Raw genomic sequence first — 48,249 nt, 5'->3', positions numbered from 1 at the left:
TAAGCTAACCGATACTAATTGCCCGTGAGGCTTGATCCTATAACCTGAGACGCGTGTATGCGACGCGATATGATCGACCCAAGATCGAACATTAAGAGTAAAATACTTCTTCTATCGAATTCGAGTGATTGTGAGCGCCAAGCGCACACAGTTAACTCAACCAGTTATGTCTGGTGACCATAGCGAGGTGGTCCCACTCCTTCCCATCCCGAACAGGACAGTGAAACGCCTCAGCGCCGATGATAGTGCGGGTTCCCGTGTGAAAGTAGGTCATTGCCAGACTCCCCTAAAGAAGCCCAGCTCAGAAGAGCTGGGCTTTTTGCTTTGGGCCGCGGAAGTGGAAGAGCGCAGAACAGAAGCAAGCCCTGCCCAGCCCCCAACCCAAGCAAAACATAGCGGACGGCTGCACCGCGAACCGGCCAAGCCCAAGCCTGCGGTGCAAACCCAACCCCAAAACAAAGCCCAGCGTAGCTGGGCTTTGTTTGTTGAGGAGATCGCTAAGTGCTTGCTGACCTCTTTCTTGGGTACTTTGTTGGAGGCTCTGATTTTACTTGGCTACATTTGCATACCCCACTTGGGTATATGCAAGAGGTTGCTCGAGTTTATTTCATTTCCGCCTGTGTTGGCTTATGCGACAATAATGGTATTAATCAGTAATGGATGATCCCATGACGCGTGGGCGTTTTATATCGGTAGAAGGGCTGGATGGCGCAGGTAAAAGCACGCATTTGCAGTGGCTGGTCGAGCATCTGCGCCAGCAGCAATTAAGTGTCGTGCAGACGCGTGAACCAGGTGGCACGCCACTAGGGGAGCAATTGCGCACTTTGCTGCTCAACGAGGCGATGCACCTAGAAACCGAAGCCCTGTTGATGTTTGCTGCGCGCAATGAGCACATCCAACAGGTGATTTTGCCCGCCTTACTACGGGGCGAATGGGTGCTGTGTGATCGCTTTACCGATGCCACCTATGCCTATCAATGTGGTGGGCGAGGGCTTGATCTGGTCAAATTTAGTCAGCTGGAACACTGGGTGCAAGGCCGTCCAGAGGGCTTGCTGGAGCCGGATCTGACACTGATTTTCGATGTGCCGCTAGAGGTCTCGCAAGCACGGATGGCCAATGGCCGGGTGTTGGATCGTTTTGAGCGCGAACAGGCAGATTTCCATGCCCGAGTGCGCGCTGCCTATTCACAGCGGGCTAAGTCTGCGCCGCAGCGCATTAAAGTGATTGATGCCAATCGCTCAATCGAGGCGATTCAGCACGAGTTGGCCTCTATTTTAGGTCCATGGTTACAGGAACAGGCCTGAGTATGAGCGCATTGCCGTATCCGTGGCTGGCTGGGCCCTGGCAAGAATTAAGCCGTGAATTAGACCGCCTACCGCATGCGCTCTTGCTCACCGGTGAGGCCGGTATTGGTAAGCGGGCACTGGCGCAGCACTTAGCGCAATTGCTGTTGTGCGAAGCCAGCGAAAAAGCGACCGAACCATGTGGTGAGTGCGATGGCTGCCGCTGGTTTCTGGCGGGGAATCATCCTGATTTTCGCTTATTGCAGCCCGCCAGCGAGGCCGATGAAAGCGAAGAGTCGAACGACGCCAAAAAAACGAAAAAGCCCTCTTCGCAAATCAGTGTGGATGATGTGCGTGAACTGGCAGATTTTGTGAATCTAAGTGCCCATCGCCAAGGGCGACGTGTGACAATTGTCGCCCCAGCAGAAGCCATGAACTTGGCCGCGGCGAATGCCTTTCTGAAAACACTGGAAGAGCCCACTGCGGGCGCAATATTTATCTTGATCGCGGATCACTGGCGGCGGCTGTTGCCCACGATCCGCAGTCGTTGCCGGGTGTTTCCACTGGCCATGCCCAATCATCAGGCCACGGTCCAATGGCTGGCGAGCCAAGGCATTGTGAATCCAGAGTTACATCTGGCGCATAGCGGTGGCGCCCCATTGGCCGCGCTGGAAGATGCGGGCGCGGCTTGGCACCCGATCCGGCAGCAATTGTTGGAAAAACTCGCGGAGCCCGCCGCGCTGAATGTACTGGCCTTGGCCGCAGAGCTGGAAAAAGCCAAGCTTGAAACTGGCATTCTGGTTGAATGGTTACAAAAATGGGTGTATGACGCGATCAGCTTGGGCATGAGTGGGCAGATTCGTTATTATCCAGATTGGCAAGATGCTCTGGCCCGTGTGGCCACGCGCGCTGGCCAATTGCTGCCATATCAGCAACAATTAAATGAAGCCCAGAAATTGGCGCATCATCCGCTCAATCAGCGCTTGGTGCTGGAAGGTTTACTGTTTGCATATCTGGATGCATTACGCGGCCAGACGCAGCGAGGTTGAATTAAATGAGTCAGGATGCCATTCGTACCCCCACCACGCGTCCCGGGGTGCTGTCACTGAATATCAAAGAAAAAGCGGCATTGTATGCGTCGTATATGCCATTTATTGCCGGCGGCGGGATTTTTATCCCGACCAATAAAGGCTACAACCTTGGCGACGAAGTCTTTATGCTGCTTTCATTGCTGGATGACCCGGCTAAAATCGCTGTCTCGGGCAATGTCGTTTGGATTACCCCACCTGGGGCGCAAAATAATCACCAACAGGGGATTGGGGTGCAGTTTTCCTCTAATGAAGCCGGTAATCAGGCCAAGGTCAAAATCGAGAACCTCTTGGGCGGGTATCTACAGTCCGGCCGGACCACCCATACCATGTAATCCCGACTAGAAAACTATGGTATTGTTAGCAGCCGCATCGTTGATGCGGCTTTTTGTTGCTTGAGTATCCCGCTATGCAGTTTGTTGATTCCCATTGCCATATTAATTTTCCTGAGCTGGCGGCTGATCTGCCGGCTTTGCTGCAGCAAATGCAAGTCAATCAGGTTAGCCATGCGCTCTGCGTGGCGGTGAATTTACCTGAGCTACCGAGTGTATTGGCGCTCGCCGAGAGCCAACCCAATCTGTTTGCCTCGGTTGGGGTGCATCCCGATTATGAAGATACCCCTGAGCCTAGCGTTGCCCAATTAGTTGAGTTGGCGCAGCACCCGAAAGTGATCGCGATTGGTGAAACCGGCCTCGATTATTTCCGCTTAAGCGGTGATCTGGAATGGCAGCGCGAACGCTTTCGCACCCATATCCGCGCGGCCAAGGCGGCCAAGTTGCCGCTAATTATTCATACCCGTGCTGCCAGTGAAGACACAATCCGCATTTTGCGTGAAGAAGGCGCCGATGAGGTTGGCGGCGTGATGCACTGCTTTACCGAAAGCTGGGAAGTCGCGCAGGCGGCGATGGAGCTGGGCTTTTATATTTCGCTCTCTGGGATCGTTACCTTTAAAAAAGCGCTGGAGCTCAAAGAGCTGGCCCGGCTCATGCCGCTGGAGCGCTTATTGATCGAAACCGATTCGCCGTATCTCGCCCCGATGCCGCATCGCGGCAAAATGAATCAACCCGCCTGGGTGCGCCATGTGGCCGAGCATATTGCCGATCTGAAAGAAGTACCGCTGACGGCGGTGGCCGAGGCCACCACGCGTAATTTCTTTCAGCTGTTTAGCCGCGCCCAGCCATGAGTACGCGCTGGGCAGGGCCGGTAGATGTCTTGCTGCTGGGGGTGGGTTCCAGTGGTGGTTCGCCGGCGCTCGGCTGCGCCTGCCCAACGTGCACGTCCAGTGATCCACGCAATGTTCGCACCCGTGCCTCGGCCCTGCTGCGCGCCGGTGGGCAGACATTTCTAATCGATACCGGCCCGGATTTACGCCAGCAAGTGTTGCGCGAACAGATTTTGCATGTGGATGCCGTGCTTTACACCCATCCGCATGCAGATCATTTAAATGGGATTGATGACTTACGCGCTTTTTGCTGGCTGCAAAAAGCGGCCTTGCCGGTGTATGCCAACCGCCTGATGGCCACGCATTTGCGCGAGCGTTTTCCCTATACCTTGCTGCAGCCCAATGATTTTTGGGATAAGCCGGTACTCACCCTGCACGAAATCGAGTCGGAGCCGCTGCAACATGGTGGCGTCTGGCTAGAACCGATCCCCATCTTGCATGGGAAATGGCCCATTTTAGGCTGGCGGCTGGGTGGCGTGGCTTATCTCACCGACGTTTCGGCGATCAGCGCAGAGAGTCTGCAGCGCCTGCAGGGCCTAGAGCTCTTATTACTGGATTGCCTGCGCGACAAGCCGCACCCCACGCATTTATCGGTGGAAGAGGCCATCGCGCTGGCCACGCGAATTGGGGCCAAGCATACCGTGATGATCCATATGACGCATGAGCTGGAATATCATGCCCTGAGTGCACGCTTGCCAGCTGGGATGTCGGTTGGCTACGACGGCCTGAAATTGCAGATTAATGGAGCGAGCGATGAGCCAACCTGAGCAAAGCTTAAATGTTCTTGGCCAGCCTTTGCTGCCATGTAGTTTCAGCCCCTTAACGGGGTACTTTCGCGATGGCTGTTGTCGCGGCAGCGCGCACGACGGCGGTCAGCATATCGTTTGCGCCCAGATGAGTGCCGAGTTTCTCGTTTTTTCCGCGCGCATGGGCAACGATCTGCTCACCCCACGGCCAGAATGGGGTTTTCCCGGTCTGCAAGCAGGTGATCGTTGGTGTTTATGCGCACGGCGTTGGGTCGAGGCGCTGCAACAAGGCGTAGCACCCCCGATTTATCTGGCCGCCACCGATGAAGCGATCCTCGAGCTCGTTTCACTGGAAACCCTCGTGGAATACGCGCTGGATCGCCCCTGATTTTCTTGGGTATCTTTCTGTAGGGTAAAATTGATCAGGCTTGGCGAGCAATACGTCGTGGCGTATAGTCAATTTGTCTGCCCAGTTTGCATTGCAGTGCTTGATCTACGCCACCGTTAGTCATTTGCGGTGCGCAGAGGATCGCTTGCCTGCCTAAGCTGGGATATATTCCTGCGCCTTGTAAGGAGTCAGCCATGCGTAGGCTGCTATTTGCCATTGGTTCGCTGTGCTTAAGTAGCCAGTTGTGGGCAGCTGAAGTGACGATCTTCGCTTCCGATAATTACCGGCCCCTGAGCTGGATGGAAAACGGCAAGCCCAAAGGGCTGGTTCTAGATGCATTTGAGTTTGTGCAAAAAGAAACCGGCATCCAGATCCGCTATGAAATGCAGCCATGGAATCGCGTGTATAAACTGGCCGAGCAGGGGCAGGGTGGGATTATCGGGCTGACCTACAATCAGGAACGGGCTGCGATTTTTGATTATTCACCGGTGGTGTTTGATAGCCGAGTTGATATTGTGGTGCTCAAGCAAAAGCCCCTCAGCTACAGCCAGCTTAGCGATTTAAGCGGTAAACGGGTCGGCGCCTTGATTGGCGTGAGTTTTGGGACGGAAGTTGACCAAGCCATCAAACAAGGCCAGATCAGCACCATCCGCGATCAGTCGCATGCGGCGCGGTTGCGCAATCTGCTGGCTGGGCGGATCGATGCGGCATTTTATGCCAATGCCCAAACCGAATTGCCTCGGGTCATGGCCGATGACCCCGAGCTGAGCCGCGCACCCAGCCCGTTTATGATCTTGCCAACGCCGCTGATCAAAGACCCGGTGCATGTCGGTTTTCGCAAGGGCAGTATCGATGAGGCCACGCGGCAAAAACTGTATCAGGCCTTTGAAAAGTGGGCCAAGCAGCGGGATAAGAGTAGCAATTAGTTAAATAGAAGCCTGCTGACTTAGTCGCGGTTTTGCAGCGCAGCAGCAATAAAAAACGGACGGTAAACCGTCCGTTTTTTATTGGGCCAACGCCACAGCACCCAGCCTAGCTTATTTACTAGTTTATTTATTATTGGCGATGCGGGTCTGGATATTTTTGACCCGATCAGCCGAGGCAGGGTGCGAATCCAGCATGCTGTGATCGCCACCGCCCAGATCGGCCAGTTTTTGGAAGGCGCTGGCCAGAGCCTCGCGCTTGAGTTTCTTCTGGGTCAGCAAATCAAACGAGAAGTTATCGGCATCCAGCTCTTGCGATTGTGAGAATTGCGCATTGATCAGTGCTTCAGTGAATTTGCCCAAGGTTGAGCCGCTCAGCGCAGCGCCGGTGGTGCCGCCGTATTCGCCCACTGCTGATTTGGCCGCCGAAACGGTGTAGGCCGTTTGCATGGCTTTGCGGCTATGGCCCAGAGCCACGTGGCCCATTTCATGGCCCAGTACGCCGATGATCTCGTCATCGGTCATCAAATCCATCAGGCCGCTGTACACGCGGATGCAGCCATTGGCCATCGCCCAAGCGTTGACATCGGGAGTGATGTACACCTTGTAGTTCACCGGCTGGCCGTTGATTTCATTGCCGAGTTTTTTGGCAATATTGTCCAGACGCTTGCTGTATTTGTCTTTCGGGCCGGCGATTTTCTCTTCGGCATCACTTTGCGTGCAGGCTTGATCGGCCAGTGATTTCACATCGGCATCGCTCAATGTCGCCGCTTGCAGGGCTTGTGTGCCCACTTTCAGGGCTTTGTTCAGATCAAAAGCGTGGGCTGGAGACAAGGCCAGGCCCAGCAGACCCGCGAGCAATACAGTGCGCAGTTTCATGATTACAACTCTGTTTGGTAGAAAGCAGGCAATTTTAGGTGTGTGTCAGCAAGGTGTCAAAGACCGTGGGTCGGTTGGAGGGGCTAGATTGGCCACAGTGTGAACAAGAGCGCAATTGAGCTGTTGCCAGGGCTTGGATTGGGGGTATGTTCGCTAAGGCTATGTATTTAATAGCCTTGGTGCTGATACCTGGTGGTGTATCTGCGGATATTCCGACTTGACGCCCCAAAGCTGAGGCTAAATCTTGGGCTAATTCATAGCCCTGAGGCGCTTAACTGAGTACTAGGGCGGCGCTGTGGCTTGCTGAGTTGGGTGCCAAGCACGCAGGGGCATGCGTGTGTAACAACCTTGATCTTCAGCAGCGTTGCCGCTTTGGCGCGGCGGATCAGGGTCGCAGAGCCGATTTTTGCTTGTCGCCACCGCCAGCCGTCCAATATCATGGGGATATCGCAATCAAGGAGTGCAGGGCGGCGCGATCGCCCGAGTATGGATAATTTTTTATTGACCTTGCTGGCCCTGTTTTTGGTGCTGCTGAATGGTTTTTTTGTGGCGGCCGAATTCGGCTTGGTGAAATTGCGCCAAACCAAGGTGCAGAGCATGGCCCGCCAGGGCTGGCAGGGGCAGATTCTGCTGAAAGTGCATAGCCAGCTGGATGCGTATTTATCAGCCTGTCAGCTCGGCATTACCCTCGCTTCGCTGGGCTTGGGCTGGGTGGGCGAACCGGCGTTTGCCGGCTTGGTGGCCCCCGTGTTTACCCTGTTGGGGATCGATAATCCGGTGCTGCTGCACACTACCTCGTTTGTTTTTGCCTTTACGCTGATTTCCTTTCTGCACATTGTGGTCGGCGAGCTCGCTCCGAAATCGATGGCTATCCGCCTGCCCGAGGCCGTCTCGCTGTGGACGGCGACGCCGCTGTATGTGTTTTACTGGCTGATGTATCCAGCCATCTGGCTGCTCAATCGCAGCGCCAACTGGGTGTTGCGTGTAGTTGGTTTGGGCAATGCCGGCGGGCACGATGTGCATTACTCGGCCGATGAACTCAAACTGATTATTCGCGCCAATCAAGATAGCGATGCCAACACCCCGCAAGAGTGGAATGTGATGGCACAGTCGCTGGATTTCAGTAAGCTCAAAGTTGCCGATCTCATGCGGCCCTTTCATGAAGCCGCGGTGCTGCATGCCGACCGCACGTTGGCTGAAAACCTGCAAACGATTGCCGAGCAGCGCTTTAGCCGCTATCCCTACGTCGATGAGGATGGGCAAGTTTTGGGGGTGATTCACCTGAAAAATCTGTTTCTGGCCGAATTGCGCGATCAGGAGGTCGTTGACCTCACCGAGTATATTCGCCCGGTCGAGCTCGTTAGCCCCGATTTGCCACTGAGCGAGTTATTTCGCCGCTTTCGCGCTGGCGCGCCGCATTTTGCCGTGGCCGCGTATGACGATGAAACACCGCTGGGCTTTCTCACGCTGGATAATCTTTTGGGGGCGCTGGTAGGCGAGATCCGCGATGAATTCCGCCAAAGCCGTAACGACTGGATGCAGCAAGATGATGGCTCATTACTCGGTAAAGGTAGTTTGCCGCTGTTTTCACTCGGCCGCGCCTTGGGGATGGATATTGATCATCCAGAGGCTGAAACCGTAGGTGGGCTGGTGCAATGGAAGCTCGGCGATATTCCGGCCGAGGGTGAGCGCATCGAGTTTGCCGGCTTTGATGTGGTGATCAAGAAAATGAATGGCCCGCGCATTGTGATGGTGAAGGTCATACCGCATACCGCTGTCGATGACGTGCTGGATGCCGATGGCTAACGCTTAAGCGCCCAGCTAGCGGCACTGGCAATCACGGCCCAAACAAAAAGCCACCGCAGTGCGGTGGCTTTTCAGTCTGCTGGCAAAAATTTTAGTGGCTGGGCGATATTACCCCACCTGGGTATGGTCATTAGCGCTTTTTAGTGACAATCACACATTGATATACCCCACCAAAGATCGTTTCTTTCTCCCAGTGGTAGCGCTCAGGCTGTTTGGCATAATGGCTAATCTCATGCTGCCACAGCGCATTGGCAAAAGGCTCCAGATAGTGGTTCACCAGCTTGAGAATATAGCGAATCGGCTGCCAGCGGGCAGGGTTGTGGTAATCAACAAACACCAGTTTGCCATCGTCGGGTAGCTGCGCCAGCATGTGCTCGACGATTTCGCGCTTTTTCTGCTCGGGCACTTCATGCAGCAGGAAAAAGCTGCAAATCACATCAAAGCGGCCTTCGGGCTGATAGTCGGCCGCATCGCTGCGGATAACTTTGGCCCACGGCATGTCTTTGAGTTTGCGGCTGCCGTGTTCGATTTGAATCGGGGTGACATCAGTCAGGACGAATTCGCCATGCGGGCCCACTTTTTCCGCCGCACGTTGCACCAGATCGCCATAGACGTGGGCCAATTGCCACACGCGCTGGCCGGGCTGCAGCTGGGCCAGATACCGGCGCATCAGGCGCTGATCGTTTAAAAACAGCAAGGTTTTCACCACCAGATTGCGATCCAGCGCCCGTACCCAGTTGGGGTCGACATAGGCCCAGTCATAGACCTCGGTCATGTAAGTCGGCACGCCTTCGTAATACGGGTTTTGCTGCAGAGGGGGCGGATTTTTAGTCATGATCGTAACTCGGCTGGCGGTGGGGAATGCCTAAATCCTAAGCGTTTCATGTGACGTTTGATTTGCTTTAGCCCAAGGTTTATGGCGAAAAACCGCATCAGTAAATCCCTGCATGGGCTTTCCTTGGCTGTAGTGTTATGCTAGGCCACCGGTTAATAACTACGTCATTTAGCTACGTTTGAGTGTCCTGCATGTCGATTGAACAGCTCAGCCCCCAGCCCGTTTGGCAACATTTCGCCCGCCTGTGTCGGTTTCCCCGCCCATCTAAACATGAAGCCGCCTTGCGTCAGCATTTGCAAGAGTGGGCCAGCGAGCAAGGGCTCGCGCATGAGCTGGATCAGGTGGGTAATCTGATTATCCGTAAGCCCGCCAGCCCCGGCTGGGAAAACCGGGTGGGTGTGGTGCTGCAAGGCCATTTGGATATGGTGGCGCAAAAGAACGAAGCCACTGCGCATGATTTTCTGCGCGATCCGATCCGCCCGCGTATTGAGGGCGATTGGGTTAAGGCCGACGGTACTACGCTGGGCGCCGACAATGGCATGGGCGTTGCGGCCGCTTTGGCGCTCTTGGAAGCGCGTGATATTGAGCATGGGCCGCTGGAAGTGCTGCTGACCATTGATGAAGAAGCCGGCATGACCGGGGCCAAGGGCCTGCAGGGCGGCCTGTTGCAAGGCCAGTATCTATTCAATCTTGATACCGAAGATTGGGGCGAGATCTACATCGGCTGTGCCGGTGGCGTGGATCTGACATTATCGCGCTCGCTCTCGTGCGCCAGTATGCCGGCCGGCTATCTGCTGTTTGATGTGGCGCTCACTGGTTTGTTGGGTGGGCACTCTGGGGTTGATATCCATCTGGAGCGGGGTAATGCCATCAAACTATTGGCTGGCGTGCTCTCTGAGGCGATACCCCGCTTTGATTTACGCATTGTGGAATTGCGTGGCGGTACTTTGCGTAATGCCTTACCCCGCGAAGCCTTCGCCCGCGTGGCGCTGCCTGCCTGTGATGCCGGGCATTTTGCCGGCCTGATTGCCGCGCACCAAACTACCTTGCAAGCGGCCTATGCCGGTGTTGAGCCGCATATGCAATTGGCAGTGCAGCCCGTGACGGCCGCGCATGAATTGCATGCGCTGAATACCGCGGAAACCCGCTTGGTTACCGATATGTTGCTGGCCTTGCCGCATGGCGTGCGCCGCTGGAGCCCGCATATCGAGAATGTGGTGGAAACCTCGAATAACCTCGGCGTAGTGCGCATTGATGCCCGCCGCTTTGAAGCCGTGTTGATGCTGCGCTCGCTCACCGATCCGGGCTTGGATGAACTGCAAGCCAGTATCGAAGCGCAGGCGCGGCTGGCCAGTATTCAGTGCGAAGCCGAGGGGCGCTATCCGGGCTGGGCGCCTAATCCGGAATCGCCAGCCTTGGCCTTGCTGCAAGCCGTTTACCGGCAAACGCTGGGTGAAGACGCTGCGGTGAAGGTGATACACGCCGGGCTGGAATGCGGCTTGATTGGTAAGGCCTATCCGGCGCTGGAAATGGTGTCGTTTGGTCCGACCATCCGTGGGGCGCATTCGCCGGATGAGCGCGTGGAAATTGCTTCGGTGGCGCGCTTCTGGCAATTGCTTTGCGCGGCGCTGCAAGCGGTGCCGCTGGCGGCTTGAACTTTGCGGGCTGGCCCCGATCTGTGCCATTGTCATGTAGCAATAAATACAAGGTGCGTCGATGAAACGTGGAATGCAACTCGGGCTGGCGCTGCTGCTGGCCAGTAGCCATGTGCCAGCCGCCAGCTGGGGCGATTTACGCATTGGCGCGCCCTTACTACAACGGCTGGCGCAGCAACCCAGCGCCGGGCGCTTACTGCTAACTTTGCGCAATCAGGGTCAGTTGCCAGAGCGTTTGCTCGGGGTGAGCGCCAGCTGGGCTGGGAACATCGCTCTGCAACAGCAAGTGGGCCCGCAGGAGGCGCCGCACTGGCAAGTGGTGAATGAAGTGCTGGTGCCGGCACAAGGCCAGTTTTCTTCGCTCGCGCCGGATTGGCGCTTGGTGCTACAGGATATTCCCGCCGCCGATGCGGCGGCCTTACCAATCCGTTTGCATTTTGCCCGTGCCGGTGCGATTGAGCTGCAAGCGCGGGTGCTGGCGCAGCCCAGCTAAGGGGCTGTGTAGTTAGGGCGCTGGTGCAGCGCCTTGGCTACCTACCCAGTCACACAAGGCGGCCAAGGGCATCGGTTTGGCAAAGTAATAACCTTGGCCGATATCGCAGCCCAGCGCTTTCAGACGCGCGGCTTGCGCGGCGGTTTCAACCCCTTCGGCCACGGTGGCCAGATTTAGACGGCGCGCCAGCGCAATAATCATCTCGACATACAGGCTGTTGCCTGAGCTGGCCAGATCGTCAACAAAGCTCTTATCAATTTTTAGCCGGTCAAATGACAGTGTGCGCAGCTGCCCCAGCGATGAATAGCCGGTGCCAAAATCATCGATGGCCACTTCCAGCCCCAGCGCGCGCAAACTGGCCAATTGCTGGCGGACGGTTTCTGGCTCGTCCATCGCGATACTTTCGGTGATTTCCAGCTCTAAGGCGCGTGCGGGTACTTGATACTGCGCCAGGAGCTGTTGAATGCGCTCGAGCAGCAGTCCGCTGCGAAATTGCACCATGCTGATATTGACCGCAATGCGCACATGGCCCACACCACACGCGGCCAGCTGCTGATAGGCCTTGCAGGCTTGCTCCAGGACCCAATCACCCAGTTCGATAATGAGCCCGGCATATTCGGCCAGCGGGATAAACACCGCCGGCGGATGCACAAAGCCTTGTTCACCCGGCCAGCGCAGCAAAGCTTCCACCCCGCAAATCTGCCGGCTACCCAGATCCAGTTGTGGCTGGAACCACAATTGCAGCTGATCGGCGGCAAAGGCCGCGCGCAGCTGCTGAATCACTTCATGCCGCCAGCGGGTTTGGGCTTCCATCTGCGGGTTAAACAGCGCACATTGTGGTGGCGGGTTATGTTTGGCCTGATTGAGCGCCATATGGGCTTGTTCGAGCAATTGAGCTCCGGTGGTGCTTTCCTGCTCAATATTGCGCAGGCCCAGCGCAATCTGCACGGGGAGTGCGTGCTGCGCAACCTGGAGCGGCGCTTTAAATAGCGCGAATAATGCCTCCTGATTAATCAGGCTTTGCGGCCCGCAAAGGGCAAATACATCGTTCGCCAAGCGGGCCAGCAACACCGATGCGCCAGCGCAATGCTGATTTAAGCGGGTGGCTACGGCGCACAGTAGGGCATTGCCGGTGCTGTAACCGAGTGCATCATTGATGTCGGCAAACCGATTCAAATCCAGCACCGCCAAGCTCTGGCCTTGCAAGCTACTGCGCGCCTCAAGCGCCGCCAAGAGTCCATGGCGGTTGGGTAGGCCGGTAAGCTCGTCGTGGTAGGCCAGATAATTGAGGCGTTCGAGCTGGCGCAAATGGCCGTAGCAAGCCGAGGTATTGGCAGCAAACACATTCGCCAGCTGAGCGAAGTGCACAAATTCGGTGAGTGCAGCGGCAAATTGCAGGTAAATCACGGCCTGATCAAGCCCCGCCTGCAAATGCAGCCACATTTCCCGCGAATCAAAATGATGATTCGAGCTAGGGATGGGCCGGCGCGCCAAGATACTCTCCGCCTGAGCGGCTAGCGCCGGGCTAATGGCGCCAATGAGGGCAGTTTGGCCTGGCGCGGTCGGCAGTTGTGCCACCAGCCCTTGACATTCACGGCCAAAAATCGCGCTGGCATTGGCCAGAATAATGCGGGAAAACTCACCGAATTCGCGGCATTCCATCAGCTGCATTTCGGTGTGCACGATCATTTCCAGCCCGCGGCGATTGTTCGACAGCGTGCAGATTTGCTCATAGCTGCGTAGCGCGGCGGAAATCGAGGTGATGAGCCGGTTGCTGGTGAGCTCGGTTTTCAGGCGGTAATCGTTGATATCGTGCAGATTAAAAATCCCCGGCTCCGGGGCGTAGCCCGGCTGGCCGGTGCGCAAAATAATCCGTACTTCTTTCAGGCCCAAAATACCGCGGATTTTCGCGACTAAATCCAGCCCGGCAAAGTCGTCTTCCATCACCACATCGAGCAAGATGACGGCAAAATCATTGCGCTGGCGCAGCAGCTCAAAGGCTTGCTGCCCGCTGTAGGCGTGCGAGAGCGCAATCGGGCGACCCAAGAGCTGGAGGTTTTTTAACACCAGCTGGGTGCTCAGATGCACATCTTCTTCGTCGTCGACCACCAGAATCTGCCAGGGCGGGCTGCCAGGCTGCTGATGTGGGTCTTCCGGGGCGAACTGCAGGTAGTCTTGGCTCATGGATCTTTGGTCAAAGTGCTGTAGTTCACAACGCAAAATGTTGGGCGTAATCCTCAGTATTATGGCCGAGCATGGACGAAAGACCTAAAACCGGCAAAGATGGTGTTCCGTATTTGCTTCTGTTTGCTACGCGCCGCTGTCAATGAAACGTCTTTCTGCTCTGGCCTGGCCTCTGTGCTATTTAGGCGCCGCGTTACTCGATCAAACCATGTTGGTAGCTGGGCAAAGCTATGGCCCATTGAATTTATCAGTGGGTATTGCGCTGTTAGCCATGTTGGAAAAGAGCTTTGGCGTTATACCCTGGCTGGGTGTAGCTGTTTTGGCCGCGCAATTATTGCCAGCCGAGCTGCAGCCTAATCTACCTTTGGTGCTGGCAGAGCTCGCCAGTGTGGCGGCGATCACGGTGGCCTTGCGCCCGGTTTATCAGAAAAGCGTCTGGGCGGTCAGCGACGCTTTGCAGCTCCTACTCTGTAGTGGCGGAATCGGCGCTACATTGTTTTGGCTGCTGCACACGCTATTGGCCACGAGCTTAGGCTGGCATTGGGATGCGCATTCGGCGCCCATGAGCTGGCTGGCCTTTACCTTGTCCTGCTTGCTGTGCGTGACCGGTTATCGCAGCTTTATTCTGGATCGCAAGCTGCTGCGTGCTAATTGGCTAATTGAAACCACCACGGTCGTGACCATCACCGCCTCGGGCGCGATGCTGATGCTGGGTAACTTTGATGTGGCCAGTTTGCAGTTTACCTATCTGTGCTTCCCCTTGATGGTGTGGGCTGCGCTGCGCCTGGGGCAGATCAGCAATAGCCTCTTGATCACGGTGATTTTGCTGATTTTGGCCAGTGCGCCGGTGCGGGCTGTGATGAGCGATGGGCTGGTGGTGGCGCAGCAGTTTCTGTTGCTCATTGCGCTGCAAACCGGGATCTGGCTGGCGGTGGTACGCCGAGAAAATGCCTTGGCAATGGCCGAAGCCAAAGTGGCCAAGCAAGTCTTTCAGCATGCCTCGGAAGGCATCATGATGATCTCGGCCGATCATCGCCTGCTGGCCGTCAATCCGGCCTTTACCCGCATCACCGGTTATAGCGAAGGCGAAGCGGTGGGGCGCCCATCGCGGATTTTTGATACTCGCCCTGGCAACCCCAATTTATACCAGAGCATGCTGCTTGAGCAGCTCAGCGCCCACGGTCACTGGGAAGGCGAAATGCTGGATAAGCGCAAAAGTGGCGAGCTGTATCCGGCGTGGTTATCGATCAGCGCGGTGCATGATCACGAAGGCCGGCTCTCGCGCTATGTGGGTGTGTTTTCCGATTACACCAGCCGCAAACAGGCCGAGCAAAGGGCGACTTTTCTGGCGACCCACGATTCGCTCACTGGGCTGTATAACCGCAATGGTTTTCATGAGGCGCTATCGCAAGCGCTCACCCGCGCCAGCACCAAGCGCCGTGGCTTGGCGCTACTGTTTATCGATCTGGATCGGTTTAAATCCATCAACGATACGCTCGGTCACGATGTGGGCGATCAGCTCCTGCGGATTGTAGCGCAGCGGCTGCGCCAGCATTTAAAGCAGGATGACATCATCGCTCGCCTGGGCGGCGATGAATTTACTGTGGTGCTGGAAAACATTCATCAGGTCAATCAGGCCGCCCAAGTGGCCGAGCGTATTTTGCAGGCCCTGGCCGAAAGCTATCATCTGCATGGGCAGGAACTCTTTGTCACCGGCTCGATTGGCATCAGCATGTATCCCAACGATGGCTCGCATGCCATGCAGCTGATGCGCAATGCCGATCTGGCTATGTACCGCGCCAAAGATCTGGGCAAAAATGCACTGCAGTTCTATGCGCAGGAAATGAATCGCGAAAGTAGCCAGCAGTTTTCGCTGCAATCGGCGCTGCGTTTCGCGCTGGAGCGCCAGCAATTTAGTCTGGTGTTTCAGCCGCAAATGAATCTGGCCACTGGCCAGCTCAGCGGCATGGAATGCCTGCTGCGCTGGCAGCATCCGGAATTGGGCTGGATTTCGCCGGCCGAGTTTATTCCGCTGGCTGAAGAAACCGGCATGATTATCCCGATCGGGCATTGGGTTTTGCGCCAGGCCTGCCTCACCGCCGAGAGCTGGCGCCAGGCCGGCATTATGGTGCCCAAGATGGCGGTGAATCTGTCGGTGCGGCAGTTTAAGCCCGGGGTGCTGGTGGATCAGGTGGCCACGGTGTTGGCCGATACCGGCTTTCCGCCGTATTTGCTGGAATTAGAAGTCACAGAAAGCCTGATTATGCGTCGCCTCAATGAAGCGGTGCAGATTATGGATGCGCTGAAAATGATGGGCGTGAGCCTGGCGATCGATGACTTTGGCACCGGTTATTCTTCGCTTTCGCAGCTGAAAAACCTGCCGCTAGATATCCTGAAAATCGATCGCTCCTTTGTTGAAGGGATTCCCGCCGATCAGGATGACACGGCGATTGCGCAAACGATTATTGCGATGGCCAAAAAACTCGGCCTCAGTGTGGTGGCGGAAGGTGTTGAAACGGTGGCGCAAATGCAGGCCCTGCGCGAAGCTGGCTGTGATTCGATGCAGGGGTATTATTATTCGCGGCCACTTACGGCCGTGCAGATGGAAAATCTGATGCGCCGGCTACAAGGTATGCATTTGCGGGCGGAAGAAGTGGAGTCGGTGCAGGGCTAATTTATGCCCTTTGCTCAATTAGTGCGGCAGCCCCAGCCATAGCCCAAGTGGAATAAAAATCAGGCTAAGCAACGTGCCGGCGACCACTAGTGCCGCCACCAGCTCGGGGTCTTGCTGGTATTGCTCGGCAAACAGGTAATTGAGCACCGCCGGCGGCAGCGCGCCATACAGCAATAAAATCCCGGCTTGGCCTGCGGGCAGTAGCTGGCTTAAGGGCCAGGCCAGCAGTAAACCGACCACAGGGCACAACAGCCCGCCCAGCAGCCCCGCGCGCCAGCGGGTGACTTTAAATTGCGCCATTCGCACCCCCAAGGCAAATAGCATCAGCGGAATCGCCACTTCGCCCAGCATCTTGATGGCTTTGGCCAGCCATTCCGGCAAGAGATAGCCACTGGCCTGCACGGCCAAGCCCGCGACTAAGGCCCAGATCATCGGGGTTTGTAGCACACTGAGTAGTGGCGCCTGGCGGTTAAAGAGTTTGATGCCGAGCGTGAAATGCAGCAGATTGAGCAGCACAAACACCGCAATCGCAGCTGGAAAATGTGCCTCGCCAAAGGCAAATAGCCACAGTGGCAGGCCGATATTGCCCGTGTTGGTAAACATCTGCGGGGCACTAAAGGCCGAGCGGGCGTAGCCCAGCTGGCGCGCCACCAGCCATGCCACCGCGCCCGAACCTAATGTCACCACTAAAACCGCCAGCAGTAGCGGGCCATAATCGGTGAAGGAGGCGTGTTTTTGCGTCATCGCGCTAAACACCAAGAGCGGCGAGAGCAGCTCGACATTCAGCCGATTGGTGGCGCTCATATCAATCGGCCGCCAGCGGGCATAACCCCAGCCAAACAGTGCAATCAACAGTACCGGCGCAATAATCGGGAACAGCAGGGCAAGGGTCGTCACAAGGCGGGCTTCACTGGGCAGGGTTTAGCGCGCACCATACACCATTCGTTTGGCAAAACCTTTACGCAGCCAGCCCAGCTGATCAATTGCCAGCAAACCGAGCGAGCGGGCGTGCTTGAGCGGTGGGCTGGCGGTATCAAACAGGCTAATCAGGCTGTCGGTAAAATGCGTCACCAGGCCAGCATCACGCTGGCGTAGCTGGCGATAGCGCTGCAGTAGCGCTGGCTCGCCCAGCTCGGATTTGGGGGTATTGGCCAATAACTGAGCCAGAGTGCTCGCGTCGCGCAGACCCAGATTTAGGCCTTGTCCCGCCACCGGATGCAGCGTTTGCGCGGCATTGCCGATCAAAACCACCCGCTGGCCAACGACCGAGTTGAGGGTTTTCAGCGCCAGTGGCCAGCTGGCTCGCTTATGCACCGCGCTAAAGCCGCTAATCCGGTCGCTAAAGCGCTCGCCAACGGCCGCCAGAAAATCCGCATCCGGCATGGCCAGGCGCGCCGCCGCCGCGGCAGGACTTTGCGTCCAGACCAAGGTGTAATCGATACCATTGGGGAGTAATGCCAGCGGGCCATCATCGGCAAAGCGCTCGTAGGCCATACCCCCGTGAGGATGCTTGGGCGTGAGCCGGGCCAGCACCGCATGTTGTTGGTAAGATTTCACCGTTTGCTGCACATCATGCAACTGGCTGAGCAATTGCCCGCCATCGGCCAGCACCAGCAGCCGGCATGTCAGCGCGTGTGTGCCGCTGGGGGTGTCGATCTCGACTTGCGCATAGCGCGCCAGCTGGCGAATGCGGGTTACCTTGGCTTCGGTGAGGATAGGTGCCGACTCGCGCTGCAAGGTATCGAGGGCGTGTTGGGCCAGCGCTTGATAGGGGACGGTCATCCCCAGCTGAGCGAGGCCCAGTTCCTCCGCGGCCAGCACCGTGCGTCCCAGTGTGCCCGCTTGCGAGACATGCACATGGGTAATGGGCGTAGCGGGCAGGCAGGCCGACCACAGACCGGCCTCTTGCAGCGCGGTGATGCTGGCCTGCGCAATGGCCAGCGCCCGTGGATCGGGGCCGACGCTGGCACGCGCTTCGCACAGCCAGACATCATGGCCGCTTTGCCGCAGTAATTGCAGCAGTAGGGCGCCCACTGGGCCACCACCAACAATCAAGATTTCGACATGGGCAGGCAAAGTGCGATTTTGCATCGATTCAACCGTGCGGCGCGGCGCGCCAAAAAGCAGACAAGAACAGCAGTGTACCAGTTTGCCGGCCGGCCCCGCAGCGGGGCCGGCTAGGCTGATGGGCTAGCGCTTAGCCATTAACGGCCGGCGGCCATGATGGCCTCGATGTCGCTGGCGGTTTTCGGGCAATCGGCGGTCAGGTTTTCATAGCCGTCGGCGGTAATCAATACATCATCTTCGATGCGGATACCGATATTGTGGAATGCCGCCGGCACATTGTCGGCCGGGCGGATATAAAAGCCAGGCTCTACCGTCAGCACCATGCCCGGCTGCAGCGAGCGCCATTTGCCATCGAGTTTGTAGCTGCCAACATCATGCACATCCAGCCCCATCCAGTGGCCGGTGCGGTGCATGTAAAACTGCCGGTAGCTGCCGGTTTCAAGCACTTCATCGAGGCTGCCGGTGAGAAAGCCCAAATCCAGCATGCCCTGCGCCAGTACGCGGGTTGCCGCATCATGCGGCGCATTCCAGGTGTCGCCCGGGCGGCAATGCGCCAGCGCGGCTTCCTGCGCGGCGAGGGTGATGTCATACACCGCCCGTTGCTCAGGGCTAAAGCGCCCGCTAATGGGGAAGGTACGGGTAATATCGCTGGCGTAGCCGTGTAGCTCGCAACCAGCATCGATCAGCAATAATTCGCCGGCATTCAGGCGGGCATTGTTTTCGCCATAATGCAGCACGCAGGCATTGGCGCCACCGGCCACAATGCTGCCATAGGCCGGGAAACGGCTGCCTTGGCGATAGTAATCATGCAAAATTTCAGCTTCGACTTGGTATTCATACTGGCCCGGCTGGGTGAACTGCATGGCGCGGATATGCGCCTGGGCGTTGATCTGCCCCGCAGCGCGTAAAATACCGATCTCGAATTCGTCTTTGTGCAGGCGCATTTCATCCACCACGCCCCGCACATCAATCAGGCTATCTGGCGCAGTAACGCCGGTGCGCACCAGTGCGCGCACTTCATTGAGCCAGCGGTTAATTCGGCGATCCCAGCGCATTTCCTTGCCCAGCGGGTAGTAGATGCGCGGCTGGTTGGATAGGATGTCGAGCATTTTGTGATCGAGCTCATCGATCGAGTAGGCGGCATCAAAACCAAATGTATCGGCCGCCGCAGCGGGGCCGTAGCGATAGCCATCCCAGATTTCGCGCTCGATGTCTTTCGGGCGGCAGAATAAAATCTGCTCGGTACGCGCCTCACCGATCACCAGCACCAGCACGGCATCGGGCTCGGTAAAGCCGGTTAGATAGTAAAAACTGGAATCAAAACGGAAAGGAAAACAGGTGTCGGCGTTGCGGGCGATTTCCTGAGTGGTTGGGATAATCACCACGCCGGGCGTCAATTGGCTGGCCAAGTTGGCGCGACGTTGCTGGCAGGTGCTAATCAGTTGATCCTGTTGCATGGGGCAATCCGGTTGCTGGTCAGATGATGCCCTGATTATACGGCCGCGCAGCGTGGCGCGGCCGGTAAAAATCAGCCTTTTGCCCTAGCGTTTTACCTGATTGAAGCGCGCAGTGTTTTCGACACCTTCGGCCCATGGCTCAAGCTTATCGCCAATCGCGCTATCGATGCTATTGAGGCGATCTTGCGGCGAGGGGTGGGTGCTAAACATCAGCGCCACCGTGCTATCGGCCGGATTAACCCGCCCCAGTAGCTGCAAGACGCTGACCATCGCATACGGGTTGTAGCCGGCCTTGGCCGCCAGCTGCATACCCAGCTGGTCGGCTTCGAATTCATCGTTTTTATCCAGCCCGCGCACGAAAATCTCGGAGCCGGCTTTGCCGAGCTTTTCCCCCACTTTGGAGTAGGATTTATTGCTGTTGTAATCGGCTATCAGCGAAATAAGCTGGCTGCTGGCCAGCTGGGTTTTGCTGCTGGCGATGGCTTTAATTTGGTGTTTGCGGGTTACGTGGATGATTTCATGCGCTAGTACATTGGCGAGCTCCGCTTCGTTTTCCAGCCTATCCCACAGCCCGCGGGTAATCAGAATATAGCCCCCCGCCGCGGCAAAGCTATTGATATTCGGGCTATCAATCACGCCAAACCGCCAGTTCAGATTGGGCATATCTGATTGCAGTGCCACCCAGCGCCCCACCTGATTCACATAGCGCTGCAAGGCGCTATCGCGCACCAGTGGTGCGGCGCCCAGCAGATTAGCCATCACGCTGCGGCCCAGTGCGTCTTCCTGCTCGGGCCCCAGATTGCCAGAGCTGGCCTTGGCCGCATCCCCGGCATTACTCAGGATATTGATCGCAGTATTGAGGTTTTCGCCACTCAAGAGTTTATTCAGATCAATGGCCTGTGCACTGCCCATACTCGCCGCCATCAGGAGCGCCAGCATCGGTTTACACAGCGTAGTCAGGTCAGGAGAGAAAACGGGCCTAGGCATGATTTAGCGCCTCCGCATATTCGGGTTTTGCTGCTCTTCAGTGTTGTTGCCATTACTTGGGGTGATGGGGGTTACGCCCATGGCTTTCAGACCATAGTTCAAAGCCTGGATTTTTGCTTCATTGCCAGATACCGAATAGCCGTTCATCCGGTCCACTTCGGCCGGGTTGGGCGAGGCATTATTGATTTGTTCGGCGGTTAGGCCTTTCACGCCGGTGGTGACGGTTTTACCCGATGAGCCGGTACGCAACACATTGGATAGGGCGGCGCTGGAGCTTGTTTGCCCGCTGCTGGTACGCACATTCAAAAGCTTGATCCAGCCTTGCTGGCCATTGGGCAGGCGCACTTCCATCCAGGCGCCTTTGCGGCCGCGAATATCCACCTGCGTGTCGGTCGCCACGGGGGCCAGCACCTTGGCATCTAGAAAGGGCTTGTCGCGCAAATCGGTTTTGCGGATCACCGTGCCCGATTCGGCGGCGGCCAGCGCACTAACCAGCAATAAAGAATAAAGGACAGTTTTCATGCTTTCACCTGCGGTTCAAAAAGGGTGACCGCTTGCTCGCGGCCCTTCACACTGTGCGTGCCCTGATTAATAAAATCATACGCCTGACTGCCGCTGGCCGTGCAGGCGATCTGTGTGTCATTGGAAACCAGAATCCGGCTCACGCCTTTGGTGAGCCCTTCAATGCGTGAAGCGAGATTCACGGTGTCGCCAATCGCGGTGTAATCCAGCCGGCTATCGGCGCCGATAAAGCCCACTACCGCTGGGCCGGTATGAATGCCGATGCCAATATCAAAGGCCTCGACATCAAATTGCGCGCCTTGCGCGGCCAGTTCCTGCTTGAATATATCGAGCTCACGCGACATATCTAGCGCGGCGGCAATGGCTCGCTCGGCATGGCGTGGGTCATCCACCGGCGCGCCCCAGAAAGCCATGATGGCATCGCCAATAAATTTATCCAGCGTGCCGCCGTGCTTGAAAATCACCGCCACCTGGCGTGAGAAGTAGCGGTTGAGCAGCTCGACCATAAACTCGGGTGATTGGCTTTCCGATAGCGTGGTAAAGCCACGAATATCCGAAAACAGTACGCTCACTTCGCGCGACTGGGCTTTCTGGCCCACATTGATCTGCCCATTGGCAATCAGCTCGCCCACCACACGCGAATCCAGAAAACGCGAAAACATCGCAATGGCCTGTTCACGGCTGGCTTTTTCCGCCAGATACGCCATCAGGGCTGCCAACCAGAAATAAGTCCAGCTCCACACCAGCGGGCCGGCCACCGGCAGATAGAGCTGCCGACTTAAGGCCCAGCGGCTCAGCAGAATGGCAAAGAGCGTGATGGCCAACATACCACCACCCAGTATCAGGGTATTGGTCTTGTTATGAAAGCCGTACAGCAATATACCCATGATAAGAAGGCCCGCCCCAATCAGCGGCCAGCCTGGGCTATCGCGCAGCCAGTCGCCATGGCGCAGATTGTCGATCGCGGTGGCCAATATTTCGACCCCGGGGTAACTTTGGCTCAGTGGCGTTGGGCGCAAATCCTGCAAGCCCGGTGCCGCGGTGCCGATCAGGACAATCTTGCCGCGAAATTCATTGGCGGGGCGTGGGTTGTTGGCGCTATTGGCGGCTTGGTACAGGCTGCTGTAGCTGATGTGCGGATGCGCTTGTTGCCAATTCAGCCGAAAGCGGGTCGGCAGTGGCTGTTCGGGCGCCAGCCAGTGTTGATCAAGCGCCAGCCGATAGGGGAGCGATGGCAGCTGCCAGCCAGCCACCGCGTCATAAAACAGATAATGTCGGCCAATGCCATCCTCATCGGCGGAAAAATTAATCAGCCCGCCGCGCCAAGCCTCGGGCGCCAGCACCGTGGGTAGCAGTAAAACGGCAGCAGCATCGCTGGCGGCCTGGGCCGTGCGGCGCAGGCCCACGCTGGCAGGCAGTTTGGCTAACAGCTGGGGGGTACCATCTTCTAGCCGAGTCTGGGCAAAGTATAGATTGGGATACTGGCTGGCGGTATCGCGTAAAAGCGCATCGGATTCGGTGCCAAACGTGTCCGGCTCATTGAACATAATGTCGAACACAATCGCGGCTGGCTGTTGCGCCGCCAGATAGTCGATCAGCTCGGCGTGCACCGAGCGCGGCCATGGCCATTTGCCGGCCACTTCGTTCATCTCTTCCAGGCTTTTCTGGTCGATGTCGACAATCACCACGTCGCTGTTGGCCGCGCGGGTGGCGCTATGCTGGCGCAGCAGCCAGTCGCCCAGCTGCCAATCCAGCCGGCGCGTGAGTTGCAGCCCGGCCAGATCGGTGACCAACAGGGCGGCAAGCAGAAAAAACAGAGAGAAAAACGACAGGCGGCGCAGCATGGCGGGTTCCAGAGTTCGCTAAGCGCTTTATAACCGTTCTAACCTGTCTGAACAATTAATTTGCGCACTCGCCGCGCCGGCCGTGAGCTGGGGCTTTAATAGGCGTGGTTGGGGCCGCCGAGGCCAGCAAAACATACTTTGAGCATATGCTGGATGATGGCTTCGTTATCGAGCTTGCTGTAGCGCTGCAAAAATTCCACCGCTGGGTCACACGTGCGTGAGTAGTAGCTAAACAAAATCACGTCGCTGGGCAGGTCGGGGTTCAGGTCGCCGGCTTTTTGCGCCTTGCTCACCAGTTTTTCCAGCTGGTGATTGAGCTTCAGGATGCGCGCCACGTATTTCAAATTACGGGTGAGCATATCGCGCACATGGGCGCTGGTGCTGGGCAGGAAGGGCATGCCGCCTTCCAGCCGCACCCGCAGTGCCCATTCCAGCATGGCGCTGATCTGCTCGATGGGGCTGAGATTACGATCCAGCTGATCGAGAAAATCGATGGCGCCATCAATCAGGCGGATCATGGCCTCGCCAATCAGCTCTTCTTTGGATTTGAAGTGCTTATACAGGCTGGGCTTGGAGATGCCGACCGCATTGGCCACATCGTCCATCGTCATCAGGTCATAGCCTTTGTCTTTCAGGATGTCGGTGGTCGCATCCAGGATCGCGTTTTCGCGCAATTTGAAGGCTTGATCTTTAAAACTGAGTTTGCTGAGGATACTCATCTGTGTATTTTGCTACTGAGTAGTAGATTTTATTTCGAACTGGTAGTAATGTTATCACCAGCAAGCGCATTTTTACATCCCGCAAAACGATAAACGGTGTGAATCATGGCCAATCAGCCACAAAAAATTGCAGTGATCGGGGCCGGCATCAGCGGTCTGGCCAGTGCCTACTTCCTGCAACGTGAACATCAGGTCACCCTTTTTGAGGCCGGCCACTATCTGGGCGGCCATACCAACACGGTGGAAGTGACGCTAGAAGGCCACACTTTTCCAGTCGATACCGGTTTTCTGGTCTTCAACGAGCGTACTTACCCCAATCTCTTGGCGCTGTTTGCCGAGCTAAACGTCGAGCATTACGCCACCGATATGTCGTTTGGCGTGTCGCTGAACGATGGCGCGCTGGAATGGGCGGGCACCAATCTCGATACCGTGTTTGCCCAGCGTAGCAATCTACTCAAACCAAGCTTTTTGGGTATGTTGCGCGACATTCTGCGCTTTAATGCGGCCGCGGTGGATAATCTGCAACGCGCCAGCCAAGAAGGGCTGAATTTAGGCGAACTTTTGCAGCTAGATGGCTACGGGGTGGCGTTTCGTGATCAGTATTTGCTGCCGATGGCGGCGGCCATCTGGTCGAGTTCGCCCAACGACATTCTGACTTTCCCTGCGGCAACGTTCCTGCGCTTTTGTCTTAACCATGCGCTACTGCAAGTGAATAACCGCCCGCAGTGGTTCACCGTGGCCGGCGGCGGGCGCGAATATGTACGCAAAATCGCCAACACCTTAAGCGATGTGCGGCTCAATAGCCCGGTGAGCCAAGTGCAGCGGACGCCCGATGGCGTGGCCATCACCAGCGCCGCCGGTACTGAATATTTTGATGCGGTGGTGTTTGCCACGCATGCGCCACAAACGCTGGCCATGCTGGCCGATGCCAGCCCGACCGAGCGCGCGGTGCTTAGCGCCGTGCGCTATCAGCCCAATATCGCGTATTTGCACACCGATGTGCGCCAGCTGCCGCGGCGGCAAAAAGTCTGGTCGGCGTGGAATTACCTCGGTGGCGCGCAAGTGGGCGATGAGCGCCCGGTGTGCGTGAGCTATCTCTTGAATCAACTGCAGCGCCTACCATGCCAGCAGGCGGTGGTGGTGACGCTCAATCCGTTCAGCGCGCCGGCACCCGAGCACACGATAGCGCGCTTTGAGTACGAGCATCCGGTGTTTGACCAAGCGGCAATCAATGCCCAGCAAGCGCTCGCCACCATTCAGGGGCAGGATCGGGCCTGGTTTGCCGGCGCCTGGACCGGCTATGGTTTTCACGAAGACGGCTTGAAATCGGCGCTGCGCGTGGTAGCCGATTTTAGCCTAGCGCCCGACTGGGCGAGGTTAAGCTAATGCAGCCCGCGGCCTATTTGCTGCGCGGGCAGGTGATGCATGATCGCCTGCGCCCCAGTCGCAATCGCTTTGTGTATCCGGTGTTTTGCCTGCGCCTGAATCTTGATCGGCTCAGCGACGCCGGCAATGCCTGGCTGGGTATCGATCGCTGGCGGCCGGTGTGCCTGCGCACCCGTGACTACGGTCCGCGCGATGGCAGCGATCTGGCGCACTGGGCGCGGCAATTACTGGCTGCGCAGCAGATCAGCGCCGATGGCGAAATCTGGCTGCAAACTTTCCCCCGCGTGCTGGGGTTTGTGTTTAACCCGGTGAGCTTCTGGTATTGCCATGACCGCAGCGGCGCGCTGGTGGCGGTGTTGGCTGAGGTGAACAATACCTTTGGTGATACCCATAGGTATCTCCTGCTAGGCCAAGATGGTCAGGCGATTGGGGCCGATACCCCGCTTTATGCCCGTAAATTAATGCATGTATCGCCGTTTTGCGCGGTGACTGGCCATTACGAATTCAGAGTGCGCGAAACCGCGCAGACCAGCCTGATGGCGATTGATTATCACGATGAACACGGCTTGCTGCTGAAAACCGCGATTGGCGGCCATCGCCAGCCGCTGAGCGCAGGCAATCTGGCGCAGGCTCTGCTGGCCCAGCCCTTGCTTACGCTGGGCGTGATTGGCCGTATTCATTGGCAAGCCCTCAAATTATGGTGGAAAAAAGTGCCGTTTTACCGGCAGCCGGCCAGCCCTGTGCCGGCGCTGAGCGTGCAAGGCGCCCCCTTGCCGGCCGTGATCGAGCAGGAGACACAAGCATGAGCCAAACCCGAACTCTCGCCTCAACTGCCCAGCGCAGTGCTGCCTTGCCGGCGGCCGCGCGGGTGTTTTTATCGCTGCTGGGCCGCTTGCAGCAGGGCCATTTGCAGCTGCAAACCCCGGAGGGTGATTACCTGACTTTCGGTAATCTGCATGAGCCGCCCAGTGCGTTTTTGCAGATTAGCGATTGGCGCGCCTGCCAGCGGATTTTACAGGCTGGCGATATTGGTTTTGCCGAAAGCTATCAGGCTGGCTGGATTGATAGCCCCGATCTGACTTCGCTGCTGCGGCTGGCGATCCGCAACGAGGCGGTGCTGGAGCAAATGCTGTTTGGCGGCTGGCTGGGCAAGCTGTGGTATCGCCTCAAACACCTGCTGCGCGCCAACACTCGCCGCGGGAGCCAGAAAAACATTCATGCCCATTACGACATCGGCAATGATTTTTACCGCTTGTGGCTGGACCCGAGTTGGACTTATTCCAGCGCGGTGTTTGCCGGCGACCTGCAGCAAAGCCTGCAGGCGGCGCAGGTGGCGAAATATCAGCGCATTATCGATGTGCTGGGCCTAAAAGCCGGCGATCGGGTGCTGGAAATCGGCTGCGGCTGGGGCGGCTTTGCCGAGCAAGCCGGCCGACAAGGCATTGCCGTACATGGCATCACCATTTCGCCCTCACAGCTGGCTGTGGCGCAGGCCCGCATCGATGCCGCGCGGCTCAATGATCTGGTGGCGCTGGAAATCTGCGATTACCGCGATCTCACGGGTGAATACGATGCGATTGTGTCGATCGAGATGTTCGAGGCGGTGGGCGAAGCCTATTGGCCCCGTTATTTCAGCACCGTGGCCGAGCGCTTGAAACCGGGGGGCAAAGCGTTGGTGCAGTCCATCACCATCGACGAAGCCTATTTCGAGCGCTATCGCAGCGGTACCGATTTTATCCAGCAATACATTTTCCCCGGCGGTATGTTGCCAAGCCCGAGCGGTTTTGTGGCCCAAGCGGCTAAAGCTGGCCTTAGCACCGCAGAGCAATATCGTTTTGGCCCTGATTATGCCGAAACCCTGCGCCGCTGGCGGCAGGGCTTTGAAGCTGCGCTCGAGGCCGTGCGTGGGCAAGGCTTTGACGAGGCGTTTATCCGCATCTGGCGGCTGTACCTGTGCTATTGCGAAGCGGGTTTCGACGAGGGGCGCACCGATGTCGTTCAATTCTGTTTGCAAAAGTAAACTCGCCCGGGGTATTGCCATCATGGCCTTCTGGGGATTTGGCTGGCAGCCGATACCTGCCTTGGCGAATGTTTGGCGCGCCGATTTGCCGCAGGCCAAAGTGGTGGGCAGTGGCGATTTGCGCTGGCTGGGGCTGCGCATTTACACCGCCCGGCTGTGGAGCGAAAGCCCGCGTTTGCCGGCGGCCTGGGCCAGCGGCGTGCCGTTCGCGCTCGAGCTCACCTATCACCGCAGCATTAGTCGCGCCCAGTTTGTCAGCACCAGCAGTGATGAAATCGCCCGCTTGCTGGGCCCGCGCTATGACGAGGCCACCCGCCAGCGCTGGGAAGGGCTGATGCAGCGGGCATTTACCGATGTCGAGCCCGGCCAGCAGCTGATCGGGGTGTTCCGTCCCGGTGTGGGCTGCACGTTTTACAGTGCCGAGCGCCAGCTGGCCGAGATTCGCGATCCGCAATTTGCCGAGGCTTTTTTTGCCATCTGGCTTGATCCGCGGACCAAAGATCAGGGCTTGCGCGCCAAACTGCTGGGGGCGGCGCCATGACTGCCGAGCGCACCGCGCCAGCGCAGGCTGCTGGCCCAGCGGGCGGCCAATCCTGGCTGGCTTTAGCCGCGTATGGGGCACTGGGCTTGCCATTGGCGATGGCCGCCTTGCCGGTGTATGTGCAGATTCCGGCCTATTACAGCACGCAGTTGGGCTTGGCTTTGGCGGGTACGGGCTGGGTGCTGTTTTTGGCGCGGTTGGTCGATACCGTGCAAGACCCGTGGTTGGGGCGCTGGATTGATCGCTTGCAGGGTGCAGGTTTGCGGCGCTGGTTTTGGCTGGGCGCCATTTTGCTGGCGCTGGGTTTTAGTGGTTTATGGTTGCCGCCAGTAAAAGGGGGGTATCTGCTGCTATGGCTTGGGGTGATGCTGGTGCTGGCCTATACCGCCCACAGTATGCTCAATATTGCCTACCTAGCCTGGGGGGCGCGGCTGACGGCAAGTAGTAATTCGCCCACGCCCGAGGCCCAGCCTACGGCAGCAAGCGCGGCAGAAAATAGCGACAAGTCACAGAATATTGGCACAGCCGCACCGGCGGCGGGTGGGCTCTTGCTCGGGGCGGCGGGTTGGCGCGAAGGGCTAGGCCTGGCTGGCGTGGTGGTGGCGAGCGTAGTGCCGGCGTACTGGCTGGCGCAGCCGGCGGCGGAACGCAGCAATGGCCTGTGGTGGTATTGCGGCTTTTTTGTGTTGGCCCTGCTGCTAGGGGTAGGGCTACTGCAGCGCTGGGCGCCGGTGTGGCAGCGGGCGGCGGTTACTCAGCCCAGCTGGCGTGAAAGCTGGCAGCAATGGCGGGGCAATCGTGCTTTTGTGGGCCTGTGCTGGCCGTATTGGATTAACGCCGTATCGGTAGCCATACCCGCTACCTTGGCACCGTTTTTCATTCAAGACCGGCTGCAGGCTGGCGCGCAGATTGGGCTGTTTCTGGGCGCGTATTTTCTGGCTGCCGCAATTGGCCTGCCGCTGTGGGTGCGCCTCGCGGCCCGGTTGGGCACGCTGTGCACCTGGCGCTTGGGCATGTTGCTGGCTTTGCTCGCATTTTGCGGTGCCAGCCTGTTGGGCGCCGGGGATACCCAAGCGTATTTACTGATCTGCATTTTGGCGGGCTTGGCGCTGGGCGCCGATCTGGCTTTGCCACCGGTATTACTGGCCGGCTGCATTCGGCCCGGCGAGGCGGCCGCTGGCTACTTTGGGCTGTGGACTTTGCTAGGCAAGCTGGCGCTGGCGGTTTCAGGTTTGGCGCTGCCGCTGCTAGCGCTCTTGGATTATCAGCCCGGCCAGCCAGCGGGGCCGGCGCTGGCTTGGGTTTACGCCGGTTTGCCATGCCTATTCAAGCTAGCAGCCCTGTGCTTATTGCGGCGCTATCCTGCGCCTGAACGTCTGGAGTCTCATCATGCGTAAATCGATTACCGCCACGCTACTAGCGGGTGTTTGCGGCCTGCTGACTGCCTGCGCGGCACCCAAGGTGCACGAATATCAGGCGGCTAAGCCCGAGCTGGATCTGGTGCGCTATTTCAGTGGCCAGACTGAGGCCTGGGGCATGTTTCAGCAACGCGGCGGCAAAGTGGTGAAGCGCTTTAAAGTCGACATTACCGGCACCTATCAGCAAGGCGCGCTGGTGCTGGATGAGCGCTTTGTGTACGACGATGGCAGCACGCAGCAGCGGGTGTGGACTTTGCGGCAAGGCAGCGATGGCCGTTGGCGCGGCACAGCCGCCGATGTGGAAGGCGAAGCGCTGGGCGAGGTGGCCGGCAATGCCCTCAATTGGCGCTATACGCTGCGCCTGCCGGTCGATGGCAAAACCTATCACATGCAGTTTGATGACTGGATGTTTCTGATTGACGAGAAAACCATGATCAACCGGGCCAGCATGTCCAAGTTTGGCATCGAGCTTGGTGAGGTCACGCTGTTCTTTCGCAAGAAGGAGTAAACCATGTGGCGACCATTAAACCGACCGCTGCCAAGCCTGGCTGGGCAAGTCATCTGGCTGATCGGGGCGTCAAGCGGCATTGGCGCGGCGCTGGCCGAGCAAGCGCTAGCCGCTGGGGCGCGGGTGGCACTGAGCGCCCGGCGCGAAAGTGCGCTGCAGCAAGTGGCCGCCCAGCACCCGGCCGCACTGGTGTTGCCGCTGGATGTGACGGATGCGGCAGCTTGGACGCCGGCCTATGCGCAACTGTTAGCGCAGTTTGGCCCGCCCGATTTGGTGCTGTTTTGCGCCGCAGATTATCGCCCCGAGCGGGTGTGGGAAGTGGATGCGGCGCGCGCTGAGGCTACCTTGCAGCTAAATCTGGCTAGCGTCTATCACGCGCTGCAAACGGTGTTGCCCGATATGCTGGCGCGCCGGCAGGGCGGTATTGGGCTAATTGCCAGCGTGGCGGGCCTGATCGGGCTGCCGAACGCCAGTGTGTATGGCCCCAGCAAAGCCGCCTTGATCAATCTGGCGGAAATCCTGTACTGTGATTTGGCGCCGCACGGGCTGAATGTGTATTTAATCAACCCCGGCTTTGTGCAAACCGGGCTGACCGCCAAAAATCAGTTTGTGATGCCCGCGCTGCAAACCCCGGCGCAAGCAGCCAGCGCCATCTGGCGCGGGGTGGCGCGCGGGGCGTTTGAAATTCATTTTCCGCAGCGCTTTACCTGGTGGCTAAAACTCGCACGCATCTTGCCGTATCGGCTGCGGTTTTATATTTTGCAACGCTTTGTGGGCAATACCCTGCCGGGTATGCCTTATCAGCCCCCGCGCCAGGCCCCCAGTCAATCTGTTTTGCGCCACGATGAAGGAGCACGCTAAGCGATGCTAATCCAGACCGAGCTAGCCCCCGCCAGCATCACCGAGCAAACCCGCGCCCAGCTAGCCGCGGTGCTGGCGTGGTATGCTAGCCTGACCCCTGCAACGCTCGCGCGTGTGGCCGAGTTTTATCAGCCGCAGGCGCGGTTTAAAGATCCATTTAACGAAGTGGTGGGGCATGCGGGCATTGAGGCGATTTTCCAGCATATGTTTGCCACTACCGAAGGGCCGCGCTTTATCATCGGCGAGCAATTGGTGGATGGCCGCCAGGCCTTTGTGACGTGGGTATTCGAATTTAGCCTGAAAGGGCAGATGTATGCGGTCACCGGCAGCTCGCATCTGGTTTTTGGCGCTGATGGCTTATTGCGCCTGCATCGCGATTACTGGGATGCGGCCGAAGAGCTACTGCAAAAATTGCCCGTAGTGGGCGCCCCCATCCGCTGGCTACGCCGCCAGTTCAAATTACCCGCGCATCCGTCGCATTAGGCCCCGGCGGGTATGCCACCCCGGCTTGCTGCTGGGCCGGGAACCGAGCCATTTTGTGGTTTGGGTAGACCGGCTGATGTTAGCGCGTTCTGTGACTGCTAATTGCAAAGTCTCAGTGACTGAATTCGCGTCCAATTTGACCTTAAAATGATAAATCATTTAAAAATTCGAGTTTATCCTTAAAGTTATACCACTGGACATCTTTTTCTTTGGTTGTTGTGCCAAGTTGCTTCCATAGTTCGATCCATTCCACGTCGGTGATTGATGATTTAAATTCATTACTTAACATGCATTCTCCGTGTATCTCGCTGTATGCAATTAGTGATTGAATTAATATTGGTTTGGAATAAGGCTTGTGCCTCCCCCAGTCGGTGCTTAAGTAGCCAGAGTCAATTCTTGTGAGTGACTGCATTACGAGTTCTTTGTCTTGCAGGAGTAAGCCATAGAAAAAAGCAACGAATGCTTTGTCAAATTTTGAATGGCTTTTAGAGTGGATAAATGCTTTCGATTTCTCTTTGGCTTGTTCGCAATGCGGCCACGAAGGGTTTTCTATGGTAGTTAGAAGGTTTGCAGTATGTTTGTAAGCGCTGTAGCCAGTTTTTGAGGGCGGCCTTGATGCATGAAAGTATTGTTTTATATACTCATTTCCGAGTAATGCAGTATAAATAATTACTGGAGTTATTCCGCAGAAATCGTATCCGTCATTGCCTAACTTACCTTCGTTTAGATGTTTGCAGCTTGCATGTGTTATTTGGGTGAGTTTAGTTAGCATTTGATACAGATGGCGTGAGTCTTTTGTCGATAGTGCCTTTTCCGATCCTAGTTCAATTAATATCCATGTCGCTGTAGGGCGTAAGATATAATCAGTAAAACGGCGCTGAACAAATTCTACATCCTCTAAAGGGAAGCTTGTCTCAAGCCGGTTATATTGGTCGAGTAGATATTGGTCAAAATCTTCAAAGGTCTTTGCTGTTTCAGTGTTGGGTGTGCTTTCTGTTTTTTTGTGCAAAACTTCTTTGTTGGTTGGGAATAGCCATTCTTTAATTCTACTTAGCATTTAAACCTCATGGATTCTAAAATTCGATCGAGTGTTGGCTTGATATTTTAGATTTAAATTTCTAAGCCTGTAGTTCGCTTCTGGCCGAAACCAGCCCTTCATCTAGTTTAATCTAGTTGTTGCAGGCGAGCATTAACCGTGTTGCCTGGTGGCTAATTCGCTCAGCTTGTACCTGCGAGTGGTTTCATGCTGGGGGGCGCTCGCTATCGTCAGCATAATCCGGAGTATTCAAATCAGCAAAAAGAAAACCCCGCCATTACAGCGGGGTTTTCATATGGTTTGCCTGTACTCATGTCCAGTGAATTTAGGCGCCACCTCGCGCGAGGCGAGGCGGTTAACACAGAGTGTTAGAACGCAGATACTACCGCGCCTTTATACTTTTCTTCGATGAACTTCTTCACTTCTGGTGATTTCAAAGCGGTGGCCAGTTTTTTCACGGCAGCGGCGTCTTTGTTATCAGTGCGAGTCACCAAGATATTCACGTATGGCGATTCTTTACCTTCGATCACTAGTGCGTCTTTGCTTGGGTTCAGCTTGGCTTCCAGCGCATAGTTGGTATTGATCAGCGCCAGATCAACTTGATTCAAAATGCGTGGCAGTGTGGCGGCTTCCAGCTCTTTGAATTTCAGTTTTTTCGGGTTGCCCACGATGTCTTTGCTGGTAGCCAGGATGTTTTTGTTGTCTTTCAGTTTGATCACGCCGGCTTTATCCAGCAGCAAGAGGGCGCGGCCGCCGTTGGTGGCGTCGTTTGGAATCGCCACGGTGGCGCCTTCTTTCAGATCGGCCAGTTTTTTCACTTTGCTTGAATACGCGCCAAATGGCTCGACATGCACGCCGGCTACGCTCACGAGGCTCGTGCCTTTGCCTTTGTTAAATTCGGTCAGGTAAGGCTGATGCTGGAAGAAATTGGCATCCAGTTTTTTCTCTGCCACTTGTACGTTCGGTTGGACGTAGTCGGTGAAGACCTTGATATCCAGATCCACGCCTTGTTTGGCCAAGGTAGGTTTTACGAATTCCAGCAACTCGGCGTGCGGTACGGCCGTGGCGCCGATGCTCAGTTTTTCACCTGCCAAGGCAGTGGTGCCAGCAAAGGCGGCGGCAACGGTAATCAGGGTGAGCAGCTTTTTCATGTCGATTCCTTTTGGGAGGGGTATAGGGTTCAACTCTTTTGGAGTGATAGCTTTGCAGCAGATACCCAGATGGGTACATGGCGTTTAGCTTATCAGTCCGCTGGTGTGGCCGAAAATACTGTTTGGTTATAAATATATGCTTTTGTACTCAGCGCCCGCGCCTTAGCGGCGGCTGAAATGCTGGACCAGTTTATCGCCCACCATTTGCAAAATCTGCACCAGAATTAGCAACAGCACCACGGTCACGACCATGACATCGGTCTGGAAGCGCTGATAGCCAAAGCGAATCGCCAGATCGCCCAAGCCGCCGCCACCAATCACGCCCGACATCGCGGCATACGACACCAAGGTAATCGCGGTAACGGTGATCGCGGCCAGAATGCCAGGCATGGCTTCGGGCAGCAGTGCTTTCATGACGATCTGCCCGGTAGTGGCGCCCATGGCCTGAGTGGCCTCGATAATGCCGCGATCCACTTCGCGCAGCGCGGTTTCTACCAGACGGGCAAAAAAGGGCGTGGCGCCCACCACTAGCGGTGGAATCGCCCCTGCTACCCCGAGCGACGTGCCGGTAATCAGTACCGTGAACGGGATCATGATGATCAGCAAAATCACAAAAGGCACCGAGCGCAGTACATTCACCAGAAACGACAGCAGGTTGTACACCAGCGGCTGCTCCAGCAGCTGCCGTTTACCGGTGAGAAACAGCAAAATGCCCAGTGGTAGGCCCAGCACCAAGGTAAACAGCAGCGAGCCGCCCAGCATGCTGAGCGTATCGAGCGTGGCGGTGCCGATGTCGGCCCAGTCGATATTGGCAAAGAGTTCGTTGATCATGCGCGTAATTCCTCGATTTCAATCCCTTCGTGAGCCAGCTGTTGCAGCATCAGGGCCACTTTGGGGCCTTGCAGGGCCAGGGTGAGCTGCCCGCAGGGCGTGTGCTTGATCCGCTCGATACGGCCGGCCAGAATCGAGAAATCCACCTCGTATTCACGCGCCAGACTACTAAGGTGCGACTGGTAAGTGGCTTCGCCCAGATAGGTGAGGCGCACGATTTTGCCGGGCACATGGGCAAAATCATCGGCTTCGTGGTTTTCGTCGATGTGCTCGCTCTCGTAGACAAAGCGGCGGGTGGTGGGGTGCTGCGGGTGTAAAAACACGCGGCTCACCGGGCCCATTTCGACAATCTCGCCACCATCAATCACCGCCACCCGATCGCAGATAGTGCGGATCACGTTCATTTCGTGGGTGATCAGGACGATAGTGAGCTGCAGCTTTTGATTGATCTCCAGCAAAAGCTGCAGCACCGAGGCGGTGGTTTGCGGGTCGAGCGCGCTGGTGGCCTCATCGCACAGCAGCAGCTTGGGGTTGTTGGCCAGCGCACGGGCAATGCCCACACGTTGCTTTTGCCCGCCAGAGAGTTGCGATGGGTACTTGTTGGCGTGCTCGGTGAGCCCCACCAGGGCCAAGAGCTCATTTACCCGCGGCGCGATGCTGGCAGGTTCGGCGCCGGCCACTTCGAGCGGGAAGGCGATATTCTGCGCGACCGTTTTGCTCATCAGCAGATTGAAATGTTGGAAAATCATGCCGATTTTCTGCCGGGCTTTGCGCAGCCCATCGCTGGAAAGCTCGGTCATGTCCACTTCATCAATCAGCACGCGGCCACCGCTAGGGCGCTCTAGCTGATTGATCAGGCGGATCAGGGTGGATTTACCCGCGCCAGAATGACCAATAATGCCAAAGATTTCGCCCGCGGCGATGGTGAGGTCGATGCGCTTTAAGGCCGGAATCTCACGGCCATTAACGCGGTACGCTTTACTCAGATTTTCTAAAACAATCACAAGGTTGCCTTTTTAGCTGCCAGTGTCTCGATTATTCAGCAGGCATAGTGCTGCTTACAAGGGTATTAGTTTGCCGCCGCCAGCTGCGCGCGTAGCACGGCCACTACGGCAGCGATGTCGGCATCACTGATTTGCCAGTGGGTAGCCAGCCGCATTAAGCCATGCTCGGGCGGATTGGCCTTAATGCCTTGCGCGGCCAGAGCTTGCATCAGTGCGGCGACATCGAGTGGGCGGGTGATGCGAAACCACACCAGATTGATGTCTACCTGCGCCGGATCAATCTCGATGCCGTCAATGCCTTGCAGTGCCACGGCCAGCGCTTGGGCACGGCGGTGGTCTTCCTCCAGCCGGGTGCTCATCTCATTTAAGGCAATCAGCCCCGGTGCCGCCAGCACGCCGGCTTGGCGCCAGCCGCCGCCCAGCAATTTGCGCAGGCGCCGCGCGCGGGCGATGAATTCGCTTGGGCCGGCCAAGATCGAGCCGATGGGGGCCGCGAGGCCTTTACTGAGGCAACACATCACCGTGTCGCAATACTGGGTTAGCGCGGTTACCGGCACGCCCAGATGGGTAGCGGCATTAAAGATGCGCGCGCCATCAATGTGCAGCGGAATGCCCTCAGCCTGCACCAACGCCCAGATCTCTTGCATCTGTGCCAGCGGGATTACCCGGCCATTGGAATGCGCATTTTCGAGGCAGATCAGCCCGGTTTTGGGCTCATGAATATCTTGCCCATGGCGGATGCGCCGTGCGATGTCTTCAGCACTGGGGGCGCCATCGCGGCTTGCAATTGCCCGCAGCTGCACACCGGCGATATAGGCGCTGGCGCCGGCTTCGTGCCAGACAATATGGCTGCCTTCGTCGGCGATCAGCTCGTCGCCCCGTTGGCAATGCGTGGCGATGGCCAGCTGATTGCCAAATGTACCCGTGGGCACGAACAGCGCCGCGGCCTTGCCCAGCTTGACGGCGGCGGCTTGTTCCAGGGTTTGCACCGTGGCATCGTCGCCATACACATCGTCGCCCACCGCCGCCTGGCTCATGGCCAGCCGCATGGCTGGCGTCGGTTCGGTGACGGTATCGCTGCGAAAATCAGGCATGGTGGCTCGATAATGAGAATTGAAGACGAATTGTCGGTATTTCTGTTGGCAGTGACTATAGCTGATAGCCCGTAGAATGCCCGATTGACAGCGCTTTATGCGAAAATGCTGATATGGAAAAAATGCACAACAACCAATCTTTATTAGCCCGTAGCCTCGCCGCCGTGTGGCATCCGTGTACCCAGATGAAACGGCATGAAAGCTTGCCGCTGGTGCCGATCGCCCGCGCCGATGGCTTGTGGCTGACCGATTACGATGGCCATCGCCTGCTGGATGGCGTGTCGAGCTGGTGGGTGAATCTATTTGGCCATAACGAGCCGCGCATTAAAGCCGCAATCAGCGCCCAAATGGAGCAGCTCGAGCATGTCATGCTGGCCGGCTTTACCCATGCGCCTGTGGTGGAGTTATCCGAGCAGCTGGGCGCGCTCACCGGCTTAGGGCATGCGTTTTATGGCTCGGATGGTGCCTCGGCTACCGAAATCGCGCTGAAAATGGCCGCGCATTACTGGCGCAATTTAGGCCAGCCGCAAAAAAGCCGCTTTGTGTATCTGGCGGACAGCTATCACGGCGAAACGCTGGGGGCTTTGTCGGTAACCGATGTGCCAATTTTCCGCACTGCCTATGCCCCCTTGGTGCGGGAGAATTTCTGCGTGCAAAGCCCGGATCCGCGGCTGGCCGCGCCTGGCGAAAGCGCTGCGGATTACACCCAGCGCGCACTGGCCGATCTGGCCCGCGTGCTGGCGGAGCATAGCCATGAGATTGCCGCACTGATTATCGAGCCGCTGGTGCAAGGGGCGGTGGGTATGGCCATGTATGCCCCGGATTATCTGGCTCAGGCGCGTATACTCTGCGATCAATATCAGGTCTTGCTGATTGCCGACGAAATTGCGGTGGGCTTTGGCCGTACGGGCAGCATGTTTGCCTGCGAGCAGGCCGGTATCCAGCCTGATTTGATGTGTTTATCCAAAGGCATTACCGGTGGCTATCTGCCGCTGGCGGTGGTGCTGTGCCAGGATGCGATTTATCAGGCTTTTTATAGCGATGAGGCCGCGCGCGGCTTTTTGCATTCGCATTCCTACACCGGCAATGCGCTGGCCTGCGCCGCAGCACTGGCTACGCTGGAGATCTTCCGCACCGATCAGGTGATTGCGCGCAACCGGGCGCTAAGCCAAGAGCTGAATCAAATCTTTGCGCCACTGGCGGCGCATCCGCGTGTGCGGCATTGGCGTCAGCGCGGCATGATTTGGGCCTTTGATGTGCTGGATGCGCCAGCCGGCTTTGCCAGCCGCTTCTTCCAGTGTGCGCTGGCCCACGGCGTGTTGCTGCGGCCGGTTGGAAATACCGTTTATTTTATGCCACCCTACATTATCCAACCGGAAGACGCGCGCTTATTGTTGGGCGCTACTTTGCGGGCCCTGGATGAGAGTTTGGCCAGCTAGAGGATGCGATCTTGAAATTTGCGGTGCCTGCCATTGATCCGAGCCTGGCTGCTACAGTGCAGACCGACCCGAAGCAAGTGAAGGAGTGGCTAATCGCTTTGCCCACCGGCAATGTGATCGAAGCCGGCCGCATGCTGCTGGATGCGCTCACCGTGCTCAATCAGGTAAAGCTGGAGCCTGAAGCGCGCATTCAGCTCTTAAATCAATATCAAAATTCGCTGGAAATGCTCACCGGGGGCTTTGAGCTGGCCTATGCCTCGCCCGCGCTGCCAATGCACGAAAGCGCCCGCACCGCGGCGCAGCTGGCGCGCAATGTCTGGCTGGCGATGGCCACGGGCTGGAAAATCGCCATGCAGGATAAGCTTGATGAGAAAATCCTGGGTCTGTTTACCAGCCACAATAAAATCCCGCCCACGCTGATTCAGGCCACCTTGTATAGTTTTTGGCGAGTGGCGCAGGTGTCGGCCCGGCTGTATCAGCCTTTGCCACCAGGCTTGTGGCAGGAAGCGCATCAGCTGTTTCGCTATGGGGTCGAGCATAAAATCCTCGACGAGCCCAAAAACGACAATCCCAAAGACAAAACCAGCCGCCCGCTGGCGACGCTCTATAAGCAGCTGGTGCTGCTGGCGCTCGCTGATCCGCACCGCTTTGCCGGCCCTGAGTTTGATAAGGTCATCGAGATTATCGAAAGCTATGCGCCGTATGCGCACTTTCAGCCGCTGGGTAAGCTCAGCTCCAGCGCAGGCTATTTTTTAATCGAGCTCAATAGCGATAAAGCGCCGTATTACGTCGGTAATCGCTCGCTGGAGCCGTATCTGGGTCAGGCGGTCTTGTTTGATACCATCGAGCTCGCCAAGCGCTTGCATAAGGCCGAGCATTCGGTGGAAGCCAAAGCACCGATGGCCAAAGATCGCAGCAAGGTGCTGATGTGGCTGGAAATCTTGCGCCGGGTGATCCGGCAATGGAGCATCGTGCCGCACCGCTTGTATCAGCGCATCCCCACCGCGGCCAAGGTGCGGGTGGCGTTTGGCTTGCAGCGGGCAGTGATTCGCCTCAATGGCGGGCAGCAACTGACGCCACCGGGGCGCACCGCAGCGCTCGGGCATGAGGATTTATTACTCACCGAGTGGCAGGTGGTGAATGAAAGCCCGGGCGGCTATGGCATTCTGGCCAATGATTTGCCGCGCGAGCATGTGTTGCCCGGCGATCTGGTGGCGCTGTCGGTCAGCGATGAGCGCAACTGGATGATTGCCTCGGTGCGCTGGCTGCAGCAACACCCCACCGGCGCGATGGAAATGGGGCTGCAAGTGATGAGCGCCAAGGCCCAGCCGCTGCTGATGCGGCAGAGCACCGCCGCTGCGCAGGCGTTTTTCCCCGCCTTGTTGCTGCCGGCGATTCCGGCCTTAAAACAAGGCCCGCGTATTGCCACGCCGAAAGGGGAATATATCCCGCTGCGCGATTACACGGTGGCCTTGCCGGCCGGTGAGCAGCATGTGCGCTCAGCCAAACTGGTGGAGCAGCAAAACGGCTACGATCTATTCGAATTCACTGGTGAGCTGGGGCAGAGCGCGTAGCTTGGTGAGGCCGTGGGTGGGGTATTGCGCTGCAGGCAATATATGCTGAGCATTGTGGGCTTATACCCACCTATGTATGCCTTGTTTGTTTGGATTCCGAATGGTCGTCGTCCGACTCGCGTTTGTGCGCCCGTGGGTGCGCAGCGTCATACACCTGCGCCAGATGCTGAAAGTCGAGATGGGTGTACACCTGGGTGGTGGCGATGCTGGCGTGACCCAGCAGCTCTTGCACCGCCCGCAAATCGCCTGATGATTGCAGCAAATGCGTGGCACAGCTGTGGCGCAGTTTATGCGGATACAGGAGCTCGGCAATGCCAAGGGTTTGCTGCCAGTGGCGCAGCCGCAGCTGTACGGCGCGGGTGGTGAGCGCAGCGCCATTATGGCTGACAAACACGGCCTGCGTGCTGCCGCGCACCAGCTCAGGCCGGCGCAATAACCATTGCCGCAGGGCTTGCTGCGCCTCTTGCCCAATTGGGACTAGCCGGGTTTTATTGCCTTTACCGTGAATCGTGGCTATGCCGTGAGCCAAATCCAGCAAGGGCAGTTGCAGGCCCACAATTTCGCTTACCCGCAGGCCAGCCGAATAGGCGAGCTCAAACATCGCTTTATCACGCGAATCCAGCGCATTGTCGTCGGGGAGGTGATCGAGCAGCCCCACCACATCGTCTACATTCAAAACTTCGGGCAGTTTCTTGCCGCTTTTGGGAGCTTTGATCCCGCTGAGTGGATTAGTTGGCCAGTGAAAATCCCGCACCATCAGCTGAAAAAACGTCCGCCAGGCCGATAGCGTGCGGGCGATGCTGCGCCCAGATAGGCCTTGCTGGCTTAAGGTGCGCACAAAACCGCGCAGGGTGAGGGCATTCAGGCTTGTGAGTTCACGCTCGCCCGCCAGCCGTGCCAGTGTGTTCAGATCGCGCTGATAGGCGCTCAGCGTGTGCGGGCTGGCCATTTTTTCACCCACCAGATAGCGGATGAAATGCTCAAAACTCGCCCGACTGCTGGCCGGTAAGGTGTCGGCCAGCTGCGGGTCGGGGATGAACTCAGGCGCTCGCATGATCCGGAATTACGCGGCGAATGGCCGCCGACACCAATTCAGACAGGCGCTGCAAATACAGCGTGCCCATATCGGGGTAGAAACGCTCGCTGTCTTGGCTGGCCAAAACCAAAATACCAAATGGGCGCTCGCCGGTTTTCAGTGCAAACTGCGCAAACGATTTTAATTCACCTGCGCCGATCTCAAACCAATCCAGCACTTCATCGGTGACATAGGGGCCGCAATAGGGCGAAACCAGATTGCTGGCCAGTGTGTGGATCGCTTCGCCCACCGGTGAAAACTCCATCAACTGATGGCCATCGGCCGGCAGCCACAGGCGTAGCGCCATGCAAGGCACGTTGAAGCGCTCTTTTAAGTGGTATTCCAACGTGCCGAGAATGCCGCGCAGATCGGCGGCCTTCATCAAATCAACGGTGAGCTGGTGCAATTTATCGGAAATCTGGTCGTTTTCCACGCCAAATTGCAAGAGCTCGCTCAAACGGCCTTCCAGCTGGCGATTGCGGTCGCGCAGGGTCAGTAATTGGCGCTCGGCCAGCGATACCGCATGCCCGCCGTGATTGTGGGGCACATAAATTTGCGCCAGATCATCGGCGAATTCATCGAAAAATTCGGGATTCTGCTTTAACCATTGAACAATATCGGCAGCTTGCATTGCGGTATCCTGTCTGCGGGGTTAAATCTCGATCGTGCCGGTAAATACCGTCACAGCGGGGCCGGTCATCCAGACCGGTTCGCCAGCGCCAGCCCAGCGGATGCTTAAATCGCCACCCCGGGTATGCACCAGCACAGTGTCATTCAAAAGGCCGCGGCGTATGCCCGCTACCACAGCGGCGCAAGCGCCAGTGCCACAGGCCAGGGTTTCACCGGCCGCGCGCTCAAACACCCGCAAGCGAATTTCGTCGCGGCTGACAACCTGCATAAAGCCGGCATTCACTTTTTGCGGAAAACGCGGATGGTTTTCGATCAGCGGGCCATGCTCGGCCACCGGCGCGGTGTCGACATCGTCCACCACCTGCACCGCATGCGGGTTGCCCATCGACACCACTGAAATATCGCGCACCACATCGGCCACGATCAGCGGATCGATAATGGCTTCATTGGGGGCTTGAAATGGAATCTCGGCCGGGGCAAAGCGGGGCACGCCCATATTCACGGTCACCTGGCCATCAGCGGCCAATTGAGGGTAAATCACGCCCTTGGCGGTTTCAACGGCGATTTCGGTTTTGTCGGTGAGGCCTTGGTCGTAGACAAAACGGGCAAAACAGCGCGAGCCATTGCCGCATTGCTCCACTTCCGAGCCATCACAATTGAAAATCCGATAGCGAAAATCGATGCCAGGGGTGGCGCTGCGCTCCACCAGCAAGAGCTGGTCAAAACCAATCCCGAAATTGCGATGACCCAGCTGACCGATTTGCGCGCTGCTCAGTTGAACGTTTTGGCGCACGCCATCAATCACCATAAAGTCATTGCCCAGGCCGTGCATTTTGCTGAAGTGCAGCTGCATTGATGTCATCCGAATATAAAAATAGCCCTTATTGCAGCAGGGCTGGCGGGCGGGGTAAAACGAATTATTTTTCGCCCGCCCCAGAAATACTGTTGGCGGCTAGCTCGAAAGCCCGGCAAGCCAAGGTCATCGCACTAGGCTAATGCGCTGGCTAAGGCGCGGCAAGTTTCGCTTGGGCGATGCGTGCTGGTCGCGACAATTTGGGCCATGCTGGCGGGCTAGCAAGGGGTCAATCAGTTGTTTTCGCCAAACAGCCGGCCGTATTCCACCATCAAGCAGCGATCCATCACGATGGGAATGCCAGCCGCTTGCGCGCGCGCCGCGGCGGCTTCATCGATGATATCGAGTTGCAACCAGATGGCTTTTGCGCCGCGCGCAATCGCCTGATCGACCACCGCACCGGCTTCTTCGCTGCGGCGAAACACATCCACCAGATCAATCTCGCCCGGCACGCTGGCCAGATCGGCATACACCGGTTCGCCGAGGATTTCGGCGGCCGGCTTGGGCGTGACCGGAATAATCTGAAAACCCCATTGCTGCATCAGGCGGGCTACGCCATGGCTGGCGCGAGTGGGCTTATCGGATAAACCCACCACGGCAATGCGGCGAGTGTTTTGCAAAATACGGCGAATTTCATCATCACTGGGGTTTTGAAAAGCCATGAGCGTCTCCGCAGCTAGGGGTATAGGCTGTTAGCGCATATTAGATATGCGCTAGCGATAGATACGGTGGCGGGTATGTTAAGCCAGCACCAGTACCGCATCGGCTTCGACCAGCGCGCCTTTGGGCAGGGCGGCCGCTTGCACGGCGGCGCGAGCCGGGAAAGGCTGGCTGAAGTATTCGCCCATAATTTCATTGAGCTTGGCAAAGTTGGCCAGATCAACCACAAATACGCCCAGTTTCACGATATCTGACAAGTCGCCACCAGCCGCTTGGCACACCGCGCGCAGATTTTGGAACACGCGATGCGCTTGCGCTTCAAAGCCATCGGCCAGCTCGCCCGAGACTGGATCAAGGCCAATCTGGCCAGACAGGTAAACGGTGTTGCCGACTTTAACCGCTTGCGAATAAGTGCCTACGGCTTTGGGGGCGTGATCTGAATGGATAATTTCTTTGCTCATGGTGCTTCCTTAGTAATGAAGTTACGGGCGTTTGTTGGCGTTAATGGCGTAGGGCTCGGGATGGACGCGGCCATTGTGCAGCACATCATCGGCGGCGTAGATGTGGCTGATTTCGATCAGCAGCAGATCGCTGACCACCGTTTGCTGCCGGTCAGCCACGGCAATAGCTTGCAATAGCCGACCTTCCAGCGCCACGGCGCAATTATCGATGCGCGGTGCTTTCACGGTTTGGGCGGGGGCAAATTGCAGGCCGAGACTGTCGATTTGCTCTTGCGACGGCGGTGTGCTCGAGCCCGTGGCGTGCACCGCTGGGGCGTGATCGTGCGACGGAATATGAATCACGCAATCGCCACCTTGACTCAGATGCAGCGCGGTGTCTTTTTGCTCGCTGCGGCCATCGGGGCCGAGGCGGCGATTGACACTGAGCGAGACAATCATCGGCTCGGTGCTCACGATATTGAAATACGAAAACGGGGCGATATTGATCTCGCCCGCGCTGGCGCGCGTGGTGACCCAGGCAATCGGGCGGGGCACCACACAATCGGTGAGCAAGGTGTATTTTTCTGCAGCGCTGAGCGCCGCAACAGGCCATTCCATACTTTATCCTGATGGGTATATGGCCACAGGCCTTTTGATAGTTGGCTTGTGGCGATATACCTATTTATGCTTCGGGTAAAAAACGTTCAATCAATACATTCAAAAACCGCTGCCCCTGCGCGGTGGGCTTCACCCAGTGCAGATCGCGGCTGAGCAGGCCTTCGGCACAGGCTTGCTCGATTTGATAAATAATCCGCTGCTGCGGCAGCCCGGTGCGCTCGGTAAAGAGCGCCAGCGGAAAGCCCTCGGTGAGGCGCAGCAGATTCAGCATGAATTCAAACGGCAATTCGGCCGGATCGACTTCGGTTTCGCTTTGGATTGCGCTCCCACTGGCCATGGCCGTGAGGTATTCGCTGGGCTGCTTAAAGCGGGTTTGCCGAATGATTTTATCGTGAAAACTGATCTTGCCGTGGGCGCCGGCGCCAATGCCCAGATAATCGCCAAATTGCCAGTAATTGAGATTATGCCGGCTGCGATAGTCATGCTGGGGCGATTGTTTGAAAAACGCACTGGTTTCGTAGTGGCCAAAGCCCGCGCCAGCCAGCTCGGCTTCGATCATTTCCTGCATATCGGCAGCTAGATCGTCATCGGGCAGGGCGGGTGGATAGCGATGAAACAGCGTGTTGGGCTCCAGCGTGAGGTGATAGGCTGACAAATGCGTGGAGCCACAGGCAATCGCCTGGCGGATATCGGCTTGCGCTTGCGCTAGCGTCTGCTGCGGCAGCGCGTACATGATATCCAAGTTGAAATTGCTAAAGTGCCGCTGGGCGATGTCGATGGCGCGCAGTGCTTCACCTGCGCTATGTACCCGACCGAGCGCTTGCAGATGCTGATCATTAAAGCTCTGAATGCCGATCGAGAGGCGATTGATGCCGGCCGCCGCGTAGCCGGCAAATTTCTCGGCCTCGAAGGTGCCCGGATTGGCTTCGAGCGTGATTTCGGCATCGGGGTGCAGCTTGACCCGCGCGCGAATGCCATCCAAGAGCTGGGCCATGCTGGCGGCGGAGAACAAGCTTGGCGTGCCGCCGCCCATGAAAATACTACTGACCGGGCGGCCCCAGATTTGCGGCAGATTGCTTTCCAGATCGGCCAAGAGCGCGGCGATATACTGCGCTTCAGGCAGGCCGCTTTCACTGTGGCCGGTTTTGACCGCATGCGAGTTGAAATCGCAATACGGGCATTTTTTAATGCACCAGGGAAAGTGGATATACAAGGCCAGTGGCGGCAGTGCGGTTAGGCCGGAGCTACGCAGCTGGCTGAGGGAAATCGACTGCATGGCTTATTTTTTTGGCGCGTTTTTCTGCGAGTAATCGAGCATGCCTTTCAGCACTTTGTAGTCGGGGTGGCTGGATTTGATGTCCATTTTGCCTGCATCCATCGCCTCAAAGAATTTGCTGCAGGCGGTGTCAGTGCCATTTTTGTCGATGGTTGCTTTAACGGCTTCATTGCCTTGCTCAATGAAGGTTTTTTTCATGTCCGCCATTGCCTGGCGAGCGGCCTCTTCACCTTGGATTTGTTTGATGCTGGTGAGGTAGCCGTTGATGTAATCAGCATGCATCATCAGGAAGTCGCGGTTATCTTTGATCCATTTTTGTTGCGTAGCTTTGATTTTGTCTTCAGTTAAACCACCCTTGCCGCGGCAATCATTGCCCATCCGCTGCATGATCACAATGCTGGTGCTCAGATTGCCGGCCGCTTGATTGCGCTCCTTGGTGAATGGGTTCCCGCTGTCTGCCACGGCAGAGGCTTTGACTGAACTCGCTTTCGATGCTTTCGCCAACACTGGGTTGAGCGTTGGCAAGATGAGGGTCAGGGCGAGCAGGGTGGGTTTTAACATGGTGTTCCTTGCGAGATAGCTCAGGATTGGTAGGGGTTGTGCAGCGCTTCCACCAGCTGGTGCAGCACGGTTTTCATCTGTTCGGCCGAGACTTCCATCAGTAGGCCATCCTCGAACAGGTCTTGCGCCATTTGCGCCAGCTCGTCGAGGTTTTCATTCATTACTTTGACTTTTTCGGTGCATGAGACCACTGAGCCGTCATCGCGACACCAGCGAGCCCAGCGGCTTTCATCCTCGGCGGGGCGGCTCATAATCCGGTTTCCTGCAGTTTGGCCAGTAATATTTGCAACGCTTTGGCGCGATGCGAGATCCGGCTTTTTTCTTCGGCGCTGATTTGCGCCACGGTTTTGCCCCATTGCGGCAGGACAAACAGCGGATCATACCCAAAGCCACCCTCCCCAGCCAGCGCATGGCCAATTTCGCCCAGGCACACGCCATCGGCAATCAGCGGTTGCGGGTCATCAGCGCTGCGCACCAGCACCAGTGCGGCGTAGTACCAAGCGCGGCGATCGGTTTGGCCGGCCATCGCGGTCAGGAGTTTTTCATTATTGCGGCTGTCTGATTTGGGCTCGCCGGCGTAACGGGCGGAAAGTACGCCCGGCACGCCGCCCAATGCGGCGACACAGAGGCCCGAGTCATCCGCCAGCGCGGGCAAGCCAGTCAGCGCCGCGGCATGGCGAGCTTTGGCGAGGGCGTTCTCAACAAATGTGCCAAAAGGCTCGGCACACTCCGGAACATTGAGCGCCCCTTGGGGCACGATTTCCAGCGCAAGTGGCGCAAGCAAGTGGCCAAATTCTTTCAGTTTGCCGGCGTTATTGCTGGCGAGCACAATTTTCTTCATGGGGTATGGCTTGCAAAGCTAAATCTGTAAAGGGCTAGGAGTATATACCTGGGGTTAGTAGGCTTTTTTGCTCAGTATCATCAGATCTTGTTCACGCTTCATCTGAAAGCGATTGAGCAGGCTGGTGCCAATCAGGATCGGGCCATTATCGTCTACATCACGCACCACCAGTTGCACGTCATAAACGGTGATTTTACCCATTTGCAACTGGGGTACCCGCACCATCCAGGCCCCGACAATGCCATTGGCGGTTTGCGAGCGACCAGTTTGGGCGCCTTGGGTGCTGATTTTCATTTGCGCAGCCTGATTGCGGCTCAGCGATAAATGCGTGGCGCCGGTATCAATCACCCCGGGCAAGGTCACACGATTGATGGTGAGCTCGGTACTGTAATGCCCGAGCTGATCAGGTTGCAGCACCAAGGTGCCGCCCTGATTGTCGGTGGGATTGCCGCTGCTGGCCACATAGCCCTGGCCCAGCTGCAAAGTGCGTTGCTGGCCATTGCTGGCCACGACCGCAGATTCGCCTTCAATGCGGATCACTTTAAAAGCCCCGCTTTCCTGCCCGCTACTTAAGGTTTTGCGCTGGCCATTGATTTGAAACACGCCTTTATTACCCATGGTGCCGATCAGCATAATGTCATCCGCAACCGCCGGTAGGGCCAGGGCGCAACACAAAAGAGCAGCACAACGACGTAGCATGGGTGGTTTTTCCTTATTCAGTGGTTTCGCGCCGGGCCTGGCTCGCCTCAATCTCCTGGATTGCACGCTCAATCAGCGACCAGTCAGCATTTTTCAGTAGTGTGGCATCAGACAGCATGCGACGCCACTGCCGCGCTCCATACTGTCCCTGATACAGCCCTAAAATATGCCGGGCGATAAAGCGTAGCGGGGTGCCACTGGCCAGCTCCGCCTCCACAAATGGGCGCAGCGCTTGCATGGCTTCGGCACGACTACGCTGTCGGGCCGGCGCGCCGTACAATTGGGCATCCACCTCGGTCAGCAGCCACGGATTGTGATACGCCTCGCGCCCCACCATCACGCCATCCACATGCTGTAGATGCGTCTGACACTCCGCCATGGTGGTAATGCCGCCATTAATCAGGATTTCCAGCGTCGGGAAATCCCGTTTGAGCTGATAGACATAATCGTATTTCAGCGGCGGGATTTCACGGTTTTCCTTGGGGCTGAGGCCCTTTAAAATGGCATTGCGCGCATGCACGATAAAAGTGCTGCAGCCAGCCGCCGCTATCTCACCAATAAAATCCCGCACAAAGGCGTAGTCTTCAATCTGATCAATGCCGATGCGGTGCTTGATCGTGACATCAATGCTGCAGGCATCGCGCATCGCCTTCACGCCATCGGCCACCAGCTGGGGCTCCAGCATCAGGCAGGCGCCAAAGGAGCCGGATTGCACCCGCTCGCTTGGGCAGCCGACATTCAAATTCACCTCATCATAGCCCCAGTCTTGCGCAATCTTGGCGCAGCGGGCCAGGTCGGCCGGCTCGCTCCCCCCCAGCTGCAGCGCAATGGGCTGCTCGCAGGGATCAAAGCGCAAATGCCGACTCTGGTCGCCATGCAAAATCGCCCCGGTATTCACCATTTCGGTATACAGCCAGCATTGTTGCGATAGCTCGCGGGCAAAGCGCCGATAAAAGCGATCGGTCCAGTCGAGCATCGGGGCAATCGCAAAGCGGCGAGGGGGGGTAAGCCCTGAATTGAATGGGTGCTTCGCTTGATCTGCTGGTGTATGTGTCTGCGGCATGTCTACGGTCTGGTTTATGTTTGCACAGTCTATTTTTAAGACTTGTCCTACTCGCAGCGCGATTTTGAAAGAAGAAAGCGTGCGTATTGGACTAGTGTGCGATGGCCGCTATTTTACGCCTAAGCCATCGGAATGGCACGGTCACTTTCAGGGGGGAGATTTGCCTCGGGTGTGGCGGGGCTGTGGTACAGAATGAAAGTCGGCGTTTTGCTGTGCCAGCAGCAGCGTCTGTGATCAAGCGGGCGGATGAGGGCATGAGCCAGCCCATCCCCTCAAATACCCAACTAAGAGGGTGCCTTTAGTTTTGGCTAAGGCACTCCCGTGCGTGAGTCAGCTTGAGCGGCTGTTAGCCACCCCGTTTTGCCTTCGGGTTGCCCTTGGCATCCAGCTCCACCCAGAAATTTTCCAGTTTCAG

49 protein-coding genes and 1 rRNA gene (1 of these 50 running past the window's edge) are annotated in these 48,249 nt (G+C 57.2%); 22 read left to right on the top strand and 28 right to left on the bottom strand.

Annotated features, from left to right (window positions below; translation table 11 throughout):
- Positions 1-169 precede the first annotated feature (169 nt).
- From rrf to G482_RS0107440, 8 genes are all read left to right on the top strand, one after another.
- Positions 170-282, top strand: a 5S ribosomal RNA gene (rrf, locus tag G482_RS0107480).
- Between the two features lie 386 nt (positions 283-668).
- Positions 669-1,304, top strand: a complete 636-nt coding sequence (gene tmk, locus G482_RS0107470) for a dTMP kinase (protein WP_028449519.1) — start codon at positions 669-671, stop codon at positions 1,302-1,304.
- Positions 1,305-1,306: 2 nt separating this feature from the next.
- A complete protein-coding gene (holB, locus tag G482_RS0107465) occupies positions 1,307-2,332 on the top strand; it encodes a DNA polymerase III subunit delta' (protein WP_051258822.1) in 1,026 nt (341 codons plus the stop codon).
- A 5-nt stretch (positions 2,333-2,337) separates the two neighbouring features.
- A complete protein-coding gene (locus tag G482_RS0107460) occupies positions 2,338-2,706 on the top strand; it encodes a PilZ domain-containing protein (protein ID WP_034619201.1) in 369 nt (122 codons plus the stop codon).
- A gap of 74 nt (positions 2,707-2,780) precedes the next feature.
- Positions 2,781-3,554, top strand: a complete 774-nt coding sequence (locus G482_RS0107455; RefSeq protein WP_034619200.1) for a TatD family hydrolase — start codon at positions 2,781-2,783, stop codon at positions 3,552-3,554.
- Positions 3,551-4,360 (top strand): MBL fold metallo-hydrolase, encoded by an 810-nt coding sequence (locus G482_RS0107450; RefSeq protein ID WP_034619199.1) that lies wholly within the window; start codon positions 3,551-3,553, stop codon positions 4,358-4,360. Before G482_RS0107455 ends, G482_RS0107450 begins: the two co-directional genes overlap by 4 nt.
- A complete protein-coding gene (locus G482_RS0107445; protein WP_028449514.1) occupies positions 4,347-4,727 on the top strand; it encodes a DUF2237 family protein in 381 nt (126 codons plus the stop codon). Before G482_RS0107450 ends, G482_RS0107445 begins: the two co-directional genes overlap by 14 nt.
- A 194-nt stretch (positions 4,728-4,921) precedes the next feature.
- The gene (locus tag G482_RS0107440; RefSeq protein WP_028449513.1) at positions 4,922-5,653 is read left to right on the top strand and encodes a substrate-binding periplasmic protein; all 732 of its coding nucleotides are present in this window, start codon (positions 4,922-4,924) and stop codon (positions 5,651-5,653) included.
- A gap of 123 nt (positions 5,654-5,776) precedes the next feature.
- Here the strand turns inward: G482_RS0107440 and G482_RS0107435 are convergent, their stop codons facing one another.
- Positions 5,777-6,529, bottom strand: coding sequence for a M48 family metallopeptidase (locus G482_RS0107435; protein ID WP_028449512.1), 753 nt, complete (start codon positions 6,527-6,529; stop codon positions 5,777-5,779).
- A 486-nt stretch (positions 6,530-7,015) separates the two neighbouring features.
- Between G482_RS0107435 and G482_RS0107430 the strand changes: the two genes are divergently transcribed.
- Positions 7,016-8,335: a hemolysin family protein gene (locus G482_RS0107430; protein WP_028449511.1), complete on the top strand. Its 1,320-nt coding sequence runs from the start codon at positions 7,016-7,018 to the stop codon at positions 8,333-8,335.
- A gap of 130 nt (positions 8,336-8,465) precedes the next feature.
- Here the strand turns inward: G482_RS0107430 and rquA are convergent, their stop codons facing one another.
- Positions 8,466-9,170, bottom strand: a complete 705-nt coding sequence (rquA, locus tag G482_RS0107425; protein ID WP_028449510.1) for a rhodoquinone biosynthesis methyltransferase RquA — start codon at positions 9,168-9,170, stop codon at positions 8,466-8,468.
- A 191-nt stretch (positions 9,171-9,361) separates the two neighbouring features.
- Here rquA and G482_RS0107420 point away from each other — a divergent pair, with 191 nt between their 5' ends.
- Both G482_RS0107420 and G482_RS0107415 read left to right on the top strand, forming a co-directional pair.
- Positions 9,362-10,825, top strand: coding sequence for an aminoacyl-histidine dipeptidase (locus tag G482_RS0107420; protein WP_028449509.1), 1,464 nt, complete (start codon positions 9,362-9,364; stop codon positions 10,823-10,825).
- Positions 10,826-10,886: 61 nt separating this feature from the next.
- Entirely contained in the window at positions 10,887-11,318 is a 432-nt protein-coding gene (locus tag G482_RS0107415) for a copper chaperone PCu(A)C (RefSeq protein ID WP_028449508.1), read from the top strand.
- 12 nt (positions 11,319-11,330) lie between these two features.
- On the opposite strand, the gene G482_RS0107410 is transcribed toward G482_RS0107415, so the two are convergent.
- Entirely contained in the window at positions 11,331-13,502 is a 2,172-nt protein-coding gene (locus G482_RS0107410; RefSeq protein ID WP_028449507.1) for a putative bifunctional diguanylate cyclase/phosphodiesterase, read from the bottom strand.
- Between the two features lie 142 nt (positions 13,503-13,644).
- Between G482_RS0107410 and G482_RS17730 the strand changes: the two genes are divergently transcribed.
- Positions 13,645-16,176 carry a bifunctional diguanylate cyclase/phosphodiesterase gene (locus G482_RS17730; RefSeq protein WP_051258821.1) on the top strand — a complete coding sequence of 844 codons (2,532 nt, stop codon included), beginning with the start codon at positions 13,645-13,647 and terminating at the stop codon, positions 16,174-16,176.
- Between the two features lie 18 nt (positions 16,177-16,194).
- On the opposite strand, the gene G482_RS0107400 is transcribed toward G482_RS17730, so the two are convergent.
- The 7 genes from G482_RS0107400 to G482_RS0107370 form a co-directional block, all read right to left on the bottom strand.
- Complete coding sequence (locus G482_RS0107400) at positions 16,195-17,073, bottom strand: AEC family transporter (RefSeq protein ID WP_034619193.1); 879 nt, start codon at positions 17,071-17,073, stop codon at positions 16,195-16,197.
- A gap of 24 nt (positions 17,074-17,097) precedes the next feature.
- A complete protein-coding gene (locus G482_RS0107395) occupies positions 17,098-18,267 on the bottom strand; it encodes an FAD-dependent monooxygenase (protein WP_028449505.1) in 1,170 nt (389 codons plus the stop codon).
- A 113-nt stretch (positions 18,268-18,380) separates the two neighbouring features.
- Complete coding sequence (gene pepP, locus G482_RS0107390; protein WP_034619190.1) at positions 18,381-19,700, bottom strand: Xaa-Pro aminopeptidase; 1,320 nt, start codon at positions 19,698-19,700, stop codon at positions 18,381-18,383.
- 84 nt (positions 19,701-19,784) lie between these two features.
- Complete coding sequence (locus G482_RS17725; RefSeq protein ID WP_197053779.1) at positions 19,785-20,687, bottom strand: M48 family metalloprotease; 903 nt, start codon at positions 20,685-20,687, stop codon at positions 19,785-19,787.
- 3 nt (positions 20,688-20,690) lie between these two features.
- A complete protein-coding gene (locus G482_RS0107380; RefSeq protein WP_028449503.1) occupies positions 20,691-21,209 on the bottom strand; it encodes an SH3 domain-containing protein in 519 nt (172 codons plus the stop codon).
- Positions 21,206-23,053, bottom strand: coding sequence for a CHASE2 domain-containing protein (locus G482_RS0107375; protein ID WP_028449502.1), 1,848 nt, complete (start codon positions 23,051-23,053; stop codon positions 21,206-21,208). The genes G482_RS0107380 and G482_RS0107375 overlap by 4 nt, the downstream gene beginning before the upstream one ends.
- Before the next feature lie 95 nt (positions 23,054-23,148).
- Entirely contained in the window at positions 23,149-23,772 is a 624-nt protein-coding gene (locus G482_RS0107370) for a TetR/AcrR family transcriptional regulator (protein WP_028449501.1), read from the bottom strand.
- 105 nt (positions 23,773-23,877) lie between these two features.
- Between G482_RS0107370 and G482_RS0107365 the strand changes: the two genes are divergently transcribed.
- The 8 genes from G482_RS0107365 to G482_RS0107330 are packed head-to-tail and all read left to right on the top strand — an operon-like array spanning position 23,878 to position 30,989.
- Complete coding sequence (locus tag G482_RS0107365) at positions 23,878-25,158, top strand: NAD(P)/FAD-dependent oxidoreductase (protein WP_028449500.1); 1,281 nt, start codon at positions 23,878-23,880, stop codon at positions 25,156-25,158.
- Positions 25,158-25,964, top strand: coding sequence for a DUF1365 domain-containing protein (locus G482_RS17720; RefSeq protein ID WP_051258819.1), 807 nt, complete (start codon positions 25,158-25,160; stop codon positions 25,962-25,964). Before G482_RS0107365 ends, G482_RS17720 begins: the two co-directional genes overlap by 1 nt.
- The gene (locus G482_RS0107355; RefSeq protein ID WP_028449499.1) at positions 25,961-27,178 is read left to right on the top strand and encodes an SAM-dependent methyltransferase; all 1,218 of its coding nucleotides are present in this window, start codon (positions 25,961-25,963) and stop codon (positions 27,176-27,178) included. Before G482_RS17720 ends, G482_RS0107355 begins: the two co-directional genes overlap by 4 nt.
- Entirely contained in the window at positions 27,150-27,719 is a 570-nt protein-coding gene (locus G482_RS0107350; RefSeq protein WP_084414531.1) for a chalcone isomerase family protein, read from the top strand. Before G482_RS0107355 ends, G482_RS0107350 begins: the two co-directional genes overlap by 29 nt.
- On the top strand, positions 27,716-29,116 hold the full coding sequence (locus G482_RS0107345) for an MFS transporter (protein WP_084414529.1): 1,401 nt from the start codon (positions 27,716-27,718) through the stop codon (positions 29,114-29,116). The genes G482_RS0107350 and G482_RS0107345 overlap by 4 nt, the downstream gene beginning before the upstream one ends.
- Positions 29,109-29,645 carry a DUF3833 domain-containing protein gene (locus G482_RS0107340; RefSeq protein WP_028449496.1) on the top strand — a complete coding sequence of 179 codons (537 nt, stop codon included), beginning with the start codon at positions 29,109-29,111 and terminating at the stop codon, positions 29,643-29,645. Before G482_RS0107345 ends, G482_RS0107340 begins: the two co-directional genes overlap by 8 nt.
- Before the next feature lie 3 nt (positions 29,646-29,648).
- Positions 29,649-30,506, top strand: coding sequence for an SDR family NAD(P)-dependent oxidoreductase (locus G482_RS17715; RefSeq protein WP_084414527.1), 858 nt, complete (start codon positions 29,649-29,651; stop codon positions 30,504-30,506).
- A 3-nt stretch (positions 30,507-30,509) separates the two neighbouring features.
- Positions 30,510-30,989: a nuclear transport factor 2 family protein gene (locus G482_RS0107330; RefSeq protein WP_084414525.1), complete on the top strand. Its 480-nt coding sequence runs from the start codon at positions 30,510-30,512 to the stop codon at positions 30,987-30,989.
- Between the two features lie 142 nt (positions 30,990-31,131).
- Here G482_RS0107330 and G482_RS0107325 read toward each other — a convergent pair whose 3' ends face one another.
- The 5 genes from G482_RS0107325 to ltaE form a co-directional block, all read right to left on the bottom strand.
- Complete coding sequence (locus tag G482_RS0107325; protein ID WP_028449494.1) at positions 31,132-32,046, bottom strand: hypothetical protein; 915 nt, start codon at positions 32,044-32,046, stop codon at positions 31,132-31,134.
- Positions 32,047-32,393: 347 nt separating this feature from the next.
- Positions 32,394-33,176, bottom strand: coding sequence for a MetQ/NlpA family ABC transporter substrate-binding protein (locus G482_RS0107320; RefSeq protein WP_028449493.1), 783 nt, complete (start codon positions 33,174-33,176; stop codon positions 32,394-32,396).
- Between the two features lie 162 nt (positions 33,177-33,338).
- Positions 33,339-34,007, bottom strand: a complete 669-nt coding sequence (locus G482_RS0107315; RefSeq protein WP_245575266.1) for a methionine ABC transporter permease — start codon at positions 34,005-34,007, stop codon at positions 33,339-33,341.
- Positions 34,004-35,011, bottom strand: coding sequence for a methionine ABC transporter ATP-binding protein (locus G482_RS0107310; protein WP_028449491.1), 1,008 nt, complete (start codon positions 35,009-35,011; stop codon positions 34,004-34,006). The genes G482_RS0107315 and G482_RS0107310 overlap by 4 nt, the downstream gene beginning before the upstream one ends.
- A gap of 65 nt (positions 35,012-35,076) precedes the next feature.
- Positions 35,077-36,105 (bottom strand): low-specificity L-threonine aldolase, encoded by a 1,029-nt coding sequence (gene ltaE, locus G482_RS0107305; RefSeq protein ID WP_028449490.1) that lies wholly within the window; start codon positions 36,103-36,105, stop codon positions 35,077-35,079.
- Positions 36,106-36,218: 113 nt separating this feature from the next.
- Here ltaE and G482_RS0107300 point away from each other — a divergent pair, with 113 nt between their 5' ends.
- Together G482_RS0107300 and G482_RS0107295 are read left to right on the top strand one after the other, a co-directional pair.
- The gene (locus tag G482_RS0107300; protein WP_373277559.1) at positions 36,219-37,544 is read left to right on the top strand and encodes an adenosylmethionine--8-amino-7-oxononanoate transaminase; all 1,326 of its coding nucleotides are present in this window, start codon (positions 36,219-36,221) and stop codon (positions 37,542-37,544) included.
- Between the two features lie 11 nt (positions 37,545-37,555).
- Entirely contained in the window at positions 37,556-39,118 is a 1,563-nt protein-coding gene (locus G482_RS0107295; RefSeq protein WP_028449488.1) for a cyclic-di-GMP receptor FimW-related protein, read from the top strand.
- A gap of 70 nt (positions 39,119-39,188) precedes the next feature.
- Here G482_RS0107295 and G482_RS0107290 read toward each other — a convergent pair whose 3' ends face one another.
- The 13 genes from G482_RS0107290 to G482_RS0107230 form a co-directional block, all read right to left on the bottom strand.
- Positions 39,189-40,172: a tyrosine recombinase XerC gene (locus tag G482_RS0107290; protein WP_051258818.1), complete on the bottom strand. Its 984-nt coding sequence runs from the start codon at positions 40,170-40,172 to the stop codon at positions 39,189-39,191.
- Positions 40,159-40,824 (bottom strand): DUF484 family protein, encoded by a 666-nt coding sequence (locus G482_RS0107285; protein WP_028449486.1) that lies wholly within the window; start codon positions 40,822-40,824, stop codon positions 40,159-40,161. The genes G482_RS0107290 and G482_RS0107285 overlap by 14 nt, the downstream gene beginning before the upstream one ends.
- A gap of 21 nt (positions 40,825-40,845) precedes the next feature.
- Positions 40,846-41,676: a diaminopimelate epimerase gene (gene dapF / locus G482_RS0107280; protein WP_028449485.1), complete on the bottom strand. Its 831-nt coding sequence runs from the start codon at positions 41,674-41,676 to the stop codon at positions 40,846-40,848.
- A gap of 233 nt (positions 41,677-41,909) precedes the next feature.
- The gene (locus tag G482_RS0107275; protein WP_028449484.1) at positions 41,910-42,338 is read right to left on the bottom strand and encodes a CoA-binding protein; all 429 of its coding nucleotides are present in this window, start codon (positions 42,336-42,338) and stop codon (positions 41,910-41,912) included.
- Positions 42,339-42,416: 78 nt separating this feature from the next.
- A complete protein-coding gene (locus tag G482_RS0107270) occupies positions 42,417-42,797 on the bottom strand; it encodes a Rid family detoxifying hydrolase (RefSeq protein WP_028449483.1) in 381 nt (126 codons plus the stop codon).
- 21 nt (positions 42,798-42,818) lie between these two features.
- Positions 42,819-43,394, bottom strand: coding sequence for a flavin reductase family protein (locus G482_RS0107265; protein WP_028449482.1), 576 nt, complete (start codon positions 43,392-43,394; stop codon positions 42,819-42,821).
- Positions 43,395-43,458: 64 nt separating this feature from the next.
- Positions 43,459-44,670 carry a radical SAM family heme chaperone HemW gene (gene hemW, locus G482_RS0107260; protein WP_028449481.1) on the bottom strand — a complete coding sequence of 404 codons (1,212 nt, stop codon included), beginning with the start codon at positions 44,668-44,670 and terminating at the stop codon, positions 43,459-43,461.
- A gap of 3 nt (positions 44,671-44,673) precedes the next feature.
- Positions 44,674-45,231, bottom strand: coding sequence for a hypothetical protein (locus tag G482_RS0107255; protein ID WP_028449480.1), 558 nt, complete (start codon positions 45,229-45,231; stop codon positions 44,674-44,676).
- A 20-nt stretch (positions 45,232-45,251) separates the two neighbouring features.
- Positions 45,252-45,482 carry a hypothetical protein gene (locus G482_RS0107250; RefSeq protein ID WP_028449479.1) on the bottom strand — a complete coding sequence of 77 codons (231 nt, stop codon included), beginning with the start codon at positions 45,480-45,482 and terminating at the stop codon, positions 45,252-45,254.
- A complete protein-coding gene (gene rdgB, locus G482_RS0107245) occupies positions 45,479-46,072 on the bottom strand; it encodes an RdgB/HAM1 family non-canonical purine NTP pyrophosphatase (RefSeq protein ID WP_028449478.1) in 594 nt (197 codons plus the stop codon). Before rdgB ends, G482_RS0107250 begins: the two co-directional genes overlap by 4 nt.
- Before the next feature lie 54 nt (positions 46,073-46,126).
- Entirely contained in the window at positions 46,127-46,771 is a 645-nt protein-coding gene (locus tag G482_RS0107240; protein ID WP_084414523.1) for a retropepsin-like aspartic protease family protein, read from the bottom strand.
- 13 nt (positions 46,772-46,784) lie between these two features.
- Entirely contained in the window at positions 46,785-47,747 is a 963-nt protein-coding gene (gene dusA, locus G482_RS17710; protein WP_034619183.1) for a tRNA dihydrouridine(20/20a) synthase DusA, read from the bottom strand.
- A 433-nt stretch (positions 47,748-48,180) separates the two neighbouring features.
- Positions 48,181-48,249 carry the final stretch of an ABC transporter substrate-binding protein gene (locus tag G482_RS0107230; protein WP_034619180.1) on the bottom strand. It continues 1,017 nt past the right edge of the window, so the window shows 69 of its 1,086 coding nt (coding positions 1,018-1,086); the start codon falls outside the window, past its right edge; its stop codon occupies positions 48,181-48,183.

It is taken from the genome of Chitinibacter tainanensis DSM 15459 (genome assembly GCF_000429785.1).
In the GTDB taxonomy this organism is placed as follows: Bacteria; Pseudomonadota; Gammaproteobacteria; order Burkholderiales; family Chitinibacteraceae; genus Chitinibacter; species Chitinibacter tainanensis.
Note: the sequence above shows the minus strand (reverse complement) of the source record. Positions and strands in the feature narration are given on the sequence as shown.

What these genes read in the sequence shown, in the direction of transcription:
- G482_RS0107380 (WP_028449503.1), bottom strand. Translation starts at nt 21,209, where the DNA reads ATGAAAACTGTCCTTTATTCTTTATTGCTGGTTAGTGCGCTGGCCGCC.
- G482_RS0107420 (WP_028449509.1), top strand. Translation starts at nt 9,362, where the DNA reads ATGTCGATTGAACAGCTCAGCCCCCAGCCCGTTTGGCAACATTTCGCC.
- G482_RS0107250 (WP_028449479.1), bottom strand. Translation starts at nt 45,482, where the DNA reads ATGAGCCGCCCCGCCGAGGATGAAAGCCGCTGGGCTCGCTGGTGTCGC.
- G482_RS0107430 (WP_028449511.1), top strand. Translation starts at nt 7,016, where the DNA reads ATGGATAATTTTTTATTGACCTTGCTGGCCCTGTTTTTGGTGCTGCTG.
- G482_RS0107330 (WP_084414525.1), top strand. Translation starts at nt 30,510, where the DNA reads ATGCTAATCCAGACCGAGCTAGCCCCCGCCAGCATCACCGAGCAAACC.
- G482_RS0107285 (WP_028449486.1), bottom strand. Translation starts at nt 40,824, where the DNA reads ATGCAAGCTGCCGATATTGTTCAATGGTTAAAGCAGAATCCCGAATTT.
- rquA (WP_028449510.1), bottom strand. Translation starts at nt 9,170, where the DNA reads ATGACTAAAAATCCGCCCCCTCTGCAGCAAAACCCGTATTACGAAGGC.
- G482_RS17715 (WP_084414527.1), top strand. Translation starts at nt 29,649, where the DNA reads ATGTGGCGACCATTAAACCGACCGCTGCCAAGCCTGGCTGGGCAAGTC.
- G482_RS0107275 (WP_028449484.1), bottom strand. Translation starts at nt 42,338, where the DNA reads ATGGCTTTTCAAAACCCCAGTGATGATGAAATTCGCCGTATTTTGCAA.
- G482_RS0107315 (WP_245575266.1), bottom strand. Translation starts at nt 34,007, where the DNA reads ATGATCAACGAACTCTTTGCCAATATCGACTGGGCCGACATCGGCACC.
- G482_RS0107300 (WP_373277559.1), top strand. Translation starts at nt 36,219, where the DNA reads ATGGAAAAAATGCACAACAACCAATCTTTATTAGCCCGTAGCCTCGCC.
- rdgB (WP_028449478.1), bottom strand. Translation starts at nt 46,072, where the DNA reads ATGAAGAAAATTGTGCTCGCCAGCAATAACGCCGGCAAACTGAAAGAA.
- G482_RS0107370 (WP_028449501.1), bottom strand. Translation starts at nt 23,772, where the DNA reads ATGAGTATCCTCAGCAAACTCAGTTTTAAAGATCAAGCCTTCAAATTG.
- pepP (WP_034619190.1), bottom strand. Translation starts at nt 19,700, where the DNA reads ATGCAACAGGATCAACTGATTAGCACCTGCCAGCAACGTCGCGCCAAC.
- G482_RS17725 (WP_197053779.1), bottom strand. Translation starts at nt 20,687, where the DNA reads ATGCCTAGGCCCGTTTTCTCTCCTGACCTGACTACGCTGTGTAAACCG.
- G482_RS0107325 (WP_028449494.1), bottom strand. Translation starts at nt 32,046, where the DNA reads ATGCTAAGTAGAATTAAAGAATGGCTATTCCCAACCAACAAAGAAGTT.
- G482_RS0107455 (WP_034619200.1), top strand. Translation starts at nt 2,781, where the DNA reads ATGCAGTTTGTTGATTCCCATTGCCATATTAATTTTCCTGAGCTGGCG.
- tmk (WP_028449519.1), top strand. Translation starts at nt 669, where the DNA reads ATGACGCGTGGGCGTTTTATATCGGTAGAAGGGCTGGATGGCGCAGGT.
- G482_RS0107290 (WP_051258818.1), bottom strand. Translation starts at nt 40,172, where the DNA reads ATGCGAGCGCCTGAGTTCATCCCCGACCCGCAGCTGGCCGACACCTTA.
- G482_RS0107320 (WP_028449493.1), bottom strand. Translation starts at nt 33,176, where the DNA reads ATGAAAAAGCTGCTCACCCTGATTACCGTTGCCGCCGCCTTTGCTGGC.
- G482_RS0107345 (WP_084414529.1), top strand. Translation starts at nt 27,716, where the DNA reads ATGACTGCCGAGCGCACCGCGCCAGCGCAGGCTGCTGGCCCAGCGGGC.
- G482_RS0107445 (WP_028449514.1), top strand. Translation starts at nt 4,347, where the DNA reads ATGAGCCAACCTGAGCAAAGCTTAAATGTTCTTGGCCAGCCTTTGCTG.
- G482_RS0107375 (WP_028449502.1), bottom strand. Translation starts at nt 23,053, where the DNA reads ATGCTGCGCCGCCTGTCGTTTTTCTCTCTGTTTTTTCTGCTTGCCGCC.
- dusA (WP_034619183.1), bottom strand. Translation starts at nt 47,747, where the DNA reads ATGCTCGACTGGACCGATCGCTTTTATCGGCGCTTTGCCCGCGAGCTA.
- G482_RS0107270 (WP_028449483.1), bottom strand. Translation starts at nt 42,797, where the DNA reads ATGAGCAAAGAAATTATCCATTCAGATCACGCCCCCAAAGCCGTAGGC.
- G482_RS0107265 (WP_028449482.1), bottom strand. Translation starts at nt 43,394, where the DNA reads ATGGAATGGCCTGTTGCGGCGCTCAGCGCTGCAGAAAAATACACCTTG.
- G482_RS0107450 (WP_034619199.1), top strand. Translation starts at nt 3,551, where the DNA reads ATGAGTACGCGCTGGGCAGGGCCGGTAGATGTCTTGCTGCTGGGGGTG.
- G482_RS0107440 (WP_028449513.1), top strand. Translation starts at nt 4,922, where the DNA reads ATGCGTAGGCTGCTATTTGCCATTGGTTCGCTGTGCTTAAGTAGCCAG.
- G482_RS0107410 (WP_028449507.1), bottom strand. Translation starts at nt 13,502, where the DNA reads ATGAGCCAAGACTACCTGCAGTTCGCCCCGGAAGACCCACATCAGCAG.
- G482_RS0107355 (WP_028449499.1), top strand. Translation starts at nt 25,961, where the DNA reads ATGAGCCAAACCCGAACTCTCGCCTCAACTGCCCAGCGCAGTGCTGCC.
- G482_RS0107435 (WP_028449512.1), bottom strand. Translation starts at nt 6,529, where the DNA reads ATGAAACTGCGCACTGTATTGCTCGCGGGTCTGCTGGGCCTGGCCTTG.
- G482_RS0107395 (WP_028449505.1), bottom strand. Translation starts at nt 18,267, where the DNA reads ATGCAAAATCGCACTTTGCCTGCCCATGTCGAAATCTTGATTGTTGGT.
- G482_RS0107340 (WP_028449496.1), top strand. Translation starts at nt 29,109, where the DNA reads ATGCGTAAATCGATTACCGCCACGCTACTAGCGGGTGTTTGCGGCCTG.
- G482_RS0107460 (WP_034619201.1), top strand. Translation starts at nt 2,338, where the DNA reads ATGAGTCAGGATGCCATTCGTACCCCCACCACGCGTCCCGGGGTGCTG.
- G482_RS17720 (WP_051258819.1), top strand. Translation starts at nt 25,158, where the DNA reads ATGCAGCCCGCGGCCTATTTGCTGCGCGGGCAGGTGATGCATGATCGC.
- G482_RS17730 (WP_051258821.1), top strand. Translation starts at nt 13,645, where the DNA reads ATGAAACGTCTTTCTGCTCTGGCCTGGCCTCTGTGCTATTTAGGCGCC.
- G482_RS0107415 (WP_028449508.1), top strand. Translation starts at nt 10,887, where the DNA reads ATGAAACGTGGAATGCAACTCGGGCTGGCGCTGCTGCTGGCCAGTAGC.
- holB (WP_051258822.1), top strand. Translation starts at nt 1,307, where the DNA reads ATGAGCGCATTGCCGTATCCGTGGCTGGCTGGGCCCTGGCAAGAATTA.
- G482_RS0107365 (WP_028449500.1), top strand. Translation starts at nt 23,878, where the DNA reads ATGGCCAATCAGCCACAAAAAATTGCAGTGATCGGGGCCGGCATCAGC.
- dapF (WP_028449485.1), bottom strand. Translation starts at nt 41,676, where the DNA reads ATGCAGCTGCACTTCAGCAAAATGCACGGCCTGGGCAATGACTTTATG.
- hemW (WP_028449481.1), bottom strand. Translation starts at nt 44,670, where the DNA reads ATGCAGTCGATTTCCCTCAGCCAGCTGCGTAGCTCCGGCCTAACCGCA.
- G482_RS0107350 (WP_084414531.1), top strand. Translation starts at nt 27,150, where the DNA reads ATGTCGTTCAATTCTGTTTGCAAAAGTAAACTCGCCCGGGGTATTGCC.
- G482_RS0107240 (WP_084414523.1), bottom strand. Translation starts at nt 46,771, where the DNA reads ATGCTACGTCGTTGTGCTGCTCTTTTGTGTTGCGCCCTGGCCCTACCG.
- G482_RS0107255 (WP_028449480.1), bottom strand. Translation starts at nt 45,231, where the DNA reads ATGTTAAAACCCACCCTGCTCGCCCTGACCCTCATCTTGCCAACGCTC.
- ltaE (WP_028449490.1), bottom strand. Translation starts at nt 36,105, where the DNA reads ATGCCTGATTTTCGCAGCGATACCGTCACCGAACCGACGCCAGCCATG.